The organism is Haloferula sargassicola, from assembly GCF_040362925.1.
GTDB lineage: Bacteria > Verrucomicrobiota > Verrucomicrobiia > Verrucomicrobiales > Akkermansiaceae > Haloferula > Haloferula sargassicola.
The window spans coordinates 1-56,102 of sequence record NZ_BAABRI010000015.1 but is presented as its reverse complement, the minus strand read 5'-3'; the positions used below and the strand labels follow the sequence as shown (position 1 = coordinate 56,102).

The following is a 56,102-nucleotide window of genomic DNA, read 5'->3' as shown; positions in this document are numbered from 1 at the left end:
GGCGATCCGAAAGGCGTCGTCCTCTCCCATCGCAACGTGCTCGGCAACGTCTGCCAGTTCGCCACCCGCCTCCAGGCCGGCCCCGGCGATTCCGTGCTCGGCTGCCTGCCGCTGTTCCACTCCTTCGGCAGCACCGTCACGCTGTGGTTCCCCTGCATCGATGGCCTGCAGCTCGTCACCTATCCGAACCCGCTGGAAACCAAGCGCCTCGGCGAACTGATCGAAGCCCACAAGGTCAGCCTGCTGCTCGCCACGCCCACCTTCCTGCGCGGCTACATGAAGCGGGTGAAGCCCGAGCAGATCAAGTCGCTCAAGCTGGTCGTCACCGGGGCGGAAAAACTCCCCGCCAACCTGGCCGACGCCTTCCACGAGCGTTTCGGCATCATGCCGCAGGAAGGCTACGGCCTCACCGAGACCTCGCCCGCCACCAACGTCAACCTGCCCGAGCCGCCGGCGCGCGAGGGAGCCATCCAGTTGCCCTCCTCCCGCAAGTCCACCGTCGGCCAAATGCTGCCCGGCATCGCCGTCAAGTTCACCGATCCCGCCACTGACAGGGCCTGCCCGATCGACCAGCAGGGCATCATCTGGTTCCGCGGCGTCAACGTCTTCCCCGGCTACCTCGACAACCCGAAGAAGACCGCCGAGGTGCTCACCGAAGACGGCTGGTTCCGCACCGGCGACGTCGGCCGCATTGATGAAGACGGCTTTCTCCACATCGAGGGCCGGATCACGCGCTTCTCGAAGATCGCCGGGGAAATGGTGCCGCATGAAACGGTGGAGGCCGCCATCAACAAGGCCCTCGGGCTCGACTCCGAAGCCGAGCGCAAGATCGCCATCGTCGGCGTGCCCGACGAGCAGAAGGGCGAGGCCATCATCCTCCTCTCCACCATCGCCGGCCAAGCCCTCGAGCAGGAGTGCATCGATCTGCGCTACAAGCTCATGGACGCCGGCCTGCCCTCCCTCTGGTGCCCCAAGGCCATCGTCCCCGTCACCGAAATCCCCGTCCTCGCCTCCGGCAAGCTCGACCTCAAGGGCTGCCAAACCTTGGCCGAGCATTGAAGGAGCGCTCGCGGCCTCAGCGCATCGCCTGGCCGATGAAATCGAGCACCTCTCCGCGGCCGCTGCCCGACTTGGTGGAAGTCAGGAAAGCACGAGGTTCCCCGTGGCAGATTTCCGCCAGGTCGGAGACGAAGGCCCCGACGTTGGACTTCACCTTGCCGGCCTTGAGCTTGTCTGTCTTGGTGAAGGCCAGCACGAAGGGCAGCGATTGCTCCGCCAGCCAGCCGCAGAACCGGAGATCGATCTCCTGGGGTGAATGCCGCGAGTCGATCAGCACGAACACGCAGCGCAGGTTTTCGCGGTTCAGCAGGTAGCCGGACACCGCCTCCTGGAACCCCGCGCGGATCGATTGCGGGGTCTTCGAATAGCCGTAGCCCGGCAGATCGACGAGGGCCCAGCTGCCGTTCATGCGGAAAAAATTGACCAGCTGGGTGGCCCCCGGCGTGGATGAAACCTTGGCCAGGCCCTTGCGGCCGGCGAGGAGGTTGAGCAGCGAGGATTTCCCCACGTTCGAGCGCCCGATGAAGGCGAACTCGGGCAGGCTCCACGCCGGGCAGTCGTCAATGCCGGCGGCGCTGGTTTCGAATTCGGCGGAGGTGATTTTCATCGTGGAAAATCGACCGTGGCAGCAGGTGCCGGAGCGGTCCAGCGCAAGCGAAAACTGCTGTGGATTTCGTTACGTAATTGCGCGTTGATCCAAGCGACGAAACGTTTTGCCAAGCCCGGCGGCCCCGGTAATCTCCCTCCAACTGCTGTGTTCGTCCGACTACGGCAACGTGCCCGGACCGACTCGATTAAATACGGGGCAACCCGTTGGATCCGACTCAAGGACATGCCTTCACTGGAAGTCCGCGAGCGGGCCAACCGCCCCACCTGCTGAGACACTGGAACGTGGCTCACAATGCCGGGGACGGCACAGCGGTGTTCCTTTTCTTCAAGTCGCCTGCCAGAAGTCGCCGCCCTCGATGAGGCCCGCATCCCCCGCCCACCGGCGCAGGCGGATGCGGGCGGCTTCCCCGCCCGCCGCGCCGATCACCGTGGCCCGTCCCCGCAGGGCCAGCATGGGCTCACAGGCATGCACCGGCAGGCCGTGGATCTTTTGCCCAATTCGCCGCGGGTGGACCTCCGCAAAGCCATGGATCCGCACGCCTTCGGCGGCGAGAGCCCGCCGCAACCGCTTCCCGGTCGGCCCCGCCCCTGCGATCCAGGCCCCGTGTTTCCGGATTCCCTCCAGCTGCGCCAAATGCTGCGCCCGCATCGCGATCCGGGCCTTGTCGCCGTAGCGGGGATCGCTGCGGGTCGCTCGTTTCGGAGAATCGCGCCAGTCGAGCACCCTTTCGGCGATCCGCGCGAATCGGCAGCCCGCCGCCAGCAACCGGAGCCACAGGTCGTGATCCTCCGCCCACGGTCGATCCCGGTAGCCGCCCACCCGTTCCAGCCAACTCCGGCGAATCAGCGTCGAGGGGTGGACCAACGGACACTCGATGAAGCGAGCCCGCGAAATCGCCTCGTGGTCGGCAAGCCCGTTGACCCAATCGACATAGCGCTGCATCCCCTCGCCCAAGGCACTCGTCAGGCGCACCCGACCGCTCACCACCCCCGGTTCATCGCCGGCCTCGGCGCGATCCAGACACAGCCGCAGCCGCTCCGGATGCGAAACGTCATCCGCGTCCATGCGGGCGATCCAACCCGACCGGGCCGCGCGCACACCGGTCATCAGGGCTCCGACGATCCCGGGCGCGTCCTGGTTGTTCAAAAGCCGGATGCGCCGATCGGAAAAAGCCTCCACGACCCGCCGGGAGTGATCCACCGAGCCGTCATCGACGGCCAGCAGTTCGAAATCGCCTTCATCCTGCGCCAGGACGCTCTCGACCGCCGCGGCGAGCGTTTCCTGAGCGTCGCGAAACGGAAGCACGACAGAAACCCGCGGGCTCATCCGTCGCTGAGGGACTTCGCCCACACGCCCCCGGGTCCGGCCACGATGACCAGAGGGCGGCAGCAGACCTCGCAGTCGTAGTCCATTTCCACCGTCCGGCCGCCGGTCTCGGGCACCGCCACCTCGAACCACTCGAAGCAGGTCGGACACTGGATTTCCACGGTTTCCATCACAACGAAATCTGGGCTGACAGAATGGGGTGAAAGTTTGACGCTACCGGTGCCGGGATGTTAGACCGGATCGTCAGGGCGGAGATCCTCCGCCACGAACTGACGACGCAACCCCTGAAACCAGCAACGCAAATGAAACTGACACAAGCACTCTTTTTGGCCGGCCTTCCCCTGGCTTTCGCCGCCTGCTCGGAGTCCGACCAAACCAAGATGAAGGAGGACATGTCCGATGCCGCCTCCTCCGTGTCCGATGCCGCCGACAAAGCCGGCGAGTCGATGAAGGCCGCCACCGAGGAGGCCATGGACAAGGTCAATGAAGCCGCCGACGAGGCCAAGGCCGCCGGCGACCAAGCGGTCGATGCCGCCAAGGATGCCGCTGACGCCGCCAAGGACGCGGCCGCGGATGCCGGCAACCAGGCAAGCGAAGCAGCCGCCGACGCTGCCAACAAGGCCGCGGACCTGGCGGAGGACGCGAAGGACGCTGCCGAGGACGCCATCAACAAGGCCAAGGATGCCGTGAACGCGGCGCGGGAAGAGGCCACCGAAGCCACTCCGGCCCAGCCCGAGTAACCTCGGATCACGAATCCCGTTTCAAGCCCCGCCGGGTCACCCGGACGGGGCTTTTTCGCGGCCCGATCCGCGACGGCGACGGAATTTTCGCCGCTTGCAATCGAACGTCCGCCCGGCAAACGATCCCCCCGTGCTTACGACAACCCTCCGGTTCCTCGGCCTGACCTGCCTGTTGCTGGCTCCCGCTTGGAGTCAAACTCCGGCACCTGCACCGCCCGCACCTCAGGGCGGCGGCCTGGTGGAAGTCAACCGCATCGCCGCCACCGTCAACGGCCAGTCGATCACCGCCAAGGAGGTCGGTGTGATGCTCGGCCCCGAGATCAACCGGCTGATGGCCGAGTTTCCGCGGCGCGGCCCGGAGTTCGACCGACAGTTGATGGCGGCCAAGGACAAGGTGCTCAACGAGCTGATCGACCGCGAGCTCATCATGAGCGAGTTCCGCGAACGCGAGCAAAAGGGCGCCAAGCTGCCCGACCGCGTGGTCGAGCAGGAACTCCAGCGCCAGATCCGGGAGCTTTACAACGGCGACAAGCAGAAGCTGATCGACGAGCTGGCCAAGGCCCGCATGAGCATGGCGTCCTACCGCGAGCTGACGCGGGAAAAAATGATCGTCCAGGCCATGCGCCAGGAAAAATTCAAGGACGCGCCGCCGCCGGTGCCTTCGGAAATCCAGGCGGAATATCAGATCGCGAAGGACGCCTTGCGCGACACCACCAAGGACGTGCTCGACTACCGCAAGATCTTCATCCCGCGCGTCGATGCCGCCAATCCCCTGGCCAGTCCGGAGACCCAGCTGGCGCAGGCGGAAATGGTGACCGAGAAACTCAAGGCCGGCGAGGACTTCGCGGAGTTGGCCGCGAAATATTCGGCCGACGCCTTTGCCGCCGAGGGCGGTCTTCAGACGAATGTCCCGCGCACCGACCTTTCGCCCGAGTTCGCCGCCATTCTGTTCAGCGCCGAGCCGGGCAAGATCCTCGGCCCGCTCGAGGACCCGGTCGGTTTCACCATCGCCCGCGTCGAGCGCATCGACAAGGGGCCCGCACCGCCGTTGTCCGAGGTGAAGGAACTCATCGACCAGCGCGTGCGCGCGAAAAAAACCTCCGAGCGTTACGACGAGTGGATCAAAGGTCTGCGCCGGCACGCGATGATCGACATCAAGCTGAAGTAACGCCCCGATGCCCGGCCGACGGATCCTGATAACGCTCGGCGACCCCGCCGGGATCGGACCCGAGGTGATCCGCGCCGCGCTGGCCTCACCCGAGCTTCCCGGCGGATTCGAGTTCGAGGTGGTGGGCGATCCCTCCCGCGGGGTGCCTGGCCGCCCCGACGAAGCCTCGGCTGCCGAGAGCCTGCGGGCGCTCGAAGAGGCCGGCGATCGCTGGGCCCGGGATCCCACCGTCGCTGCCGTCGTCACCGGCCCGGTGTCGAAGTTCCAGCTGGAGCGGGTTGGTTTCCGCCATCCGGGCCAGACCGAGTTTTTCGCGGAAAAATCGGCCACGAAGAACTTCGCCATGTGCCTCAGCGGCGACCGCCTCACGGTGGGCTTGGTCACCATTCACATTCCCTACGCCTCGGTTGCAGCGGCGCTGACCCAGGAGGAAATCGTCCGCGTCGGCCGCTTGCTGGCGGGCTTTTCCCGGCTCCGCACCAGCCGTGCCCCGATCATCGGCGTCGCCGGACTCAATCCCCACGCGGGCGAGAACGGCAAATTCGGGCGCGAGGAAATCGACCTCATCGGTCCCGCCATCGAGACCCTCAATGCGACCGGCGAAGGCACTTTCCTGGGCCCCGGCGTGCCCGACGCGATCTTCCGCGAGGCGGTCCACGGTCGCTTTGACGCGGTGCTGGCGATGTACCACGACCAGGGCCTGATCCCGCTCAAGCTGGTCGATTTCGACTCCGCCGTGAACGTCACCCTCGGCCTGCCGAAGCCGCGGACCAGCCCCGACCACGGCACCGCCTTCGACATCGCCGGCAAAGGCATTGCCTCCCATCATTCGATGCTGGCCGCGATCCGCCTGGCCGCCCAGCTTGGGCGATGATGACGATCACGCTCTACGACCAGCTGCCGGACGTGCTGCGCAAAGCGTGCATCGGCCTCGATCTCGAGCCGGCCGCCGTCGCGTCGAAGCTCGGATGGAATCTCGCCCAGCTCCGCCGCCAGCTCGACGCCCGCCTGCCGGAAGTGCCGCTCGATGAGCTGGCCTCGGCCACCGGCCTTTCGGCCGAAGGCCTCCGCGCCCTTGGCGGCGATCGTCCGTTTCCGGAACTCCCCGCTTGGGTCGAGCGCCTCGAACTCCCCTTCGAGGACGAGACGGTCAACGCCTGGCGGCTTTCCCACGACGGCTTTTCCTTGCTGGTCGATGCCGGCCTGCACGGCCGCGACCTGCTCGCCGCGCTGCACGGCAGGGTCCCTGGCCGGGTCCTGATCACACACCCGCACCGCGACCATGTCGGCGGGCTCGCCGCCCTCCCCTCGGAAATTCCGAATTCCTCTCCCAAAGCCCCGGCTCGCTTGGAGGCCGGGCCATTCGAAATCACCGTCCACGACCTGGCTGGCCATCATCCCCGCGCGGTCGGCTACGAACTTCGCCTTGCTTCCTCAGCGGAGGAAACCGTGTTCCTTTCGGGCGACGCCATCTTTGCCAGCTCGATGGGCGGCTGCCCCGATGCCGGCGTTTTCCAAACCGCCTGCGGCACGATCGCCCGGGCGATCCGTCAACTTCCGGAGGACACGCTGATTCTTCCCGGCCACGGGTCGGCGACCCGCGTGGCGCTGGAGCGGCGCTACAATCCGTTTTTTCCCTGCTGGGAGCGCGCCGGCCTCACTCCTTGATGCGCACCGCGGTGCCGCAGAAGGTGCAGTGGAACCACTTGAAGAGCAACACGTGGGCGGCGAGCGGAAGGATATGGCCGAGGCCGGGGACGTGGTGCGCCTTCACATGCTTGCGGCAGTGCCGGGGCACATACTCGCGCTGGCCGCAGACCCGGCATTTCACCCGCACCGAGACGGTCATGTAGAGCACGCCCAGGACAGCGAGGAGTGCGGGAAAGACCAGCAACCACTTCGGCACCCACCCCATCGGATCCGGCATCTGTTCGGAGAGCACCAGCAGGATGGATCCGATCACCGCCAGCGGGACGTCGAGCGTGATCAGGAGCACCACCAACGAGCCGAAAATGACCAGCCACGGGCGGTCGTGCAGCACCCCGCGGATGAAAAACCGGCTGTCCCGGCTGCGGCCGCGGTTGGTGGACTCGCGGGCGGTGGTGAGCAGTTTCAATCGCTCGTCCACCTCGCCACGCGGCAAGGGCGCCGGTGCCTCGATGTCGTCCTCGTCGGCTTCGGTCATCGAACGCACGCGGCTGGTGTCGATTCCCCGCCGCTTGTTCGCCTCGGCCTCGCCGATCATTTTCGAAAGCGGGGCACCCTGGGTCAAACCGCGGGGCCTGCCCACTTCCGCGCGGCGGCTGCGTGCCGTGACCCGGATCTCCAGATCTCCGGCGGCCCGATTCAGCACCGGCGCGACCAGGATGGCCGACGGCGCGATGCCCTGCTCCGCCAACTGCTCGGCCGGCAAAGGCACGGCGAGGGGTGAGCGGGAGATCATGTCCAGGACCTCGTCGACCGCCTCGTAGTCCACCCAATCCGGCTTGGCTTCCTCATCGGAAGCGATCTGATCGGCAACGACCTCTTCGGCTGCTTCCGCGGGCGCTTCCTCCGGCTCCTTCCGGTTCTTGCCGCCCGTCTTCTTGGCACCGGCCGGCTTGCGACCGTTGGCACGGTCGATCCAGCCCTCGATCCGCCGCTTGGTGGGCAGCTTCTCGACGATCTTGAGCATGGCATTCGCCTTCTCCAGCTCGGTGAGGAGTTGTCCGGCGTTGACCGGCTCGAGGTGACTCGTTTCCAGATATCCAGCGGCTTCGAGCAGCTCGATTTCAGCGGCGGAAATGCCGGAGATGGTTTTCAGGGCGGCCATGAATCAGGGTGTCGGAAAACAAAGCAGGTGGCTGGCGAAGGTCAAATCACCCGAGGGCGGCGAGCATTTCCCGGAGCTGTGCCAGCTTGGTTCGCCATTCCTCGAGGCGTGCCTTTTCCTGCTCCACCACCTCGGCCGGGGCCCGCTCGACGAAGCTGGCATTGCCGAGCTTGCCCTCGGATTTCGCGACCTCCTTGCCGACCTTGTCGATTTCCTTCGTGAGCCGGTCTTTTTCCGCTTCCACGTCGATCAGACCCTCCAGCGGCATGTAGAACTCCCCGGCCGGTGCCAGTGCCGCCGGCGTGCCTTTGGGGGGGTCGTAGGCCTCGTCGAGCGCGATCTCCCCCGCTCCGGAAAGCAGTGCCAGCGTGTCGGACTCCGACGACAGCCAGGCCGGCGCACCTTTCACCACGAACCTCACGTCGCGGCGGGTCGCCACGTTGTATTCGGCCTTCAGGTTGCGCAGCCGGCCGGCGGTCTCGTAGATCGCGGTCGCCTTTTCCTGCATCTCATCGCGAAGCGCGCCGCGCGGCACGAGCGTCCCGGACGGGAGCAGTTTCTGCATCACGAACTCGCCCTCCGCCACGTAGCCCATGCGCACCGAGAGTTCCTCGGTGATGTGCGGCATGTAGGGGTGCAGCAGTTGCAAATAGACGGCCATCACCGAGTCGAACACCCCCAGCGTCGCCTCGCGCGCGGCCGGCGTGGCGCTCTCGCGCAGGTCGGACTTCACCGCTTCGAGGAACTTGTCGCAGAACTCGTTCCACAGGAACTCGTAGAGCAGGTGCGCGACCTCGCCGAAGCGATACCCGGCATACGCGCCCTGCAGGTTTTCCGCGAGGTCATCGAGCTTCGCCATGATGTCCACGTGGTGCGGACGCACTTCGGTGGCCGAGGAAATCGTGACCACCTCCGTGCCCGCCATCTGGCGGAAACGGCAGGCGTTGTAGAGCTTGTTGGCGAAGTTCCGGCCTTCCTCGATCTGCACCTCATCGAAGCGGATGTCGCTGCCGACCGGAGCGATCCGGATCAGCCCGAAGCGCAGTGCATCGGCGCCATATTTATCCATCAGGTCGATCGGGTCCGGCGAGTTGCCGAGGGACTTGCTCATCTTCCGGCCCTGGAGGTCGCGGATGATCGAGGTGAAGTAGACGTTCTTGAACGGCAGCCCGCCGGCGAAACGGTAGCCGGCCATGATCATGCGGGCGACCCAGAAAAAGATGATGTCCGGCCCGGTCACCAGGTCGGTGGTCGGGTAGAACTTCTTCAGCAGCGCGCTCTCCTCACCTACGGCAGCCATCGTAGCAAAGGGCCACAGCCACGAGCTGAACCAGGTGTCCATCACGTCCTCGTCGCGCACCCACTCGCTCTCGTCGGCGGGCGGCTCGGTGCCGACGTGGATGTCGCCCTTTTCCAAATCCTCCATGCCGAGCGCGGCGGCCTCCTTGAGCTGATCCAGCTTGTCCTTGCGATACCACACCGGGATCTGATGGCCCCACCACAGCTGGCGGCTGATGCACCAGTCCTGCAGGTTCTCCATCCAGTGCGCGTAGGTCTTCTGCCAGCGCTCGGGGCGGAACACGATCTCGTCGTCCGCCACCGCCTTCGCGGCCTCGTCGACGCAGGGGTATTTCAAGAACCACTGCATCGAGATGCGCGGCTCGATCGGCACGTTGGCGCGCTCGGAGAAGCCGACCTTGTTCTCGTAGTCCTCCTCCTTGAGCAGCAGCCCCATTTCCTCGAGCTTCCGCGCCGCCTTCTTGCGGGCGGCGAAACGGTCGAGTCCGTCGAGGTCCGGACACTCCGGGCAGTTCACGCGGCCGTCGGCGTGGAGGGTGTCGATGATTTCCAGCCCGTGGCGCATGCCGATGTCGAAGTCGGCCTTGTCGTGCGCCGGCGTGATCTTCAGCGCGCCGGTGCCGAACTCGATGTCCACATGGTCGTCGGCGATCACCGGGATTTCCGCGTGCGGAAACGGGCGCTTCACCATGCGACCGATGTACTGCGAATACCGTGGATCCTTCGGATTCACCGCCACCGCCACGTCACCCATCAGCGTCTCGGGCCGGGTGGTCGCGATCTGCAGGAACTCGCCGGGCGCATCGGCGAGCTCGTATTTCATGGTGTAGAGCTTCGACCGCTGCGGGGTCATGATGACCTCCTCGTCGGACAGCGCGGTGAGCGAAACCGGGCACCAGTTCACCATGCGCTTGCCGCGGTAGATCAGGCCTTGCTTGAAAAGATCGACGAAAACCTGGCTGACCCAGTGCGTGTAGTCGTCGTCCATCGTGAAGCGCTCGCGCGACCAATCGCACGAGCAGCCGAGGCGCTTGAGCTGCTGGATGATGATCCCGCCGTGCTTTTCCTTCCACTCCCACACGCGGTCGAGAAACTTCTCACGGCCGAGCTCGCGGCGCTTGAGACCTTCTTTTTCGCGCAGCTCGCGCTCGACCTTCGTCTGGGTGGCGATGCCGGCGTGGTCGGTGCCGGGCAGCCACAGCACCTCGTGGCCGGTCTGGCGGGCGCGGCGGGCCAGGATGTCCTGCAGCGCGTTGTTCAGCACGTGGCCGAGGTGAAGGATGCCGGTGACGTTCGGCGGCGGGATGACGATCGAGTAGGCGGGCTTGTCCGAAGCGGGATCCGCCTCGAAGCATTTTCCCTTCAACCACGCGTCATACCACTTCGCCTCAACGGCTTGGGGCTCGTATGCTTTGGCCAGATCCGACATTGCGGCGGAGGGATGCCAGACCCCCCGGTTTTTGTAAAGAAGCCGAACCGCGAATGGACGCGAATGACCGCGAATGATTCTGATGGAGATCGGAAATCGGCGTTTCCTCCGAACACGGCAAATCCAGTTCGACCGGAGGGTTTCCCCAAAAAGAGATCCGGCCGGAGCCGCGAGGAAAAACCCAAAAAACCTCGTGCTCCGGCCGGACCAATCGTTGAAGCGTCCGTGAATGGTGGAGACGCGGCGGACGCGCCGGGTTCATCGTCTCTCCATCCCAATAACGCCGCCGGGCTCCGGGTTTTTCAGGAAATCGAAGCCAGCCTCGGCAGAAAAATTCCTAACCCTTGATTTCCAGCAACATCTGGGGGTTGTTCGGAAACTTTTTCAGGAAATAGAGCAACCGCTCCATGGCCTCCACCGGCCGGTGCCCTGAAAGACCGCGACGGATCATGTGGATCTTGTGCAGCGTGTGCTCGGGCAGGATCAACTCCTCCCGCCGGGTCCCGGACTTGAAGATATCAACCGCCGGATAGATGTAGTTTTCCGCCACCTTGCGATCGAGCACCAGCTCCATGTTCCCGGTGCCCTTGAACTCCTGGAAGATCGCCTCGTCGCCGCGGCTGTTGGTTTGCACCAGCGCCGTCGCCAGAATGGTCAACGAGCCGGCGTCGCGGGTATTGCGCGCGGCGGCGAACAATCGACGCGGCGTCTCCAGCGCGCCGACCATGATCCCGCCGGACCCGACTCCGCGCTTCTTGCCACCGCGCATGCCGCCATTGTAGGCGCGGGCGAGGCGGGTGATGGAGTCCATCAGCAAAAAGACGTGTTTCCCCTGCTCCACCATCCGCTTGGCGCGCTCGATGGCCATTTCCGCGATGCGGGTGTGGTTGCGCGGATGCTCGTCGTTCGAGCTGGCGTAGATCTCCACCCCCGGCAGCGCGCGGCGGAACTCGGTGACTTCCTCCGGCCGCTCATCGACCAGCAGCACCATCAGGTGCAGCGTTTCATCGTGCAGCTCCTGCACCGCCTCCGCGATGTGGAGCAGCAGCGTGGTCTTGCCCGAGCGCGGCGGGGAAACGATCAGCCCGCGCTGGCCGCGCCCGATCGGTGACATCAGGTCGACGACCCGCGTGGTATAGCGGCTGCCCTCCGTTTCGAAGGCGATGCGCTTGCTTGGGTTCACTGCCTTGAGTTCCTCGAAGGCCGGCCATCTTTTCGCCAGCTCCGGGTCCTCGCCATTGATCTGAAGGATTTCCACCAGCTGCGGGCCGCGCGGGCCTTCCTGATAGAGCCCGTGGATCCACTGACCCACGCGCAGCGCGTGATTGCGGATCAGTTCCGGGGAAACGAAGATGTCGTCCTTGGCCTGCTCGAACTTCTTCGAGGGCACGCGCAGGAAACCGAAGCCCTTGGGAGCCAGCTCGAGGAGGCCGTTGCCCTCCATCTTCGGCCCGTCCAGCACCGGCGGCTTGCGCTCCTGCGGCTGGCCGTTCGGCTCGCTCTGATCGTGGCTGGAATGATCGCCGTCCTGAGGGTCCCGGTTCTTTTTCCGCCGCCGCCGCCGCCGGCGCTTGTTGCGACGCTCCCCTTGCGGGTTGTCGCCTTGCTGCGAGTCGTTTCCACCGTCCTCGCGGGCCACCGGACCTCCGCCCGGCACCCGGCCGAACTTCACCGGTCCATCATCGCCGCTTCCTTCATCCGACCGCTCCGGGCGGGGCTGCGGCTTCGGTTCGTTGGACGGCCGGGATTCCTCGGCGGCCGGCTTCGGCTCAGGAGACGATGGCTTCGGTGCGGGCTCCTGAATTCCCAGATCGAGACTTCCCTGGACTTCCTTGGCTGTCGCCTTTTTCGCCGTGGTCTTCTTGGCCGCTTTCTTCGCGGCCTTTTTGGCCACGGTTTTCTTGGCTGCCTTCTTGGCCGCGGTCTTGGCTGCCTTTTTGGCGGCTTTCCTGGCCTTCGGCGGTGCCTCGGCGGTTTCGGCCGGGGACGGATGGGTGTTCTCGTCGCTCATCAGTGGGGAGTCGGGAAAATCAGGAGTCGAGGGCTTCCAGCACCTCGTCGGAGAATTCGAAATTGGTGAAAACATTCAGCGTATCGCCACAGTCATCGAGCTGCTCGTAGAGCTTCATGAGCTGCTTCGCCTGCTCCAGATCGTCGATCATGGTCACGTTCTGAGGCAGGGAGACGAGCTTCTCGGATTTCGGCTCCAAGCCGGCACCGCGCAGGCTTTCGGAGACGGCGAAAAGCTCGGTCGGCGCGGTCAGCACCACCCACTCGTCGCCGTCGTTTTCCAGTTCGTCGCCGCCGGCCTCGATCACCAGCTCCATCAGCCGGTCTTCGCCGGAGCCGACGTTTTCGTAGCGGATTTCGCCCTTGCGGTCGAACTGGTAGGACACGCTGCCCGGGGTGGCCACGCTGCCGCCCGCCTTGGAAAAAATGGAGCGGATGTCCGCCGCCGTGCGGTTCAGGTTGTCGGTGGCGGCCTCCACGATGTAGGCCGCGCCGCCGCTACCATAGCCCTCGTAGGTCACCTCCTGGATCGCATCGCCGCCCAGCTCGCCGGTGCCCTTCTTGATCGCGCGCTCGATGTTGTCCTTCGGCATCGAGACCGCCTTGGCGCTGTCGATCGCCGCCCGCAGCCGGGCATTCATGGTCGGGTCGCCGCCACCATCACGGGCCGCGATCGCAATCTCGTGGGCGCACTTGCTGAACACCTTGCCGCGGATCACATCCACACGGGCCTTGATGTGTTTGACCTTCGACCACTTGTTGTGACCTGCCATGAAAACGATAGAGGGAAAACGGATCTCCGCGAACCAACGACGCTTCGGATACATTCCGACCAACGACGATGGACCGCGGATCGATGGGGCCAGGCCGGATGCGAATGATTCCAGCGGACGAGTCCGTCACCGGATGCCTGGGGCTCTCATTCCCGGATGACCTGAAAAAACTCCAGGTCGACCACCACGCGAACGCCCGCAGACTGCCGTCGCCCGGATCATTTGGCAAAGCAAAAGTTTCCGCGTGGGACGCGGGCGGGATTTCGTGGCAAAACGGATTTCGGAACTTGCGACAGGCGTCACAATTCCTCCGGCCGCTGCAGGTGCTCCGCGATGCGGCCAAGCAGCATGCCGGCGCCGCCGCCATCGACGACGCGGTGGTCGAAGGTGACGATCAGCTCGGCCTCGGTGGCGGGGATGAAGGCTTCCACCTGGTCGCTCCAGACCGGCTTTTTCACGCCGGCGGCGAGGCCGAGAATGAGGGTTTCATTCGGCAGCGGAATCGGCGTGCCGTGGGTCAGCCCGAAGGTGCCGAAGTTCGTCACCGTGGCGATGCCGCCGCGGGTGTCCTCCTCGCGCAGGCGCCGGCGGCGGGCTCGGTCGACCATGTCGGCATAGACGTTGGTCAGCTCGGACAGGGTCATGGTGTCGACGTTGCGCAACACCGGAACCAGCACGCCGTCCTCGACCTGCACGGCCACGCCGATATCGAAGGCGCGCGGATGGACGACGCGCTCACCGATCAGGAAACCGGAGCTGGCGGGGTCCTCCGAGAGCGCGATCGCAAACGCACGCAGGACGTAGAGCGTGAGGCCGGGCTTGGGGTCGAGCTTGCCGCGGTGGTCGAGCACGCGGTCGAGACGTACCGGGCGGCTGACGGTCGCCAGCGGGCGGGTCCAGCTGCGGCGCATGGCATCGGCCACGGCCAGTCGCATCGGCGAGGCGTGGCTGCTCGGCCAGGTTTCGATGTAGTCGAGGAATTTCTCGAGGTCCTCGACCGTCACGCGGCCGCCGGCGCCGGTGCCGGCGACGGCGGAGATGTCGGCCTCGCGCAGCCCCATCTCGTCCATCCGCGCCCGCATGCGCGGGGAAATGTAGTGCGCGCCCTTGACGCCGGCCGGCACGGGCAGTCCGCGCACGCTGGGCTCGACCACCGGCTGGCGCTCCTCGTAGCTGTCGTCATCGATGGCGAAGTGGAGGTTTTCCTCCCCCTTTTCCGCCGCCTGCTGCTGCTCCACCTCGCGGGTCTCGGCGGCGGCCTCGAGGGTTTCCACGCCGGTGCGGGCGACTTCCTCCTCGGTCACGTCGAGCAGGCCCAAAGTACTACCCACGGCGTAGGTCTCACCCTCCACGGCCAGGATTTCCCGGACCGTACCGCGGCACAGCGTGGTGACCCCCATGGTGGCCTTCTGGGTTTCCACCTCGATCACCTCCTGGTCGGCATCGACACTGCCGCCGGGGGCGATGTCGATGCGGATCACGGTGGCCTCGGCGATGGATTCGCCGAGCTGGGGCATGAGGATCGGAACGGTCGGCATGTCTGCTAGAAGGCTAGGAGTTCGCGCATGGCGAGGCAGATCGACTCAGGGGTCGGGCGGTGCGCGGCCCACAGGTTCGGGTGGTACGGCACGGGCGTGTCGCGGGCATTGAAGCGCTTCGGCGGGGCGTCCAGCAGGTGAAAGCCCTCGCTGGCGACGCGCGAGACCACCTCCGCGGTGACGCCGCCCCAGGGAAAGGCCTCACCGAGAGCGAGGATGCGGCCGGTGCGGGCCACGCTGGCCAGGACCGTGTCCATGTCCAGCGGCTTGACCGTGCGCAGGTCGACGACCTCGATCTCCCAGCCGCTTTCCTCCTTCAGCCGGTCGGCGGCGCGGACGGCTTCGTGGACCATCGCGCTGTAGGTCACGATGGTGGCGTGCTTGCCGGGCCGGGTGATGCGCGCCTGGCCGAGCGGCAGCGCTTCCTTTTCGATCACCGGGGCCTTGAGCCAGCGGTAGAGAAACTTGTGCTCGCAGTAAACGACCGGGTCATCGAGCGCCACCGACTGCACGAGCATGTGGTAGGCATCCGAAACGGTCGCCGGCGTGACGACGACCAGCCCGGGATAGTGGGAGTAGGTCGCCTCCATGCTCTGGCTGTGGAAAGGGCCCGAGCCGGGCGCGCCGCCGGAGGGCAGGCGGACGGTGATCGGCACCGGCATGCCGGTCCGGTAGAAGTGGGTGCCGGCGTGGTTGACGATCTGGTTGAAGGCGATCGAGGAAAAGTCGGCGAACTGCATTTCCACCACCGGCCGCATGCCGGCGAGCGCCGCGCCGATGGCCATGCCGACCATGGCGTCCTCGCTGATCGGCGAGTCGAGCACCCGGCCGGGGAATGCGTTGGCGAGCCCCTTGGTCGCCTTGAAGGCCCCGCCGAAACGGCTGATGTCCTGCCCGTAGAGAAAGACACGCGGGTCGTCGCGCAGGAGGTCCTCCTGAGCTTCGAGAATGGCGTCGACGTAGGTGATGCTCATGCTTGGGACTCGGACGTCAAATGCATCGAACAGGCCTCCCACTCCTCGCCCCACGGGTCGGGCTTGGGATCGCGCTGGGCCATGGCCAGGGCGGCCTGGACCTTGTCGGCCAGCTCCTCCTGCCAGGCCGAGATTTCCTCGGCGGACGCGTGGCCGGCCTCGACCACCTGGCGGGCGGCCACCTCCATGCAATCGCGTCCCCAGCGGTCGTCCTTGAGCGTCCTCGGCACGTAGCTGGCGTCATCGTGCTCGCCGTGACCGGTGAGGCGCAGGAGTTTGGCCACCACCATCTGCGGCCCGTGGCCCGAACGGGCCCGTGAGACCGCGGCGCTCATGACTTGGAGGCATTGGAGGAAATCGGTGCCATCGACCGAGTGGCCGTCCACCCCGTAGCCGCGGGCCCGGTCGATCAGGTCCTCGCAGGCGAACTGGCGGTCGTTGGGCGTCGAGTAGGCGAACTGGTTGTTGGCCACCACCACGACCAGCGGCAGGCGCTCGACCGCCGCGGCATTGAGGCCTTCATGGAAGGCACCGGTCGAGGTCGCGCCGTCGCCGATGCAGGTCGCGCCCACCACCCCATCGAGTTTTCCCTGAAGACGGCGAGCGAGCAGCCAGCCGGCGACGACCGAGACGGACGAGCCGAGGTGGGAAATCATTGCCAGCATCCCCTGCTGCGGACGGCCGCGGTGGATGTTGCCATCGCGGCCACGCATCGGGCCCAACGCCGAGCCGAGGTAGGTGCGGGTGCAGTCTTCGATGTCCTCGCCGAAAGCCGTGCGGCCGGCCTGGTCGCGGATCAGCGGCGCGAACACGTCGGTGCCGGGAATCAGGCACGAGCCGAGCGAGGCGGACACGGCCTCCTGGCCTTTCCCCAGGTACACGCCGCCGACGATCTTGCCGGCCTTGTAGAGGCTGGAGAGCTTGGTTTCGAGGATCCGCGCTTCGAGCATCGCCCGGTAGACCTTGCGGGCCAGGTCCCGGTCGGTGATTGGCTGGGTACGTTCGGCGGTTTCCGGCACGGGCAGAGGCTAAGACCTCCCCTTCCCGCCGGGCAAGGGATATGAGAGTCCGTGTGACGCCGCTGACACTGGACAGCCGCCGTGTTCCGCCCCTATGTCCGCGGTCGCGGAGACGACTGCCGCTCTTTTTCCCATGAAACCGACCCTTCTCGTGCTCGCCGCCGGCATGGGCTCCCGCTACGGGGGCCTCAAACAAATGGATCCGATGGGTCCCAACGGGGAAACCGTCCTCGACTACTCCGTCTTCGACGCCCTCCGCGCCGGCTTCGGCAAGGTCGTGTTCGTGATCCGCGAGGATTTCGCCGATGCCTTCCGGGAAACGGTCGGCGCCCGCTTCGCCGGGCGGATCGAGGTCGCCTACGCCTTCCAGAAGCTCGACGACCTGCCGGACGGATTTTCGATCCCCGAGGGCCGCGAGAAACCCTGGGGCACCGCCCACGCCGTGCGGGCCGCGCGCCATGAAATCGATGGCCCCTTCGCCGTGGTCAATGCCGACGACTTCTACGGCGCCGACGCTTACGCGGTGATCGCGGGCTGGTTCGCCAAGCACCCCGGCAACACCGGCAAGGAGCACTACGCGATGGTCGGCTACCCGCTGAAGAACACGCTTTCCGAACACGGCACGGTGAATCGCGGCATCTGCCAGACCGACGACGCCCGCCTGCTGACCGACGTCGAGGAAGTCGTCGAGATCGCCCGCGGCGAGGACGGCGTGGCCCGCGGCAAGCGGATCGCCGGCGACATGCTGGAAATCGACGAAGCCTGCCCGGTATCGATGAACTTCTGGGGTTTCACGCCGTCGTTCCTGGCGCAGCTCGAAGTTCACTTCACCGAGTTCCTGCGGGAGAAAGGCGGCGAGCTGAAGAGCGAGTGCTACATTCCCACCGTGGTCGATGACCTGATCCGCAAGGGCGAGGCCGACTGCGAAGTGCTCGAAACCACCGCCAACTGGTTCGGAGTGACCTATCCGGACGACAAGCCGCACGTGGTCGCCTCGATCGCCGCGCTGGTGGAAAACGGCGACTACCCCAGCCCGCTGGTCTGAAGACCGCTTTTACTCTTCAAAATGGCGCGGCTCACTCCCGCGCCATTTTCATTTCCCACAGCAGCACCGCCGAGGCCGCCGCGGCATTGAGTGAGTCCATGCCGGAGGCCATCGGGATTTTCACCAGAGCATCGCAGGCCCGCTTCCAGAACGAGGTGAGGCCTTTCTCCTCGCTGCCGATCACCAGCGCCTCCCGGCCCTCCTCCCGCCACTCGTAGCCGCCGAGGCCTTCCGAGTCCTCGCTGCCATCGGCGCCGATCAACGTGAACTTGGCCGCCTTGAGGCAGCGCAGAACCTGTCCGCCATCGGCCACCCGCACCGGGATCCGGAACAGCGCGCCGCTCGATGACCGCACGGCCTTCCTTTCGTAGGGGGAAACGCCATCCTCGCCGAAAATCACCGCCTGCGCCCCGAGGGCCGCGGCATTGCGGACGATCGCGCCGGCATTGGCCGCATCCGCCAGCGAGGGGCACACGACGACCCGCGCGTCGGCACCCAACTCCTGCATCAGCGCGGCCACGTCCGAGCGCTCTTCCGGCAGCTTCGCCAGGCCCAGCACGCCACGGTGAAACGCGTAGCCCGCCACGCCTTCGAGCATGGCCCGCTCCACCCGTGTCAGCTCCAGCCCGCTCCACGTCGGCAGGTTCCACTCGCAGTCCTCGGCGGCGAGGATCCCCTGGACATCCCACCAGCCACTGATCGCCGCCTCCACGGCATGGCGCCCCTCCAGCACGATCCACGGGTCGCTCCGCTTGCGGACCTGCCGGGCCAGTTCATCGATCCATTCCATCCCGCCGCGGTGATTAGCACCCGCCGCCGGGGCCGTCACGGGAAAGTCCCCACCTCTCGCCAATCGCATCCATCCAGGCAAACGAAAGGGGCCGCACACCCGTGCGGCCCCTGTTTCGTCATGAAATGAAATCGGTGTGGCTCGCGCCAACACGGGAACGATGCCGATATTTTGGAAATCCGTCATGTCCCAAAGATTTGGGACACGGACGGCTGGCGAACCTTCCAAGCTCTCCCCCCTCAAGAGAGATCGAGAAATCCCCGCCGGATCGCCTCGCTCACCGCCGCCGGCAGGCTGCGCACGTGCAGCTTGTCGAAGCAGCGCTTGATGTACTCCGTCACGGAATACTGGCTCAGCTCCAGCTGGTCGGCGATTTCCTGCCGGGTCAGGCCTTTCGCGGACAGCGAAAGCACCTCGCTTTCCCGGGCCGACAGCGCTTCGTTCGAGGGAATCGGGCTCAGCCGCCGGAAGGTCTGCAGGATCATCCCCGCGATCTTCGGATCCAGCGGCGTGCCGCCCGCCATGACTTCTTCCAGCGTCTCGATCAGCCGCGTCGCGCTGCCCGCCTTCACCAGGTAGCCATGCGCGCCGGATTCCAGCGCGGCGAAGACCTTCGCCTTGTCGGTGAAGGCCGTCAGCACCAGCACCTGCACCAGCGGCATCAGCTCGCGGATCTGGCGGATGCCATCGATCCCGCTCATCCCCGGCAGGCCGAGGTCCGACAAAACCAAGTCCGCCTCCAACCCGCCTCGGATCGCCTCCAGCGCATCCTCCATGGTCGAGAATTCGCCCGTCACCTGGTAGCCGCGCTGCTGCAGCACCATCGAGACCGACTCGCGGAAATCCGCGTGATCCTCGATCAAAATCAGCCTCGTCGGTTTTTCCTTCTCCGCCACGCCCCACGACATAGCGCCCCCCGCCAAGCGGCTCCATCGCAAAAGGGCGAGGAGCGCCGATTATGAAATTGGCGCCGCCTCGCCTGAAAAGTCCGCATCCCACTGAGGTAGAAAGCCCTCCACCCCCTCCCATCCGAAACCGCCAAAGTTATCCACACTTACCCTCATTGACCACCGGCCCTCCGCTTTCGCAATCTCCCCTTCCCGATGGCCACCGACACCCACGCACCCTCGCTCCAGAAAGCTCCGCCGCGCGATCGCGACCGCGATGATGACGATGTCTCGCGCTCCCTGCCCCACGCCCTGGGGCCGGAAAAGTCGATCCTTTCCTCCATGCTCAAGGATCCCGAGCAATGGATCGGCCGCGCCAAGGAAGAAGGCCTGACCCGCGAGCACTTCTACCTGCCGGGCCATGGCCTGCTCTACGAGACCATCGGCGAGCTCAACGACAAGGGTGCCGAGATCGAACTCGTGTCACTCGCCCAGCTGCTCCACGACCGCGGCATCCTCGACCACGTCGGCGGTTCGCAGGGCATCATGGACATCTACACGTACGCGCCGAACGCCGTCCACTTCATGAACCACATGGCGATCGTGAAGGACAAATACGTCCTGCGATCGATCATTTCGACCTGCACCGAGTCGATCTCCGAGGCCTACGACAACCCCGAGGACACCGCGCAGCTCCTCGACCGCGTCGAGCAGGACGTGCTCGCCATCCGCCAGGGTCGCGAATCAACGCGCGGGTTCTCGATCAAGGACTCCGTGCTCGAGGTTTTTACCAAGTTTCAGGAAATCCTCGCCGGTCAGATGGAAGTTCAGGGCGTGGCCACCGGCTACACCGATCTCGACTACATGTCGAAGGGCCTCAAGCCCGGTGAAATGTTCGTCGTGGCCGCCCGGCCATCCATGGGCAAGACCTCGCTGATGATGAACATCGTCGAGCACATCTGCGTCGACCAGCAGGTGCCGACACTGGTGTTTTCCTGTGAAATGACCGCCTTCCAGATCGTGCAGCGTCTGGTGTTCTCGCGGGCCCGGCTTTCGATGAGCAAGCTGGGAAAAGGCTTCAAGCCGACCAAGGACCAGATCGGCAAGCTCAAGCGCTCGATCAAGGAAATCGGCGACTCGAAGCTGTGGGTGGACGACACCGCCGGCATCCCGATCGACACCCTCCGCGCCAAGGCCCGGCGACGGAAGCGCGAGGATGGCGTGGGCCTGATCGCCATCGACTACCTCCAGCTCCTCAAGTCGAACTCCCGCCAGGCGGCCAACTCTCGCGAGCGGGAAATCGGTGAAATCTCCGCCGGCATCAAGGCGCTGGCCAAGGAGCTCGAGGTCCCGATCGTGGTCCTGGCCCAGCTCAACCGGGGCCCGGAAGGCCGGACCGGATCCTCGCTCGGCGTGCCGCGGATGTCGGACCTGCGGGAGTCCGGCACCATCGAGCAGGACGCCGACATGATCGGCCTGCTCTACCGGACCGCCTACTACGCCGAGACCGAGGAGGAAAAGGAAGCCGAGGCCGGCAAGGCCGAGCTGGTCCTGGCCAAGAACCGGAACGGCGAAACCGGCCACGTCCCGCTCACCTTCCTCGCCGAGTACATGCGCTTCGAGACCCGCGCCCGCGAGAGCGAGCCCTGAAAACGGTCCGGTCAACGTTCCCGCCCGACCAAGCCGGCGGGAGACTGAGACCGGGTGAGCCGCGCCGGTCCGGGCGGGCTCAGACCCGAGCGGCCCCTCTCCTCCGCCTCCGGCGGCGGGGCCGCGAGGCACCGCCGTTGTTGGGGTTTGGCGGAGTGTTGCCATTCTTTTGCTGACCGCGGCCGGTCGGCCGGACAGGCAGCTTTTCGAGATTCGAAAGGTGCCAGTCGTGGTCTTCCTCGACGCGGATTTCCTGGCGGATGAGCTTTTCGATGTCGCGCAGGTACTCGCGTTCGTCCGCCGAGCAGAACGAAACGGCGTGGCCGGACTCCCCGGCGCGGCCGGTGCGACCGATGCGGTGGACGTAGGCCTCGGGTTCGTTGGGAAGGTCGTAATTGACCACCAAAGTCACGGCCTTGACGTCCACGCCGCGCGCCGCGACGTCGGTGGCGACCAGCACCGGCAGCTTGCCGGCGCGGAACTTGTCGAGCGTGCGATCGCGCTGGGCCTGCGAGCGGTTTCCGTGGATCGCCTCGGCGGCGTGACCGGCCTGCGAGATCTGGCGGGCCAGCCGGCTGGCACCGTGCTTGGTCCGGGAAAAAACGATCGCCAGCTCGCCGGGCTTCTGTTTTGCGAGCCACTTGAGCAGCAGCGGGCGCTTGTCCTCCTTGGCCACGAAGCACACGCGTTGATCGACTTTTTCCGCGGTGGTGACCTCGGGCTCGATGGTCACCGTGGCGGGATCGCGGAGGATCTCGTGGGCCAGCTTGACGATGGCCGGCGCGAGCGTGGCGGAAAAGAACAGCGACTGGCGCTTGGCGGGCAGCAGCGAGACGATCTTCTGCACATCCCGCAGGAAACCCATGTCGAGCATGCGGTCGACCTCATCGAGGACGAAGAACTCCACCTGCGAGAGGTCGATGTGACGCTGCTGGACGAGGTCCAGCAGCCGGCCGGGGCACGCGACCAGGACATCGACGCCCTTGCGCATGGCGTCGACCTGCGGCCGTTGCCCGACACCGCCGAACACCAGCGCGTGGCGGGTGCGCAGATGGCTGCCGTAGGTTTCCAGGCTCCGGCCGACCTGGGTGGCGAGCTCCCGTGTGGGCGTGAGGACCAGCACGCGGGCGGTCTTCGGCTTCAGGCCGCGGGGATTCTCGTGGAGCTTGTGGAGGATGGGCAGGGAAAAGGCGGCCGTCTTGCCGGTGCCGGTCTGGGCGCAGCCGAGCAGGTCCCGCCCTTCGAGCAGGAGCGGAATGGACTGGGCCTGGATCGGTGATGGCGTGGTGTAGCCGCGATCGGCCAAAGCGCGCTGGAGGGGCGCGGCCAGCGGCAGCGCCTCGAAGGTATTCGGAGTCATGGTGTCAAGGGCGCCCGGCAGCCGGAAAATGATCGGCGCGGGCGGAAATCGATGAAGCGGGTTGGGATGAAACCGGGAACCTTTCCTCTCATCGATGAAGACCGGACACGGGCGGATCACGGGGATCCGTCGCCCGGAACTCGTCCGGACGGCGTGCCTCTACGCGCGATGCCTCCGGGAAGCAAGGGGGAATACGGGAGTCGCTCAGCCGATTTCTCCGAAGCGCTCGCCCAGCGACTTCCGGCGGAAGCTGAAAATGCGCTCGAGCTTCGGCCGGACCAGCAGGCCGTGGGCGAGTTCCCCGACAGGCCAGAACGGCAGCGCGTAGTGGACCAGGTCGGTCATCTCCACGCCGCCCTCGATTTCCTCGAAGGTGTGGCGATGGTGCCAGAACGCATAAGGCCCGGAGCGCTGCTCATCGATGAACGACCGCCCCTCCTCCACGGCCTTGATTTCCGTGACCCACGGCAGCCAGATGCCGGGGAAAGCCATGACCTTGTAGGTGATGATCTGGCCCTCGTGCATGGTGTCGGAGCGGCAGCTCTCGATGCGGAAACCCAGCTCCGGCGGCGTGATTTCGTCGAGATTGCGTGGAGAGGAAAAGAACGCCCACGCCGCGTCGAGCGGGATCGCCAGCCGTTGGGTCTGCTCGAGGATGTGGACCTTCATCATGCGCCCGGGACGCTCGCATGACGGTCCCCGCGCGCAATGGGTTTCGTTAGACCGTTGAACTGCTGATCAGCCCGCGCCGTAGGCCGCAATCCAGTCGCCGCCCGCGATGATCTGCCGATCCTCCACCGGTCGGTTCCAGACATAGGCCCAAGCTTGCGGCAGGGAATGCTCCTTGCCCGTGGTGGGATCGATGAGGGAAAGCTTCACCCGGTCGTATTCCTCACCCTCGAAGTCGTCCAGGCCGGCCAGGATCTGCGGTGGGACTGAAAACGCATCGCCCACCACGAGGCCGGCGTCGGCATCGGGAATCAGCGCCGGATAGGCGAAGTCGCGGAAGGTATCGATGAGGAACAACCGCCCATGAACCGCCGCCGGGCCGAGATACTCCGCGCCCTCCATCCGGTGCCCATTGGAAGCGCCGCGGCGAAGGGTGCCGTAGACCCAGACGACGTCGTTCATGGTCACACCCGGTAGCCGACGTTCTCGTCGAGATAGCTCCGCAGTTCGTCGAGCCCGGTTTCCGCCTCGGCGGAGATCGGGATGATGGTCTGCTTCGGAAAGCGCGCCTTGAACATGGCGAGCTTCTCCTCCGCGCCTTCGACGTCCATTTTGTTGGCGACGATGATCCACGGAAAGCCGGCCAGCTCTTCATCGTACTCGCGGACTTCCTTGCGGAGGATTTCGAGGTCCGAAATGGGGTCGCGGCCCTCGGTGCCGGCCATGTCGATGACGAACAGCAGCACGCGGCAGCGGGTGATGTGGCGCAGGAACTCGTGGCCAAGGCCGCGGTTCTCGTGGGCGCCCTCGATCAGGCCGGGAATGTCGGCCACCGTGCAGCGGCGGAAGTTCCCGAACTCCACGACTCCCACGACCGGCTGGAGGGTCGTGAACGGGTAGCTGGCGATCTTCGGGTGGGCGTGCGAGAGCTTGCCGATCAGGGTTGACTTGCCGGCATTCGGGAAACCGACCAGGCCGGCGTCGGCGATGCGGCGCAGCTCGAGGTAGTAGACGCCGCCCTCGCCCTCGGTGCCGGGCGTGAACTCGGTCGGGGTCTGGTTGGTGGCGGACTTGAAGTGGACGTTGCCCTTCCCGCCGATGCCACCCTCGCAGAGGATGAACTCCTGCCCGTTCTCGGTGAGGTCCGCGATCGGCTCCAGGTCCACGCCCTCCTCGCTGCGCTCCAGCTCCACGGCCTCCTGCACGGTCGTGGCAGGCGCGCGGTAAACGACGGTGCCCGGGGGGACGCGGCCGATCTTCATTTTCCCGCTGCGGCCGGTGCGCTTGTAGCGGCTGCCGTGCTGGCCGTTCTCGGCGAGGAGCTTGGGATCGTAGTGGTAGGCCCGCAGGTTGTCGGTCGAGGGATCCACCACCAGCTTCACGTGGCCGCCATTGCCACCGTCGCCGCCGTCCGGTCCGCCGCGGGGCACGAATTTCTCGCGGCGAAAGGAAACGTGGCCGTTTCCGCCGTCGCCTGCCTTGGCGTAGATCCGGATGTGGTCGATGAACATGAGCTTGGGCCGCGCCCTTTGCGCGATGAAGTGGCCGGCGTCCAGTCCTTTCCTCGGCGGACGCTCGCGACCGCAAGCAGCTTGCCCGCCACCCGCGCCACAAACAAGTCCCGTCCGCGGCGACGCATCCCACGCGATTCTTCGTTCGTCAGCGGCCGCGTTCCAGCGTAGGGTGCCGGTGGAAATGGCCACCTCCACCAAGCTTTCCGGCGCCCTCCTGCTCGCCAGCCCGGCCCTTCGGGACGGGACCTTCGACCGATCGGTCATCCTGCTGGCGGAGCACTCGGCGGGTGACGGCGCCTACGGCGTGATTCTGAACCGCCCCACCGGCCGCGAGGTCGCCCAGTTTCTCGACAAACCCGAGTTTGCGCCGCTCGCCCGTGTGCCGGTGCACATCGGCGGCCCGGTTTCGCGGGACCAGCTCATCTTCTGCTCCTTCGGCCGCGGCCAGAAAAACCGCCTGAGGTTCCAGATGCGGCTGTCGGCCGAGGAGGCCGCGGAACAAGTGAAGCGCCCCGGGGTGGTGCTGCGCGCCTTCGTCGGCTACGCCGGGTGGTCCGCCGGCCAGCTGGAAGACGAACTCAAGCGCGACGCCTGGATCACCGCCAGGGCCGACGCCTCCCTGCCCGGCCGTCCCCACGATGGTTCCCTGTGGCGCGAACTGTTGGCGGACATCTCGCCCTTCCACCGCCTGATGGCGAACGCCCCGCCTTTTCCGGAGCAGAACTGATTTCCCGCGCTCAGCGGGCAGCCCCCGACAGCCGGGCCGCGTAAAAGCCATCCCACCCGGTTTCCGCGGGGGAAACGATGCGCTCGTCCTCGACCTGCCACCGGGGATCCCGTTCCAGCAGGGCATCGATCTGGCCGCGGTTTTCCGAGGGCAGCACCGAGCAGGTCGCGTAGACCCACTTGCCGCCGGGACGGAGAAGTTCCGGATAATGATCGAGCAGCTTGCGTTGGGTGCGGCGTGTCTTTTCCAAGCCGGGCTCGGTGAGCCGCCATTTCAGGTCCGGCTGCCGCCGCAAGGTGCCCAGTCCGGAGCACGGCGCATCGATCAGCACCCGGTCCGCCCAGCCGCGAAACTTGCGGAGCGTCCCGGCGTCCCATTTTTCGGTGCTCAGGTGGCGGACGTGAGCGCCCCGCGCCCGCCGTCGCAGCTCGTCGAGCTTCCGCCCCGCCACGTCGAGCGCGACGATTTCGCCCTGCCCCGCCATCGCTGCCGCGAGGTGCAGCGTTTTCCCTCCCGCGCCGGCGCAGGCATCGATGACCCGCATGCCGGGCTCGAGATCGAGAAGCGGCACGATGGCCTGCGATCCGGCATCCTGGATCTCGATCCGGCCATCGCCAACCAGGCGCTTGGGCAGGAGCCCCTCCAGCACCACCGCATCCGGCAGCCCGTCCACCGGCCTCGCGGCGACCTTTTCCTGCCGCAGCCAGTCGAGCACCGCGGCGCGATCGGCCAACAGCGTGTTCACCCGCAGGAATACAGGGGCCCGTCCGTTGAGCGCGGCCAGCTCCCGGTCCCACGACGGTCCCATTTCCGAAAAACCCCGCTCATCCAGCCAGTCCGGCACGGACTCGCGGATCGCCCTCGGCTGGTCGGCCAGGGCAGCCCGGCGGGCGATCATTTCCTCCGTGCCCCCCCTCTGCCAGCGCCAGTCCGGCGGGCACTCGCCTTCGCGCCCGATCCAATGAGCCGCCAGCAAGGCCCGGGGATCCTCCGAGCCCGCTACGAACGCCAGAGCCCGGCGCCATCGCACCACCTCCCACACGGTTTCGGCTACGAACGACCGATCCCGCTTGCCCCATTTCCGCTGGGCTTGGAAAGCCGCCGCCACCACGTGGTCCAGCACACGGCCATGGTCGAAGACCTGCGAAAGCAATTCCCCACACGCTTCGGTCAATACCCGGTGCCATCTCATCCGCGGCGATCCTGAATGCCCGATCGCCACAAAAAAGCGGGAAAGCACCGTGGCCTTCCCGCTTTTTCGCAAGCAACCGCAACCGGCCGGTCAGTGACGCCGGCGCAGGATGAGGAAAACGGCAACGCCGAGGGCTCCGATCGCCGCCGGACCCGGCTCGGGCACCGTGATGCCGCCGGAGAGAGCCACCAAGCCGGTGGAGTCCTGAAACGACATCGTCAGCGTGTGACTCGCATCCGCCACGGAGTTCGGCCCATAGGCGGTCGAATTCCCCTGCGCATGAAGATAGACCGTGTCGCCGGGATTCATCATCCAGCTCAGGGTGCCGGAGGTGACATCGTCGGTGCCGATGCCATTCATCTCGAGATCGAGCTGATCGTAGCGCAGGAAGCCATATTCCAGATAGGCACCGGTGTCGGTGGAGAAAAAGAAGCCGGGCAGCGCGAGGGCCGACGCCGAAAAGAGTTCCGTGGATGACATGGCAACGAGCACCTCGTCACTCCACACCGATACCCGCGCGAAATTGCCGGCGTAGTCGTTGTCCATGTTCGAGTAGCTGCCGGACAGGCTGACATCGAGAGAAACCATCTTCGGCGTCGATCCGGTGTAGGTGTAGCCCTCGATCCCGGTGGCCGCGGCGTTGGCCACCGAGTTGGAGTTCGCCGTCGCGGCATAGGTGTGGATCTCCGGAACGGAAATGCCGCCCGCATTGTTAAGGACCACCGATGAGGAGATCGAGCCGCGCGTTTCCGTCAACGAGGCCGAGTCCGAATAAATGCCCGCACCTCCGCCGTCACTGGGGAAGTTGAAGGTGCCCGTGCTGACGGAGGAACCGAATCGATCGGACACGTAGCCGTAGGCGTCGGCTCCCCAAGGGACTTCCTCGATAACGAGCTGGGCCGACAATGGCAGGACCGTGCCGAAAAGCACGGACAGGGGAAACAGGATGCCTTTCATGATCAGGGGGGGACAGATGATGAGGGGGCGGCCGGGGGAAACACGTAGCCACAAACCACCATCTTCATGCCGTTGCCGTCCCGTGACGTAAAGCATCAAGCGTTACGGATTGAAGAGCCTTCCGACTGATAAAGAAATCGGGAAACCCCGACCATCGACGGCCCTCGCGATGCCGCTAACCCATCTCCGGCCGTCTGGTTTGGCAGTTCCAACACTCGTCGAAGTTGCCTGAAACGTCCTCCCCGCAAGTCGGGCAGATCCACGGCGAGCCCGCGGGTGGCTCGTCCTCCAGCAAAGGTTCCAGCAAAGCGGCCGCCCTCTCGTAGTCGTCGTCGTTCACGGCCCACAGTTCCGGAGCCAGATCGTAGAGCCCCGCGCTGCCGCGAAATACCGACGACATCGCCTCGTTCTTGAGCAAAGTCGCGATCCCTTCCGATTCCAGAATCGACTGGAAATGCCCGACTCTGGCGAACTCGATGTTGTCGTAGACCTTTTTCATGGCTCGGTTGAACAAGCTAGCAGCACTCCACCCGCTGGCGAGCGGTATCGTGGGCTCCTTTCAACGGTCGCTCACCTTCGTCGCCGACGTCATTTAGCTGGAACCGGAGGGGATAGGCAGCCATCGAATAGAGTCCGGTTCAGACGACTCGGTCAATCCATCGTCTTTGGATATGGTTATGAAATCTCTTTTCCCACCGACGGCTTTCCGTGTTCTGGGGCTGTTGGCGATTTCCACATGGCTCCCAGCTTGTAAGCGAGAATCCAGCCCAGCGAGCGTGGAAAACCGAAAAACTTCCGATGTCACGACATCCGAAAGGATTTCAGCTGCACCTGAATCGGACGGTCTCCCCGACCTTACCGATCCCTCCTCTTGGCTGTCCTCCGGTGTTCCGGTCAAAGCAGACATCCGAAGCCTTCTTGAACTACTCTCCAAGGACGGTGCCGACCTGAATTTGGACGGCCCCAACGGCGGTTATCTTCGCAGCCTGTTTTTCTGGTGTGACTCAGAGAGTTTCGAGGAGGCCATGGCGATTTTCAAGCAGACTACTGCCACTCCGGAGGGACGGACTCTCTACCTGGATCAACTGTACGCTCGTGCATTTTCCTGCGATCCCCCTTTGACCGTGAGAGGAGCGATCCAGGTGACAAGGCAAACATTCGGGAGTGGCTCGATTGCCCGCAACGCTTTTTGGAGCCTCTTTGCTCACGCCCCCATCACCAACGATACCTTCGTAAGTGTGAGAGACCTCCCCTACGACGATGAGAAAAAAGCCGCGCTCGCGGGCCTATCGCGAGCTTTGTCGGGAAAGGAGGATTTAAGCGAGCTGAACGCTCTCCACTTCACCGAACTCTCGGACGAGGAAAACCAAGCCGTGATGCGTGCGCTCGCCGACTGGACGATCACATCCAGCTACATCGGGCGATCAAACCAGGAAGCGGTCGAAACCTGCCTGGGGAGCGTTCTGCCTGAAGCGGAGATTCCGAAGTATCTGGGAGCCATTGCCGAACGGGATCCTGACCTGGCCTGGACCCTTCTAACATCAGATTCTCCTCCAATCAGCGGTGACGATCTCAGCTCGCTGGAGCGTGATTGCATCTCAAGCTTGGCGGCGAAAAAGGGACCCGCCGCGCTGGACCTCGTCCGGGAGATGCACTCCACGCAAAGTCCTGCCTTGTTCAAAAGCGCCATGGATTCCTCCTTGCGCGCCGACTCCATCGGCTCCGCTGACTGGTATGAGCGGAACCAAGCCAAGCTGCCATCTGGTTCCAAGGATGCATTGGTCTCAAGCATCGTCGAATTCAACCTCGCCCAAGGAGCCGAGGAAGAAGCCCTGGAATGGATTTCCCGCGTCGAGGACGCGGACTTGCGGGCGCGACTTGAATCCGAGGCGGCCCCAAAGTGATCCCTGCTATCTTTCCAGCAGCACCTCCCCTGCCCGCGCGACGAGGTCGATGCGGCCCTTGAGGATCTTGTCGAGGAAGGGCGTGTTGCGGGCCTTGGACTGCATGAAGTCGGTGGAGAAGGTGGTTTCCGCCTGATCGTCGAAAAGCACGAACTCGGCGACGCCGCCCTCCTTCACCGGCACGGGTTCGAGGCCCATCATGCGGCGCGGTTCGGCCGAGTAGCGTTTCACCAGCACGTCCCAGCCGAGTTCGCCGCGGGAAATGAAGCGGTCGAACATCGAGACGACCGCGGTTTCCAGACCGGTGATCCCATTCGGCGCGGCGGTGAAATCCTGCGCCTTTTCAAAGGGCGTGTGCGGCGCGTGATCGGTCGCCAGCAGGTCGAACACGCCCGCCTTGAAGGCCTCCAGCAGCGCGGCATTGTCCTCGCGGGTGCGCAGCGGCGGGTTCATCTTGTAGTGGGTGTCGAAGTCGCCGATGTCCTCCTCGTGGAACATCAGGTGGTGCGGGGCCACCTCGGCGGTGACCCTGACGTCGCCGCGCTCCTTCCACCAGCGGATGGTCTCCATGCCGAGGCGGGTCGAGACGTGCTGGATGTGGATGTGCGCACCCGTGGCGTGGGCGAGGCGGATGTCGCGATCGATGATGATCTCTTCCGCACAGGCCGGGCTGCCCTTGATGCCGAGGCGGTAGGCCATCGGCCCGTCGTTCAGGGCCCGCGGGCCGGCCAGCTCGGGGACCTCGCAGTGGCTGGCGAAGAACTGGCCGAACTCGGTCGCGTACTGCATGGCCCGGAAAAGCACCGCCGGATCGCCGGTCGAGTCGCCGTCGTCCGTGAGCATCGTGACCCCGAGATTCCGCATCGCGTCGAAGGCCGCCAGCTCCTTGCCGTGGCGGCCGAGCGTGACGCAGCCGGAAGTCAGCACCTGGATCCGGGAAACGGCGGCCGCCTTGTCGAGGACCATCTTCACCACCGCGCCGGAGTCGATCGAGGGCGTGGTGTTGGGCATCATCACCACGCCGGTGACGCCACCATTGATGGCCGCCCGGCTGCCGCTCTCGATGTCCTCCTTGGCCTCGCCGCCGGGTTCGCGGAAATGGACGTGGGCATCGAACATGGCAGGCATCAGCAGCCGGCCCCCGCCGTCGATCACCCGGGCATCCGCGGGAGCGTCCAGGCCGGGCGCGATCGAGCGATAGCGACCGTTTTCCACCACCACGTCGGCTTGCAGCGGCTGGGCGCGGTCCTCGTCGATGATTCGCACGTTTTTCAGGAAAAGCAGGGGCGCGTCAGGCATGGCGTGTTGATGACAGCCGGCCCGGACCGGGAAAAGCCCGGATTCCGTCGCACCGATTCCGCACCATTCCTGTGGGTGCCGGCGGTGGATTTCCGTGGTAGGTTTCCAGATGAAATCGTGGGTCCGGATCCTTCTCGTCCTGTGGCTGGCCTCCTTCGCCGGGCGCACGGCCACCGTGCCCGTGGGAGGAAGGGTCTTCGACGTCAGCGCCCGGGAACGCGACCTCTACCTGGAAATCCGCGACCACCCCAATCAAAGGCGGACCCAGATGATCCTCGACCCAAGACTCTGCTGGGCGGCGCGAAAGCATGCGCAGGACATGCAGCAGCGGAAGTTTTTCTCCCACACCAACCCGGACGGAGTGCTCTCCAACGGGCGGGTGCTGGCGGAGGCCTACCCGCTCCCGTCGTTCTACCCGGCCAACCAGAACTACGTGGAGAGCCTCGCCGGTGCCGCCGGCGGCGCGGCGGAGACCGTGGAGCTGTGGAAAAACTCCTCCGCCCACGCCCGGCATGTGTTCGGCACGGATTCATTCTATCAGCAGCAGGTCGTGATCGGCGTGGGTCACGCTCCCGCCTCCGGCCTGCCCTACGACACGTGGGTTTTCATCTCCGCGCCACCCCCGGTGGGCGAGGATTGGAGCTTCGCGGCCCCGCCCTCGTATTTCCTCAGGATCCGCAACTCGACCGTGACGTTGGAAGGCGCGAAGCCGCAGTCGATCTTCGAGGTGTGGCACCAGCCGCTCCTTTCCCAGGACGCCACCTTGACCCTCGCCGTGGTCGTCGGCTCTCAAGGATCCGTGTCCCTGGGACCCAAGGCCGGCCCGTCCGACTTCTACCGCCTGGTCTATTTCCGGCCGTGATCGAGCGCGCTCGACGCCCCCGGGCGCCCGGCTAGATTCGCCGCCGTGAAGCGCGCCGGCCATTTCCTGATCCTCCTCGTCGCCCTGTTGACGAGCGTCTCCGCGCACCAGATCGCCGAGCTTTCCGGCCAGGTGGAGATGGGAAAAAACCAGGTGCAGCTGAGTTTCATGGTCGATGCCGCCTACTCGCTGCCGGAGTTCCGCGGCGACGAGGACGCTCCGCCCCAGGACCTGGCCTGGTTGCGCCAGCAATCGCCCGCCGAATGGAAACGAATCCAACTCGAGGCCGGAACCTACTTCTCGCACTGCTTGAAAATCGTGGTCAATGGCCATCGGATCGAACCGGCTTACCGCTTCCCGGATTTCGACACCGATCCCCCGCGGTTCGTGACGGACGGCATCGCGGAAATGCCGCCGATGATCGAGGTGGCGGCGGACGTGCCCTTCGAGGGCGGTCGCTTCGACGTCGCATGGGACGAGCCCTTCGGCGTGGTGCTGATCCTCGTGAGCGACCGGGACGTTCAGCCCGTTATCAGCGGCCAACAGGTCCGGCTTTTCGACCGACCGCCGAGCCTCTGGCAATGGATCCGCCTCGGCTGGCAGCACATCATTCCGGCCGGCCTCGATCATATCCTCTTCATCCTCGGCATTTTCCTCCTCACGCCGTCGTGGAAGCCGCTGCTCAAGCAAAGCCTTACCTTCACGCTTGCCCACTCGGCCACGCTCGTGTTCGCCGCGCTCGGCTGGGTCCATTTGCCCACGCAACCGATCGAGATCGCCATCGCCCTCAGCATCAGCTGGATCGCCTTGGAAAATTTCGGCCGCCAGCGCGTCACGCGGGTCCGCTACCTGACCATCGCCGGCTTCGGGTTGGTTCACGGGCTCGGTTTTGCGAGCATGCTGGTGCCGCTGCTTCCTCCGGGCAGGCCGGACCAGCTCATCTACGGCATCGCGGGCTTCAACCTCGGCGTCGAGGCCGGTCAGGTCGCCGTGCTTGCCGCGGCGCTGGCATCGTGCGGGTGGTGGACGAAGTTCCACTTCGACCACCTTCGCCTGTGGGGCTCGCTGGCCATCGCCTTCACCGGCATTGTCTGGGCGATCCAGCGCGCGGTCGGTTAGAGCTGGTCGGCCACCGCCTCGGCGATGCGCGACATCACGGCATCGACCTCCTCTTCCTTGATCGTCCGGCTTTCACGGAAATCCCGGCGGAACACGCGCCGCGACAGCTCGCCCACGAACCCGGGCTCGGCGGTGGCGATGTTCAACTCGCGGTTGATCGCCATACTAAGGGTATCGTAGTTGGCGGAGCCGACCATCGCCCAGTCGTCGCACACCAGAGCCTTGAGGTGGGTCATCCCGGGGTAAATGTAAGCCCTGCCGCCGGCGCGGATCAGGTCCACGGCGGTCGCGCCGTTGGCCAGCCGCATCAGGCGGGAGTCCGAGGTCCCGGGCAGCACCAGGCGCACGTCCACGCCCCGCCGGGCGGCGGCGACCAGCTCGCGCTGGACCGAATCACTGGAGAAGTAGGGCGTTTCCATCCACACCCGCTTTTTCGCCGAGCGGATGGCGGAAACCGCGGCGGTCAGCACCTCGAAGCGACCATCGACCACGTCCGTGCGAAGGATCCGCAAGCCGCGCCGGGCGTTCGTCGCCGGATCCACATCGTCCCCCACCCGCCCGGCCCCCGGCAGCTTGCCCGGGAAGCGGCAGGAACGCCAGCGGGCGTCGAAATCCTCCGTGAGGACCTGGGTGGCCGGCCCGGTCACGCGGACCATCATGTCGTGCCACTCGCTGCGATACTCGCGACCGATGTTCATGCCGCCGAGGAAGGCGATCTTGTCATCGAAAACGTAAAGCTTGGTATGGTCCGCCACCAGCCAGGGGTTCAAGGTCCGCCGCATCTCGATCGGGTCGGGGCGGCTTTTCAGGATCTTGGCGATCGTAACCGGCGGCTCGAAGTCATCGGGCGCCGGCGTATCCGGGGCCACCGCGGACGAAAGCGAAGTACCAAGGTCATCGTACATCACCCGCACCTTGACCGCTTCCGACCGCTTCTTGAGCCGGCGGGCGAAATCGACGGCGAAATCATCGTTGTCGAAAATAAAGGTCTGGATGTCGATCGAGCGCCGGGCGCCGGCCAATTCGCGATCGAGGGAGTGGAAAAACTCGCGGCCGTCGATCAGCAGGCCGAGCTCGCCGGCCACCGGCTCCGGCATCCCCTGCTCCGTCAGCCAGTCTTCAAAGCGGGAGGTCCCGGGGGGCGCTGGTGAAACGGGGCCCCCGGGGATCACCGAGGAATCCGGGAGATTTCCGCTGAGCACCTCGGCCGGGCGGCGCAGGGCCATGGCCACGCCGGTGACGGCGTAGTTCACCGGCGAGCGGAAGGCGGAGCTGACATAGGCCCGCCCGAGAGTCGTCGCCACCTGGCCATAGCCGGTGATCGGATGGCTGGCCGCCTCGCCGGCCTCGCGCAGGCCCGCCATGCGCAGCGAGGCTCCGCACGACGTCAGCACCGCCGTTCCGGCCAAGACCGTTGATGCCCCACTCCATCTCGCCATCAATCTAACCATCACTTCGCCAGTCTTCACCAGATCCGCCGGTTTTCAATCCTCGGTCTCCCTGTCGACGATGAAGCGACGCTCCCCGCAGGAAGCGTCGCTTCACCTTTCTCAAGGGAAGAGAAAAACTCATCTCAGCCCCCGATGGCGGCCAAGCTGCTCAGATGGGTGCGGAGCGGCGGCATCAGTTGCGAGGAAATTAGGCTCTTGCAGTCGGGCAGGACGTCATCGTCCTCGAGGGCCGACTCATAGAGGCCGATGCCAAATTCCTCCCCCTGCTTCAACGCGGAGACGGCCGACTTTTCTCCGAACAGCTTGGCTGTGGCTTCGACGCCATGGGCGAACTTGCCCCAGCCACCGGATTCGGTGTCGGGCAGCCCCCCCATGGAAATGATGTTGGCCTTCAGCTTGGCGACGCTGGCGCGGTGTTCGTCCTGGATGCGGCGCAGCACGGACGCCTCGGACTCCTTGCTGAACTTGTCGATGGCTTGACCGTAGGTTTCAACCGCGGAGATCTCGCCGCGAAGCAGGCGGTTGCAAACGTCGATGCACTCTTGGTGAATGGTAGCACTCATGGTTGGGAAGGATGGTATTTGGTTTTGCCGGTGAGTCGGGATGCCGCCCACCTGAGGGTATTCTTTCGCAATCGCCATTCCCACAGACACCCCTCGCAACCCGCTCATTTTGAATGACCGGGACAACCTCCGAACGCCGGGAGGGGGTATTTTGCATGCAAACCGCGCGGCAGGTCGTGCAGCCCGCGCCGAACCTTCAGCCCACCAGCTCGCCGGGCCGGCGTTCTTCGATCGAACCGTCGCACATCCACAAGGTGCGGTCACCCCGGCCGGACAAAGCGGGGTTATGCGTCACCACCACCAAGGTCGATTCGCTTTCGCGCGCCAATCCGGTCAGCAGGGCCATGACCTCCTCGCTGTTGCGGGTGTCGAGGTTGCCGGTAGGCTCGTCGGCAAACAGCACCGATGGCCGGCCGACGATCGCGCGGGCGATCGCCACCCGCTGCTGTTCCCCTCCGGAAAGCTCGGAGGGAAGGTGATCGGCTCGCTGTTCGAGGCCGACGCGCTTGAGCGCCTCCAGCGCCGCCTCGCGGGTGTCCGCGCGACCGATCGCGCCGGGCACCATCACGTTCTCCAGTGCGGTGAGTTCCGGCAGCAGCAGATAGTTCTGGAAAATGTAGCCGATGTGGCGGTTGCGGAACGCCGCCTGGCGACGACCACCAAGCGCGTAGAGATCGGTCCCGGCAATGACCACCGAGCCCTGCTGCGGCCGTTCGAGACCCGCCAGCGTGTAAAGAAGCGTCGTTTTCCCCGCCCCGCTCGGCCCGCAGAGGAACACGCATTCGCCCTTCTTCAGATGCAGGTCCACGCCGTGCAGCACCTCGATGGATTTCGGCCCGATGCGGTAGCTGCGGTGCAGGTTGGTGGCTTCGATCATCGCTTCCAGTCCTTCACCGGGTGCTGGCCGGCGCAAATGTTTTCGTCGAGAAGGCGATGCGCTGCTCGGCCGTCTCGTGGGGATGGGCCCGGGCCTGCGCATCGATCGGTTCCAGCCGCTTGAGCAGGCCGACGCCGTTGGCGAGCTGAATCGCCAGCCCGGGCCTGGCATTGACCTCGATCATCAGCGGCCCGCGATCCTGGTCGATCATCAGGTCCACGCCGAGGTAGCCCAGCCCCGTCATTTCATAGCAGGTCACGGCGATGTCGAGAATGCGGTCCCATTCCGGCACCTGCACGCCGACCACCGGCACCTTCAGATCGGGGTGCTTGTCGATCGGGCGCCCGTGGTGCACCGCGTGGACGGTCCGGCCGCTGCAGATATCGACCCCGATTCCGAGCGCGCCCTGGTGCAGGTTCGAGCGGCCGTCCGACTCGCGGGTGGACGCGCGCAGCATGGCCAGCACGGGGTAGCCGTGAAAGAGCACGATGCGGATGTCGGGCGCGCCCTGGAAGCTGATCGAGGTCATCGTCGGCTCGGCGGTCACCTTGTACTCGACCAGCGCGGTGTCGCGCTTGCCGCCGAGGCTGTAGAGTCCGGCCAGGATGTTCTGCAGGTGGTGGCGCACATCGCCGGCGGTCAGGCGTGAGCCACTAGGCTTGTAGTACAGGCCGTCTTCGCGTCCGGCGACGACCAGCACGCCCTTGCCGCCGGACCCGCGGGTGGGCTTGATGACGAAGGACTCGCGGCCATCGAGCATGCGCTCGAAAGCCCGGACATCGCCCGGATTCGCGACCACGCCATAGGTTTCCGGCACGGAGATTCCGCGCGCGGTGGCGAGCGACTTGGTGCGCACCTTGTTGTCCACGAGGTCGTAGAGCCTGCGCGGATTGTTCGGCAGCACGAAGCGGCCGTTGCGCATGTTGATGCCCACGATGCCCATCTCCCGCAGCTCCGCGGGGGTGCGCATCCACCGGTGCCACCACGGTTTCATGAGGCCGGCTCGAAGTTCTTGAAGCGGATCAGCTCGCTGAGCCGGTAGCCGGTGTAGCGCCCGATGAGGATGATGCCCGCCAGCAGGACCAGCAGCAGCTCGGGGAAATAGAAGGCCCAGTACTGGATCTGCCGCTGCTGCATGAAGAAGAAGGCGATCACCGCCACGATCAGCGAGCCACCCACCTGAACGAGGGCGCTGCGTTTCCCCTCCTCCTCCCAGATCAGCGACATGCGCTCGATCGTCCAGGCAAGGATGATCATGGGGAAGAGCGTGATTTTCAGCCCCTCCTGCATTCCCAGCCGCCAGCTGACCACGCTGAGGACCATCATCAGCAGGGTCACGATGACCACGCAGGCGGCGACCCGGGGAACGACCAAGAGATTCAGCCGCGAGAGCAGGAAACGGAACAGCAAGCCGGCGGCGACGATGACCACGAACATGATCAGGCCGCTCTCGAGATCCATCTCCAGCAGGGACAGCGCGATCAGGACCGGCATGAAGGTGCCGAGGGTCGGCAGGCCGATGATGTTGCGCAGCACGACGACGACGAAGGCCCCGATCGGGATGAGGACCACGAACTTGAAAATCTGTCGCTGGGAAACGGGAAGGCCGAAGATGGTGGCGACCATCAGCCCGGAGTCGCGCAGGTCCATCAGGCGCTCCATCGGGATCAGGTCGCGGGTGGCGGAGAACACCAGGCTCGAGTTCTCGCCACCCTCGCCGACCTCGTAAAGCGCATCGCCTCCGCGGTTCCAGACGAAGACCTCGTCCGGCCGCAGTTCGGCGGCGGGCGAGTCGGGATCGCGCACCTTCCAGTGGGCACCGTCGAAGTACTCGATGAGCAGCAGCGCGTCCTGCGGGCCACGCATTTCATCGAGCCGCACGCCATACGCCAGCCGCGCCGGCACATTGGCAAGATTGAGCAGGTCGATTCCCAGATTGACCAGGCCGCGGTGGGTGTCGTGATCCAGGTAGGCGCGCTTGAGCAACGCCATTTCCTGCGAGGCCTCGATGGCCGTGATTTCATGGAAAATCCCGGTAAAAAGCGTGTCCGGCGAGGAGGAGAACTCGCTGACGCGCTTGACCACGCTCTGCGCGGCGGCACGGCGGCCGCGGGAAAGGCCGGGATCGATGGCCTTCGGCAGCCCGCCCACGGGGGACAGCGGACCCGCGCTGCTGACGCCGGTTTCCGGGAACCGGACGCGGTAGTAGAGCGCCTGCGGGCCTTCCTTCGAGTCGGACTCCCAGACGGCGGTCTGGTCGCCCTTGGCATCGGACTCGGTGCGGAAACTGTAGCCGGCCGACTGGGCGTCGATCCCGAGGTCGGCGGTGATGTCGGCGCTGGGCAGGGCCAGCCGCGCGCTCACCGCATCCCCAAAGGCAGCAAAGGTGATCTTGGCTTCCACCAGCCACTCGGCGGGCTTGTCGCCGGCCTTCATCGGGATGTGGAAATAGACGTGCTTGTAGGCGGCAAGACCGCCCCCGAGGGCGGTCAGCAGAATCACGATGGCGAGGAGTTGGAAACGGGATCTCATGCGGAGACCGGAGTCACGGAGGGCAACACATCAGGAGCCCGGGTCCTAACGCAGGACCTTTTTGTCGGCGAGGTAGGCGCGGCTGGGATCGACCCATCCCAGCTCGGTGATCGTCTTGCGGCCGATCAGCACGGGATTGATCATGTTCGACCGGTTGTTCAGCGTGAACTCCGCCTTCAGGCTCCGCTCGCCGATCTTGAAGCGCAGCATCACGGTCTCGCGCGCTTCGGCTCCATCTTCCTCGCCCGGTTCCTTGATGTGGGCCATTCGCACCAGCGGCGCCTCCATTTGCAGGCGCTTGGACTCCTTGGCGCGGGGGTTGGTGACGACGAAGCGGACCCACTTGCGTCCGTCCCGTTCGAAAAGGTGTTTCTCCTCGCAGTGCAGCGAGCTGGTCAGCGCGCCGGTGTCGAGCTTGGCAGGCAGTTTCTGGGACTCGTTTTCGTTCTCCAGCGTCACCCATTCGCGCCAGCCGAAGACCTGGACGGGGTCCCCATTCACCGGCCTCGCCACGGCGGCCTCGGCCTCGCGCTGCTCCTCCTCGGCGGCGTCGATTTCCTCGACTTCCACCCCGTCCTTCATCTTCTTCTCCGGCTCGGGTGCCGGGTCGTCGGCTTCCTTCGCCGGCTGCTCGTCCTTCTTGTCCTCCTTCGCGACCTCCTCGCTTTTCGGCGGCTCATCCTGGGCCGTTTCCTCGGCGAACAGGAGCCCTCCACCCTTGCCAAGACAAAGCAGGCAGGCCATCCACGTAAGGATCAATCGGTTGCTGGTCACGTGCGGCGACTATCACCATTGATTGTTTCGAAATGCAACGGAATTCACGAGCTTATCCCGCCATCGCGGGGCTCTCTTCAGCCCTTCTGTGGGGCTGTTCTTCACTTACTTTTCAGCCCCCTGTCGACAGCTCCGTCGTGACCTCTCCGGCGAGTTGGGAAAGCGCCGATGGCTGCAATGACGGACGCATCAGCCAAGGCTGGGTGGACACCTTCCACGATGCCGAACTCGAACGCACGGTCGATGCCGCCATGGCGCACAATCAGGATCTTGCCGCGGCCGCCGCGCGCATGCGCTCCGCCAGGTATGTGCGCCTCGCCGGACGCTCGCGGGTGCTGCCCCAGGCTTCGTTGCTGACCTCCGGAAACCTCAGCCGCTCGGAAAACGGCCGTGCCCGCTCGAGCTCCTCGGAGTCCTACGGGCTCACCGTTTCCTCCTCGTGGGAAGCGGACCTGTGGGGACGGCTGCGCGACCTCAATGCGGCCGACGACGCCGACTACCTCGCCACCCGCGCGCTGTTCCGCGGGGCCCGGTTGTCGCTGGCCGCCGCCACCGCCCGCGCGTGGTGCAACCTGATCGCCGCCGAGCAGCAGCTCCAACTCGCGACCGTCACGCTCGATTCCTTCCAACGGAACCTGCGCATCAGCGAGCGCAACTACAAGGGCACCGGCCAGGGCGCGCTCGACGTCCAGTTCGGCCGCACCAACGTCGCCTCCGCCCGCCGCGATCTCGAAAGCCGGCGCCTCGCCCGCGACGAGGCGGCCCGCGCGCTGGAGGTGCTCACCGGAGCCTATCCATCCGGGAAAACCCGCGCCGGCCACGAGCTGCCGGAGCTGAAACGCCGGGTTCCGGCCGGCCTTCCTTCTGAGCTCCTCGAGCGCCGGCCCGACTTGGCCGCGGCGCGGGCGGGCATCCTCGCCACCGCCAGGCGGGCCGATGCCGCCCGCAAGTCGCTGCTGCCGTCGCTCGGTCTCTCGACCTCCGCCGGCACGCCGGTGTCCGCGTTCAACAAGCTCCTCAACCCCGACTATCTCGTCGCCAGCATCGGCGCCAACATCGCCCAGACCCTCTACTCCGGCGGCGCCTTGGGCAACCAGGCCCGCGCCGCGCTCGAACAGAACCAGGCCAGCGTGCACGACTACCACCAGGCCGCCCTGACCGCCTTCCGCGAGGTGGAGTCGGCGCTCGATGCCGACCACTCCCTCGGCGAACAGGAGCGCTACCTGGTCACCGAGGTCGAGCAGGCCGCCCTGGCGGAAAAACAGGCCACCCGCGACTACGCCGACGGCATCGAGGGCTCCGACATTCTCGACGTGCTTGAGGCCCAGCGCCGCGCCAACAACGCCCGTTCCAGCCTCATCCGCCTGCGCAACGAGCGCCTGCTCAACCGCATCGACCTCCACCTCGCCCTCGGGGGCGACTTCCGGACCCGCGAATCCTGAGCAACATTCCGCGGCACGGTTCGTATTGGCAAAAGTTCGATTCCTGTCGAGAGTCCGCCGCCCATGCTGATCCGCATCGCCATCCCGCTTCTGATCCTCTTCGTGGGAGGATTGCTGGCATGGCGCATCTCCATCCCGGAGCCTCCTCCGGAAATGGAGCACGTCGAGCCGCAGCGGCTCAAAACCGAGGTCATCGAGCTGCACGCGACCGACTATCAGGTGGAGCTTGATTCCCAGGGCGTGGTCCGCGCCCACCACGAAACGCCCCTCACGCCGACCATCAGCGGCACCATCATCACGATCCACCCCAACTTCGAGGACGGCGCTTTTTTCAAACAAGGCGAGGTCCTCGCGGAACTCGATCCCGCCGACTACACCGCCTCGGTCGAGGGCGCGCGCTCCCGTCTGGCGCAGGCCGAGGCCGCGCTCGCCCAGGAAGAGGCGCGGGCCAAACAGGCCCGGCTGAATTGGGACGACCTCGGTTACCAGGAAGAGCCGTCCGATCTGGTCCTGCGCAAGCCGCAGCTCAAACAGGCCCGCGCCAACGTCGATGCGGCAAAAGCCGAGCTCGACCAAGCGGAACGCAACCTTGAGCGCACCAAGATCCGCGCGCCGTTTGATGGCCGCGTCCGCCGCCGACTGGTGGGGCTCGGCCAAGCCGTCGGAGCTTCGACCGACCTCGGCACGCTGTTCGCCACCGACTTTGCCGAGGTCCGCCTGCCGCTCACCCCCGAGCAGCTCGACTTCATCGACCTGCCCGCCCACGAGGACGATCCGTCGGTGCCGGTGACCCTGGTCGATGCCCTCGGCACCGGCCGCGGCGAACCGGCCTCGTGGCCCGGCCGCATCGTGCGCACCGAGGGCAGCCTCGACCCCGCCTCGCGCGAGCTGTTCGTGATCGCGCGCGTCGATGATCCTTTCGGTCTTTCCTCCGACCACCCACCTCTGCGCCTCGCGCAGCCGGTCCGGGCCTTGATCAAGGGCCACGTCCTCAAACAGGTCTACGTCGTCCCCCGCAACTCCCTGCGGGGCGTGAACATCATCTACCTCGTCGATCAGGAGGATCCCTCCATCATCCGCCACGAGATCGATCCGGTGTGGTCGACCGCCGACGAGCTGGTGGTTCCCGAAGGCCTCGAGGAAGGCCAGTGGCTGGCCGTGACGCGCCTGCCCTACGCGCCGGATGGCGCCCCGGTCGAGATCCTCGACTCGCCGCCCGCCGAACCCGGCTCGCTGACCAGCGGCGAAGGCACCACCGGCTCCTGATTTTTCGTCACTCCGGCGAAAAACGCGGCCCTCCGGCCGACTCTGGCGGCCCCCTTTCCACCCGGCTGAATCTCCTAACAGATTCAAAATCAACGAAGCGGCGACCCTGCGCCTATTTATTTAAGAAAATTTAAATTCTAATTGCACTAACAAATCTTTTTTGAAAATCTCCACCTCAACATGAAGACGCTGGCATCGCTCCTGATCACCTCCTGCGCGCTGACCTTGCCGATCGTTTCGGCGGCCGAAAAAGGAGACGACCTCCATCGCCGCTGCGACGAACAGGAGCGCCAGATCCGCCGGCTGGAGTTGGAAAACAGCCGCCTGCGCGAACTTCTGGCCGACCACCGCGAAGCCGCCGTGGCCCCCGTTTTCAAAAAGGAAGCCGCCGCCCCGGCCACGACCGCTCCCCAGCCGGAGGCCGCCGCCAAGCCGGTCTACCACACGGTGAAGGCCGGCGAGTCGCTGTCGAAGATCGCGACCCGCCACGGCACCACCACCACCAAGCTGGTGAAGCTCAACGGCCTCCGCAACGCCGGCCTGATCCGCGTCGGCCAGCGACTTCAGATCACGGAAGCTCCCGCTTCCCAGTCACCTGCGGCGTCGCCGGCCACGCAAACCGCCGTCGCCACCCACAAGGTCGGTGCCGGGGAAACTTTCTACAGCATCGCCCGCCGCCACGGGATTTCGGTCGACGACCTCGCTCGCGCCAACCCCGACGTGAACGCGAACGCCCTGCGCATCGGGCAGACCCTCAAGCTCGCCTCGCCCACCCCGGCCGCGGAGCCGAAGCGCGAAGTCGCCTCTTCCGAACCGAAGGTGACGAAGGAGGCACCCGCTCCGCGCAAGAAGGAGGCCGAGGCCACCGAGACGGTGAGCCAGCGGACCCGCGTGACCTCGGTGCGCATCACGGAAAAGATCAAGTTCGCCGACTTCGCCGCCCAATACGACGCCTCGCCGGCGAAACTCAATGCTCTCAATGGACTCAGTCTCGAACCGAACCAGGTCCTAGCGGAAGGCTCCGAGCTCTACATTCCCGCTCAGCCTCATTGAGCCGGACTTTCCGCTGAGAACGGCCCTTCAGCAGGGCATGGCAATCCGCCCGGGGTCTGATTCCCCCCCGGGCGGATTTGCGTTTCCCGCGTCCCGTCGGCCCGCGCGATGATAAAGCGCGCGGAGCTTTTTCATCGCGCATTCATCAAACCTTCCAATAATCCACGCAGACCCGTTCGTTAGATCCGCATGGAATTCGCCTCTGAAACCGAAGTCGCCGCCGCTGGAAAGCATGTCCGCTCGCTCACCGCGGCCCTCAATCAGGTCCTGTTCGGCCAGGAGGAGCTGATCGAGTTGGTCATCACCGGCGTCCTCTCCCGCGGCCACATCCTCCTCGAGGGCCTGCCCGGCCTCGGCAAGACCGAGCTGGTCAAAGGGCTCTCGAAAACGCTCCGGCTCGGCACCAAGCGGGTCCAGTTCACCCCCGACCTGCTGCCTGGCGATATCACGGGAAACCCGGTGCTGCAGGAGGTCGACGGACGCCGTGAGTTCGTGTTCCAGCCCGGCCCGCTGTTCACCAACATCGTGCTGGCCGACGAAATCAACCGCGCCTCGCCCAAGACCCAGTCCGCGCTGCTCGAGGCCATGCAGGAGCGGCGCGTCACGGTGCTCGGCCAGACGCACGAGCTTCCAAAACCCTTCTTCGTGCTGGCCACCCAGAACCCGATCGAGCTCGAGGGCACCTACCCGCTGCCCGAGGCGCAGCTCGACCGCTTCCTGTTCAAGCTGGAGGTCACGAGAAACAGTGTGGAAACGCTGGAGCGGATCGTTTCCCAACGCGAACTCGGGGGCGAACCGGAAGTCGAGGCGATCATGAGCTCGGAGGACCTCGACGAAACCCTCTCGCTGGTGCGCCGGATCTTCCTGCCGGACGTGGTGGCGAACTACATCGCCCGCCTGGTGGACGCCACCCACCCCGGCCAATCGGCCGCCTCCAAAAGCGTCCGCTACGGCGCCAGCCCGCGGGCCGCCCTGTCGCTGGCCTCGGCGGCGAAAGCCCGGGCGCTGATGAACGGCCGGGTCAACGCCTCGTTCGAGGACGTGCGCTTCGTCGCCCCCGCCGTGCTGCGTCACCGGATCGTCCTCGAATACAACGCCCGCGTCGAAGGCCTGACCCACAATGACGTGGTCCGGGCCATCCTTTCCGAGGTCCCCGGGCAGTCCTCCGCCACGCCCCGTGTCATGACTCCCGCCAACCCCGGTTGAAGCATGATCCGGCGCCTGCTCTGCTGTCTTTTCCTCACCCCCGCGCTGCTGGCGCAGGAGTCGCTTTTCCGCCTCGCGCCCGAGCCGACCCATGCCGACGACCGCAGCGCGATCGAGGCCACGGCGCTCTTCAGCATGCCGGCACCGGGCGGTTTCCTGCCGGTGCGGATCAGCGCGTCCAATGATCGCAAGAGCGATGCGAGCATCAGCATTTCCGCCACCTCGGAGGTCGGCGACGACTCGCGGATGCGCTCGGAGTTCCAGATCGGCCTGCCCGCGGGTGAGACCGTCGACCGCGACCTGCTGGTCCCTCTCGGCACCGCGCTGCTGATGGGCGGGGAAATCCAATCCGCCCTCAACGTCTCCGTTTCCGGCAGCTACGGACGCATCCACGGCAACCTGAGTGGCGAGTGGTCGTCCTCCATGCCCGCGGTGCTGATGTCCGAGCCGCTTTTCACCCCGAACAGCGGCGCGCTGGACAAGCAGGTCAACACCAGCGGCAGCGGCTACGGATCGTATGTTTTCGCCGCCAGCTTCGATCCCAACCGCATGCCCGGCGACTGGCGCGCCTACGCCGGCTACGACCTGGCCATGCTGACCGATGCCGACTGGCTGGCGCTCGCGCCGTCGGCCCGCACGGCGATGCTCGAGTGGTGCCGCCTCGGCGGAAAAATCCGGATCTTCCGGATCGGCGGCAGCCCGGCCACCTTCGAAAGCCTCGGCATCGAGGTGGCGACCGTGACCGCGTCGGGCGACTACGGACTCGGCACCGTGGCGCTCGACAGCGTGCCCGCCGACCTGCTGCTCGATGCGTCGGCGATTGTTTCCCAGCTGCGCTCGGGGCCGGAATCGCGGATCAAGAGCCTCGACAACGACTACTCCACCCGCTGGCCGCTGCACGTGAAATTCGGTGCCCGCGCGTTCGAATACGGGCTGTTCGTGTTCGTGCTGATCGCCTTTGGCGTGCTCGTCGGACCGGTGAACCTGTTTGTTTTCGCCAAGTCGGGCCGGCGTCACCGGCTGTTCATCACCACGCCGATCATTTCGCTGGCCACCTGCCTGCTGCTGCTCGGTCTGATCCTGATGCGCGATGGCGTCGGCGGCCGGGGCGAGAGGCTGGCCCTGATCGAGGTGCAGCCGGACGAGAATCGCGCCTATGTCCACCAGGAGCAGGTCACCCGCACCGGCGTGCTGCTCCGCTCCGGGTTCACGCTCACCGAAGATGCCGTCGTTTCCCCGGTCCCGATGGCTTACGGACCCTGGACGCGCCTTCACAGCGGAGAAGGTGGCGGCGACCTCGAATACACCGCCGCCTTCACCGACGACGGACTCAAGCTGACGGGCGACTGGTTCCGCAGCCGTTCCGAGCAGGGCCAGGTGATCGAGGCCGTGGTGCCCACCCGCGGACGCATCGAGCTGCGCTCCGCCGAGGGCGAAACGCCGGTGCTCTTCTCGACCTTCGATTTCCCGGTGGAAACGATCTACTACACCGACCGTAGCAAGAACCGCTGGGTGGCGCGGAACCTGGAGACCGGCAAGCCCGTGCAGGCGAGCCCGATGCCGGATGCGGGGTGGAAAGCCGAAATCAAGGAAATCGGCGCCCGTTTCGGCGCCCGCCACCAACGCATGCTCGGCGGCGCCACCACCGACCGCTTCTTCGCCATCACCACCCAAGCCCCCGCCCTCGAAACCTTCACCGCCATCCGCTGGCAGGAAACCACCACCGTCCTCACCGGACCGGTGATCCGCTAGCCACCGACTTTTTCCAACATGTCCGACGCCGCCATCCGCGTTCACAACCTCTACCGCTACTTCGGCCAGCTGAAGGCCGTGAACGGGATTTCGTTCGAGATCCCCCACGGTTCGGTGTGCGGTTTCGTGGGGGCCAACGGGGCGGGCAAGACGACCACCATGCGCATCCTGGCGACGCTCGACTACCCGACCATGGGCTCGGCCGAGGTCTGCGGCATCAACGTCGTCCACTACCCCGAGCAAGTCCGCCGGCTGATCGGCTGGATGCCGGACCATTTCGGCAACTACGAGCACATGACCGTGCTCGAGTATCTCGATTTCTACGCCCGCGCCTTCGGCTACTCCGGCGACGAGCGCCGCGAGCGGGTGCAGGAAGTGATGGAGTTCACCGACCTCGTCCCGCTGGCCGACCGCTTTTCCAACAAGCTCTCCAAGGGCCTTACCCAGCGGCTGTGCCTCGGTCGCGCGCTGCTGCATGATCCGCAGGTGCTGATCATGGACGAACCCGCCGCCGGGCTCGACCCGAAGGCCCGCGTCGAGCTGAAGCACCTGATCCGGGTCCTCGCCCAGGAGGGGAAAACCATTTTCATCTCGTCCCACATCCTCTCCGAGCTGGGCGAGATGTGCGACTCCCTGCTGTTCGTGAACAACGGCCGCATCGTCCACCACGGCGATGCCGAATCGCTCCGCAACGGCACCGACTCCGCCGGCGGCATGCTCTACGACGTGCAGATCGCCGGCGATCCGTCGCGGCTCGCCGAGTGGTGCTCGGTGAACCCGCACATCGAGTTCCTCGAAGCCCGCAAGCACGGCGGCCGGGTGCGCATCGAGAGCTCCGAGCCCGAACGCGCCGCCGGCGTGCTGGCACGCATGATCAAGGACAACCTGCCGGTCACCGAGTTCCACCGCGAGCAGCGCAACCTCGAGGACGCCTTCATCGATATGCTCGGCCGGCTCGACCAGGAAAACGCCGCCGCCGCGGAAAAGCCGGCCGCCCCCACCACCTTCGCGCCCTGAGAGCCATGTCGGAGCCGACGCCACCCGCCCCCGTCCCTGCCGCCCCGGCCGTCATGGTCGCGGACCGGCTGCGCGACTTCAGCGACCGGCTTTCCCCGATGCTCGTCAAGGAGCTGCGCCAGGGCCTGCGTGCGCGGACTTTCGTCGCCGTCTTTCTTTTGCTCCAGGGCCTGCTGGCTTTCCTGATGCTGACTGCGCTGGCCGCCGCCTCGAACCCGGGCGAAGCCGGCGTGCTGGTCACGCGCATCGTATTTCTCTTCTACGGCGTGGCCCTGCTGGTCGTGCAGCCGATGCGCGGCATCGGCACGCTGCATCGCGAGATCGAGTCGAACACGATGGAGCTGATGGTCCTCACCCGCCTCGGCGCCTGGCGGATCGTGCTGGGGAAATGGGTGTCGATCGTCAGCCAGTCCGGGCTGATCTTCGTCGCCGTGCTGCCCTATCTGGTGCTGCGCTACTGGTTCGGGGAAATGAACCTGGTCGGTGAGCTGGCGCTGCTCACCTACACCTTCCTGCTTTCCGCCGGGCTCACGGCGGTGGTGATCGGCTTTTCCGCCGTGCCCAGCGTGCTGATCCGCGGGCTGGTGCCGCTGATCGCGCTGGCCTCGGGCGTTTTCTGGATCCCCGGGCTGATCTTCGACAACGACTTCGAGGAGCTGATCGAGATCTTCTCGCTGCCCGACCGCGAGGCACGCTGGGCGGTGCTGGGACTGCTGGCCGCCATCCTGTATTTCGCGTGGCTGGCGCTCGGCATCGGTGCCTCGATGATCGCCCCGGCCGCGGAAAATCACGCCACCTCGCGGCGGCTCGTCACACTGGGGATGCTGCTGCTGTTTCCCATCATCCCGCTGACCGCACCCTCGCTCGACTCCGAGTCCGTGCTGCTGCTGCTGTTCGCCCTCATCGTTCCCGTGGGCTTTCTTTCGCTCGCCGAGCCTTTCGAGGTGCTGCCGCCGCACTGCGCCTCGTTTCTCCGGCTGGGGGCGCTCGGGAAAGGAGCGTCGCGTTTCCTCTATCCCGGCTGGCCGACCGCTGTCCTGTGGCTGCTGCCGGTGGTCGCCCTGGCCTGCGCATCCGTGGCCCTGACCTACCGCCATCAACGGCTCGATGAGGACGTGCTGGCGGTCTCGGTTTCGTTCCTGAACATGTTGCTGATGCCCGCCACACTGCTGGCATTCTCGAAAAAACACGACCGCCGGCGCTTCACCCGCTGCACCCTGATTTTCCTCAGCAACCTCGTCATCGTCATTCTCCTCGTGATCCTCGAACAATCGCTGGGCTACCAGCGGGACAAGGATTTCCTCTGGTTCTTCTCGTGGCTGCCGGGCGCAGCCGCGGCGATGGTCAGCTCGCCGCGCTTTGACGACGGCCAGGTGCTCCTGGTCACCCTCATCTTCACGGCCCTGCACCTGGGGATCCTGCTCGTCACCGCCCTGATGCACCTCCGCAAGCTGCCTGCCATCGAGCAGCAAAGCGTCCCCAGCCCATGACCCCGGAGCTCCTCACCGAATGCCACGCCCGCGCCCTCGCCGCGGCCGGACGGCTGCGCCTGCCCCTGCGCTCGCGGGTCTGGAAAGGCGCGGCCGGCGAGTTCCTCGGTGCCGGCACCGGCTCGTCGCTCGATTTCCAGGATCACCGGACCTACGTGCCGGGCGATGACCCGCGTCACATCAACTGGCAGGCCTACGCCCGCACCGGCAACTACACCATGAAGCTCTACCGCGAGGAGGTGCGGCCGGTGGTCGACGTGATTCTCGACGTGTCCGAGTCGATGTTCTTCGAGCCCGCCAAGGCCACCCGCGCCATCGAGCTGATCTATCTGGTCGTCGAAAGCGCGCGCCACTCCGGCGCCGCCACCTCGGTTCACCTGGTTCGGGGCGCGACCGTGCGACCGGTGCCGGTGGAAGAAATCGTGACCCACCGCTGGTTCGACACCGTCCGCGGCCTGCCCGCCACCGACTCGGCCGCCTCGCCCGACCTTTCCCGCATCCCGCTGCGCCAGAACGCGATCCGCGTGTTCGTCTCCGACCTGCTTTTCGAGGGCGATCCCGAGCCGCCGCTGCGGCTGCTTTCCGGTCGCCACGGCTCGCCCATCCTGCTCGCCCCCTACTCGCGCTCCGAGGCGGATCCCGACTGGCACGGCAATCTCGAGTTCATCGATGCCGAGGCCGGCAGCCGTCACCCGCACCGCATCGAGCCGAACGTCCTGCGTCGCTACAAGGAGGCTTACGGCCGTCATTTCACCCTCTGGAAAAACGCCGCCCGCCGGCATCACGCCGCCTTCGCCCGCGTCGCCGCCGAGCCGGATTTCCAGACCTCCCTCTTCGCCGAGGCCGTGCCCGCCGCCGCTTTCGAAACCCAAGCCTGACCCGTTTTGACCCTCGCCAATCCAGCCGGACTTTGGGCCCTGCTCGGCATTCCCGCCGTGCTGGCGATCCATTTCCTCCAGCGCAAGGCGCGCGAGCTGCCGGTCTCGACCCTGTTCCTGCTGGCCAAGACGCAGCGCGAGTCGGCCAGCGGCCGGCGGGTCGATCGATTGATGAATTCAGTGCCGCTGTGGATGCAGCTCCTCGGCGTGCTGCTGCTGGCATGGATCCTCGCCGAGCCGCGCTACCAGCGGCCGCAGAGCACCCAGCGCGTCGCCGTGGTGCTCGACAGCTCCGCCTCGATGGGCGTCTTTCGCGAGGCCCTCGCCAAGGGACTCAAGGAACAGCTGCCGTCGTTGCGCGGGGCCGCCGCCACGCTGGAGCTCACCCTGCTCGACAGCACTCCCGGCAACGACCGTCTCTATCACGGGACCTCGGTCGATGAGGCCATCGCCGCGCTCGATTCCTGGACGCCCGCTGGCGGGGTGCTCTCGCCGGAGCCCGTCCTGCGCATCGCCCGATCACTGGTCGGCCGCGAGGGCGCGGTGGTCTATGCCACCGACACACCGGTCGAGTCGCTCCCCTACGATGCCTCGCTGCTCGCCATCGGGTCGCCGCAGGAAAACGTCGGCTTCACCGGCGTGCGCTTCTCGCGCGAGCAGGGCGCCGACGTCTGGCACGCCCTGGTCCGCAACCACGGAACCGCCCCCGCCCAACGCACCTGGCAGGTGGTCTATCCGGATGGCGCCAGCAGTGAGCCGAAGCCGCTCGACCTCGAGCCCGGCGCGGTGGTTTCCCTCCAGGCCGCGCTGCCCGGCGACCGCGACCGCGCGGTGGTCCGGCTGTCGGCGGACGCTTTTACGATGGATGACGTACTTCCGCTCGTCCGTCCGCGACCGAAGACCGTGCGGCTTTTCACCGCCACCTCGCCGGAATTCGCCGAGCTGGCCGATCGCATGGTGCGCTCGCTGGAGGCGATCGAGCCGGTCGACGACCTGTCGCAGGCCGACCTTTCCATCACCTCCTACGATCCGCTCGATCCGGCCCTGCCGGATGGAAACGCCATCGTTTTCGTCAACGACGACACCCGCGCCGGCGCCTACCTCAAGGGCGGCATCGTGGCCGAGGAGCACCCGCTCGTGGCCGACCTCAACTGGCAGTCATTGCTGGTCCGCGAGACCATCCAGCTCGACCGCCAGCCCTCCGACAACGTCCTGCTCTGGCAGGACGAGCGGCCGCTGATCTTCGTCCACGAAACCGCGCGCGAGAACGCCCCACCCGGCCGCCAGCTGTGCTTCAACTTCGACCTCCGCCTGTCCAACGCCGCCACCCAGCCGGCCTTCATCGTCTGCCTCCATCGCTTCGTCGAAAGCCTGCGCGACCAGCGCGTGGCCCCCTCCTCCGCCAACCTCGAGACCGGCCAGGCCATCTCGCTCGCCGCCTCGACCGACACGCCCGCCAACCTGGAAACGACCGACCTGCTCGCCGGGGAAACCACCACCTGCCCCTTGTCGGTCAGCTCGCGCCTGCGGATCGAGGCCCCGGCCCAGCCCGGCTACCTGGTGGTTCGTCAAGGCGAGACCGACCTGCTCACCGCCGGCCTCCATTTCGCCGACTCCCGTGAGGCCGACCTGACCGCCTGCGCCACCGCCGGGGACCTTTCGAACTCCGCCTCGCAGGCCGTCGAACGCCACACCACCGAGGACCACTGGTGGCGCGCCTGGGTGCTGCTCCTCATCGCCGTGGTCCTCGTTTCCTGGCACTTCAGCAAGCGCGGCGTCCGCGACGCCGAACCTTCCCTCGCTCCGCCTTCGACCGCCTTATGACCTTCGCCGCGCCCCAATGGTTTCTGCTCGTGCCCGCCGTGTTGCTCATCGGCTGGATGTGGCGCGGGCTGCGGGTGTTTTCGCCCCTGCGGCTGCTGCTGCTCTTCGGTGCGGCCACGCTGCTCGCCGATCCCACGCTGGTCCGGCGGGATGACTCGATCGACCTCTGGGTGCTGCTCGACCGATCGAACTCGACCGAGGACCTCGTCGACAAGGGCCTGCCCGAATGGCAGCGGCTGCTGGACAAGTCGAAGCCTTCCCGGCGCGACCAACTTAAGCTCTACGACTACGGCGCGGAGATCGTGGAGCACGGCAGCGATGGCGACAGCTTCACCGGTTCGCGCAAGCTCACCCGCACCGGGCTGGCGCTCTCGCACGTGGCCGCGCTGGCGGACGAGAACCGCTCGTCGCGCGTGCTGGTGTTCACCGACGGCTTCTCCACCGAGCCGCTCACCGAGGCCGCCGGGCAGTTGGAAAAACGAGGCATCCCGGTCGATTTCCGCCTCGTCCGCGAGGACACGCTCGATGACTTCCGCATCTCGCACATCGAGCTGCCCGAGCGCAGCCAGGCCGGCGAGCCGTTCCTGTTCTCGGTCACCGCCCGCGGCTCGATCGATGGCAAGCTGCCGATCACCATCTTCCGCGGCGACCAGAAGCTGCTCGATACCGAGGTCGAGCTGGTCAACGGCGTCGGCCAGGCCGAGTTCACCGACCGCATCCCGGTCACCGGCTCGTTCGAGTATCGCGCCGAGATCGTACCGGAAAACGACGCCCATCCGGGAAACAACCGCTCATCGAAGTGGATCGAGATCACCGGCGGCCCGCGCGTGCTGGTGGTCACCAACTACCTCGACGACCCGCTGGCCAAGGTGCTCGCTTCGCTGGATTTCACGGTCGATGTGGAAACCCGGAGCCAGACCCTCCAGCCCGGCCGCTTGTCCGGCTGCCGGGCGGTGGTTTTCAACAACATCCCCGCCCACGAGGTGCCCGATGATTTCCTCAAGGCGCTCGACTTCTTCGTCCGCGAGCAGGCCGGCGGCTTCATGATGGTCGGCGGCAAGCAGTCGTTCGGCTCGGGCGGGTATTTCCAATCGTCGATCGATCCGCTGCTGCCCGTTTCCATGGAGCTGAAAAACGAGCACCGCAAGCTGGCCGTCGCGCTAGCCGTGGTGCTCGACCGCTCCGGGTCGATGTCGGTCACGGTCAACGCCGGCGGCAAGAACCTCACCAAGATGGACCTCGCCAACAACGGCGCGGCCGAAACCATCGAGCTGCTCGGCATGCAGGACCAGGTGAGCATCATCGCGGTCGATAGCGCCCCGCACGTGATCGTCCCCATGACCCGCATCGGCGGCAACAAGGCCAAGCTCCAGAAGGCCGCCCGCAAGGTGCAGTCGATGGGCGGCGGCATCTTCGTCTACGAGGGCCTCAAGGCGGCGTGGAAGGAACTCAAGAAAACCCAGGTCGGCACCCGCCACGTGATCCTTTTTTCCGACGCCGCGGACTCGGAGGAACCCGGCGACTACAAGCGCCTGCTGGAGGAAATGAAGAAGGAGGGCGCCACCGTTTCCGTGATCGGCCTCGGCACCCGCAAGGACTCGGATGCCGCCCTGCTGGAGGACATCGCCAAGCGCGGCGATGGCCGCATTTTCTTCTCCGAGCGCGCCGTCGATATCCCGAAGATCTTCGCTCAGGAAACCGTGACCATCGCCCGTTCGGCCTTCGTCGAGGAGCCGGTCGGCACGCTCGATAGCGGACGCTGGGCCGAGGTTTCACCAAAGCCGCTCGAGTGGCTCGGGCAGGTTGATGGCTACAACCTCTCCTACGCCCGCGAGGACGCCACGGTATCGCTGGTCACCACTGATGAATACCACGCCCCGCTGGTCGCCCAGGGCCGGCGCGGGCTTGGCCTCACCGCTGCCGTGTCGTTTCCGCTCGGCGGCGAGTTCTCCGATCTCACTCGTGCGTGGCCGGGCTACGGCGACTTCGTCCAGACCCTCACCCGCTGGCTGATGGGCCTCGACCTGCCGCCCGGGATCGGGCTGAAGCACCGGATCGATGGCACCCGCCTCACCGTCGATCTTCTCTACGATCCCGAGGAGTGGGGGGAAAAGTTCGCCATCGCCCCGCCGCGGGTCCGCCTCGTCGAGGAGGGCCCGTTTTCCGCTCCCTACGAAGTGCCATGGCGGCGCATGGAGCCCGGCCGTTTCACCCTCACGCGTGACCTTGAGGAAGGTTCGGTGCTGCGCGGGGCCGCCCAGGTCGGCGAGCACGCGATACCCTTCGGTCCGCTGTCGGTCGGAGCCTCGGTCGAGTGGGCCTTCGATCCCGCGCGGATCGAGGAATTGCGCTCGGTCTCGCGCCAGACCGGCGGCCGCGAGCTGGTCGATCTCTCGGAAGCCTGGCTGCGCCCGCCGCGCGAGCGGGCCACCTCCCTGCGCCCGTGGCTGGCGGGCTCGCTGCTTTTCCTCCTCCTCGCCGATGCCCTCGTCACCCGCACCGGCTGGCGCCTGCCGCTGCCCGCGATGCCCCGCTTCGAACGTCGACCGAAAACCCCGCGCCCGCCCAAACCGGCCCGCCGGAGCCCTCCGACGACCCCCGAAAAGCCGCCGGCCACTCCGGAAAAGGAAGCTCCGCCGTCGCCCCAAGAGTCCACCCGCCGCTCCCGCTACCAGCGGGCCAAGGATCGAAAATGACCGGTCGGTCAACGGGATATTCTTGGCGGTCGTCAGAGCACATCAACCGACTGACGGCAGCCGCGCGTTGAGTGTGGGTTGAAGGTTCTAATAACGGTGAAAATTCGACTCGGAGCGGGTCAGGCGGTTGGGTGAGCAGTCGTTCGCTTTGTTCTTCGTTAGAGCCGTTCAAGGAGGTTCTGCACCAATCCATGGACACGATAACCCAACGTCAAATAGATTATGGCGATGCATGGGAATCCCCACCGGACAAACGTCAAATCCGCGCGTGAGAATCGTCGGCGCCTGAAAACCACCATTGGAAGAGCAACGGGCCAATAGGTGAAAATCGCATACGTGACCCAAGTGCTGATGACACCGAAGTCCGCGATTAAGCCTGAGATCACCCAGGAGATCGCCTGCTGAAGCAGTGGCGCTCTGATGATCTTCCACGGGCTGGGCGTGGCTTGTGAAATTGCAGTCACAGATTCTTAGCGAGACCCTATGGCTGCGACTTGAGGCAGTCGGGCGCCTCCGGGGTGGGTTGAAGGTTGGAAAGGAGGTGTCGTGGCTGGTTCAATCCGTGGGCTATCGCCCCGACACGCGGTCGTGGCGACCTATCCAACATCAATCGATTAGCGCGAATGAAAACGAACTCAGACACGACCCGCACACTCTACCTCGGACTCGACGTCCATAAAGAACAAACGATCATCGCGATCCTGGAGGCCTCCCGCGACGCGGAACCCCGTCTCTATGGATCGGTCACCACCTCCCGGCACGCGCTGGAGCGCGCCCTGCGCCGCATCGCCAAACAGCAGGGCCGCAAGCTCTCCGACCTCCACGTCTGTTACGAAGCCAGCGGCTGCGGCTTCTGGATTGCCCGCAGGCTCCGGCAGATGGGCGTGCGTTGCGAGGTCATCGCCCCCTCGCTCATCCCCACGCGCTCCGGCGATCGCGTGAAAACCGACAAGCGGGATGCCGCCAAACTCGCCCGCTTGCTGCACGCCAATGACCTCGTCGCCGTCCCTATCCCCGACGAGCTCGATGAAGCCATCCGCGACCTCTGCCGGGCGCGCACCGACGCCGTCGACGACCTCCGCCGCGCCAAGACACGCCTGCTCGCGCTGCTCCGCCGCCTCGGCTACCGCTACGACGGCAAGACCCACTGGACCCAGGCCCACCGCAACTACCTGCGCGGGCTCAAGCTCCCCGATGCCGCCCACCACCGATCCGAACCACCGTGCGGCGATGACCCACATCCTCCCCAGCTTCACCCAAGCACCGCCGCAAGCCATGCCGTGGGAACGTGCGGCTGCGAACGACGGTTTTCACCGTAAAAGCGTCCATGCTTCGCCGCGTTTCCGGAAACCCCGCTCCACTGGCGACTCGCACCTCTCCCGGCGCGGGCGAATCCCGGAGCGATTCGCCCCGCGGCCCCCGCGGAGGTCGTCAAACGGCCATCCGCCGCCGCCCGATCACGGCAAGTCGTTGACCCACAGACGCGGATTGAAACCGCAAGAGCGATAGCCACACCGCCCGCCCAACCCGCCTGGGCCCGTTCAACAACCGATAGCTTCGGGGCTACCGCCCGAAGCTATCTTTGGGGTTCGGCTTTATTCGTAGTGGGTCCAGAGTCGTAGCACCTTCACGAGCTTCTCCTCTTCGATGACCTGGTAGACAAGCCGATGCTGGATGTTGAGACGACGGGAGAATGCGCCCCTTAAATCTCCAATCAGCGCCTCGAACGGAGGAGGGTCTGCAAACGGATCTTCGCTGATCAAATCGAGAAGCTCTCGCGCCTTCCTAGCGAGCGGTGAACCCTTGAGCTTCTTCGCATCCTTCCTCGCCTGCCGCGTGTAGATCAAATCGTAGCTCACAGGTCGATCTCACTACTACAGTCGTCAATCGATTCTGCCATGCCGTCCAAAATCGACTCACGCATGCCAGGAATACTCACCAGGTGGAGAGTCTCTTGGATCGATCGCCAATCCGATTCAGCGATGAGAACTGCGTTACCTCTCTTCCCGGTAATTTGAACGGGTTCGTGGTCTGAGAGCGTCGAATCGATCACCCGATAGAGGTCGGATCTCGCCGTAGTTGCCGTAATCGTCTTCACGGAGGGAGCGTGCGCTATTCCGTGCGTATTGCAAGCGGGACTTCTGCCCATTGCAGGTAGGGACGCCGGTCATCCGGCGCCCCCCTCGCAGATCCCGGCATGCGGAATGACCGCACCGGGCTCCTCGGATGGACGCGCTTCGATTCCGCGACGCCGTTGGTTTCTGTTTCTGACTTCATCGTTTACCCATGCTCTCCCGGCTTGTCGAGCCTCCCGCCAGCTCCAGGGTAACGGGGTTTCCACAATCTTCGGCCGCGGCATCTTCCACCGCTCCCATGCCTCGGCAAACTCCGCCCAGGTGAAGCTGCACCGCTGGCTGCGGCGGTTCCACCCTTTGAAGGCCAAGCGCCGGACGTGATGCAGCAGTTGCCACAAACGCACTGAATTCCCGATCACTCCGAAGTAGCGGCTGCGAACGACGGCTTTCACCGTAAAAGCGCCCATGCTTCGC

The 56,102-nt window shown here is 65.8% G+C and carries 50 protein-coding genes (1 of these 50 running past the window's edge); 22 read left to right on the top strand and 28 right to left on the bottom strand.

Annotation, left to right across the window (positions count from 1 at the left end; genetic code table 11):
* Positions 1–1,059, top strand: the 3' portion of a protein-coding gene (locus ABXH26_RS13620) for an AMP-binding protein (protein WP_353567630.1). 1,083 nt of this gene lie to the left of the window's left edge; the window shows 1,059 of its 2,142 coding nt (coding positions 1,084–2,142); its start codon lies off the left edge, out of view; it ends in the stop codon at positions 1,057–1,059.
* A gap of 16 nt (positions 1,060–1,075) precedes the next feature.
* Here ABXH26_RS13620 and yihA read toward each other — a convergent pair whose 3' ends face one another.
* From yihA to ABXH26_RS13605, 3 genes are all read right to left on the bottom strand, one after another.
* Positions 1,076–1,666, bottom strand: a complete 591-nt coding sequence (gene yihA, locus ABXH26_RS13615) for a ribosome biogenesis GTP-binding protein YihA/YsxC (protein ID WP_353567629.1) — start codon at positions 1,664–1,666, stop codon at positions 1,076–1,078.
* Positions 1,667–1,993: 327 nt separating this feature from the next.
* Entirely contained in the window at positions 1,994–2,995 is a 1,002-nt protein-coding gene (locus tag ABXH26_RS13610; protein ID WP_353567628.1) for a glycosyltransferase, read from the bottom strand.
* The gene (locus tag ABXH26_RS13605; RefSeq protein ID WP_353567627.1) at positions 2,992–3,165 is read right to left on the bottom strand and encodes a zinc ribbon domain-containing protein; all 174 of its coding nucleotides are present in this window, start codon (positions 3,163–3,165) and stop codon (positions 2,992–2,994) included. Before ABXH26_RS13605 ends, ABXH26_RS13610 begins: the two co-directional genes overlap by 4 nt.
* Before the next feature lie 132 nt (positions 3,166–3,297).
* Here ABXH26_RS13605 and ABXH26_RS13600 point away from each other — a divergent pair, with 132 nt between their 5' ends.
* From ABXH26_RS13600 to ABXH26_RS13585, 4 genes are all read left to right on the top strand, one after another.
* A complete protein-coding gene (locus ABXH26_RS13600; protein ID WP_353567626.1) occupies positions 3,298–3,735 on the top strand; it encodes a hypothetical protein in 438 nt (145 codons plus the stop codon).
* Positions 3,736–3,865: 130 nt separating this feature from the next.
* Complete coding sequence (locus ABXH26_RS13595) at positions 3,866–4,903, top strand: peptidylprolyl isomerase (RefSeq protein WP_353567625.1); 1,038 nt, start codon at positions 3,866–3,868, stop codon at positions 4,901–4,903.
* A 7-nt stretch (positions 4,904–4,910) separates the two neighbouring features.
* The gene (gene pdxA / locus ABXH26_RS13590; protein ID WP_353567624.1) at positions 4,911–5,777 is read left to right on the top strand and encodes a 4-hydroxythreonine-4-phosphate dehydrogenase PdxA; all 867 of its coding nucleotides are present in this window, start codon (positions 4,911–4,913) and stop codon (positions 5,775–5,777) included.
* The gene (locus ABXH26_RS13585; RefSeq protein ID WP_353567623.1) at positions 5,774–6,571 is read left to right on the top strand and encodes an MBL fold metallo-hydrolase; all 798 of its coding nucleotides are present in this window, start codon (positions 5,774–5,776) and stop codon (positions 6,569–6,571) included. Before pdxA ends, ABXH26_RS13585 begins: the two co-directional genes overlap by 4 nt.
* Here the strand turns inward: ABXH26_RS13585 and ABXH26_RS13580 are convergent.
* The 7 genes from ABXH26_RS13580 to ABXH26_RS13550 form a co-directional block, all read right to left on the bottom strand.
* The gene (locus ABXH26_RS13580; protein WP_353567622.1) at positions 6,561–7,715 is read right to left on the bottom strand and encodes a DUF4332 domain-containing protein; all 1,155 of its coding nucleotides are present in this window, start codon (positions 7,713–7,715) and stop codon (positions 6,561–6,563) included. The genes ABXH26_RS13585 and ABXH26_RS13580 overlap by 11 nt on opposite strands.
* Positions 7,716–7,761: 46 nt before the next feature.
* Positions 7,762–10,443, bottom strand: coding sequence for a valine--tRNA ligase (locus tag ABXH26_RS13575; protein WP_353567621.1), 2,682 nt, complete (start codon positions 10,441–10,443; stop codon positions 7,762–7,764).
* A 337-nt stretch (positions 10,444–10,780) separates the two neighbouring features.
* A complete protein-coding gene (rho, locus tag ABXH26_RS13570) occupies positions 10,781–12,454 on the bottom strand; it encodes a transcription termination factor Rho (RefSeq protein WP_353567620.1) in 1,674 nt (557 codons plus the stop codon).
* 19 nt (positions 12,455–12,473) lie between these two features.
* Complete coding sequence (locus ABXH26_RS13565) at positions 12,474–13,226, bottom strand: YebC/PmpR family DNA-binding transcriptional regulator (protein WP_353567619.1); 753 nt, start codon at positions 13,224–13,226, stop codon at positions 12,474–12,476.
* A gap of 299 nt (positions 13,227–13,525) precedes the next feature.
* Complete coding sequence (locus ABXH26_RS13560) at positions 13,526–14,764, bottom strand: 2-oxo acid dehydrogenase subunit E2 (RefSeq protein ID WP_353567618.1); 1,239 nt, start codon at positions 14,762–14,764, stop codon at positions 13,526–13,528.
* Positions 14,765–14,769: 5 nt separating this feature from the next.
* A complete protein-coding gene (locus ABXH26_RS13555; RefSeq protein WP_353567617.1) occupies positions 14,770–15,738 on the bottom strand; it encodes an alpha-ketoacid dehydrogenase subunit beta in 969 nt (322 codons plus the stop codon).
* A complete protein-coding gene (locus ABXH26_RS13550; protein ID WP_353567616.1) occupies positions 15,735–16,757 on the bottom strand; it encodes a thiamine pyrophosphate-dependent dehydrogenase E1 component subunit alpha in 1,023 nt (340 codons plus the stop codon). The genes ABXH26_RS13555 and ABXH26_RS13550 overlap by 4 nt, the downstream gene beginning before the upstream one ends.
* 133 nt (positions 16,758–16,890) lie before the next feature.
* Here ABXH26_RS13550 and ABXH26_RS13545 point away from each other — a divergent pair, with 133 nt between their 5' ends.
* Positions 16,891–17,802 carry a nucleotidyltransferase family protein gene (locus tag ABXH26_RS13545; protein WP_353567615.1) on the top strand — a complete coding sequence of 304 codons (912 nt, stop codon included), beginning with the start codon at positions 16,891–16,893 and terminating at the stop codon, positions 17,800–17,802.
* Positions 17,803–17,833: 31 nt separating this feature from the next.
* Here ABXH26_RS13545 and ABXH26_RS13540 read toward each other — a convergent pair whose 3' ends face one another.
* Positions 17,834–18,592 (bottom strand): TrmH family RNA methyltransferase, encoded by a 759-nt coding sequence (locus ABXH26_RS13540; protein WP_353567614.1) that lies wholly within the window; start codon positions 18,590–18,592, stop codon positions 17,834–17,836.
* A 239-nt stretch (positions 18,593–18,831) separates the two neighbouring features.
* A complete protein-coding gene (locus tag ABXH26_RS13535) occupies positions 18,832–19,455 on the bottom strand; it encodes a response regulator (protein ID WP_353567613.1) in 624 nt (207 codons plus the stop codon).
* A 240-nt stretch (positions 19,456–19,695) separates the two neighbouring features.
* Here ABXH26_RS13535 and dnaB point away from each other — a divergent pair, with 240 nt between their 5' ends.
* Positions 19,696–21,129, top strand: coding sequence for a replicative DNA helicase (gene dnaB / locus ABXH26_RS13530; protein WP_353567612.1), 1,434 nt, complete (start codon positions 19,696–19,698; stop codon positions 21,127–21,129).
* A 79-nt stretch (positions 21,130–21,208) separates the two neighbouring features.
* On the opposite strand, the gene ABXH26_RS13525 is transcribed toward dnaB, so the two are convergent.
* The 4 genes from ABXH26_RS13525 to obgE form a co-directional block, all read right to left on the bottom strand.
* Positions 21,209–22,489: a DEAD/DEAH box helicase gene (locus ABXH26_RS13525; RefSeq protein ID WP_353567611.1), complete on the bottom strand. Its 1,281-nt coding sequence runs from the start codon at positions 22,487–22,489 to the stop codon at positions 21,209–21,211.
* Positions 22,490–22,693: 204 nt separating this feature from the next.
* Positions 22,694–23,161, bottom strand: a complete 468-nt coding sequence (locus ABXH26_RS13520) for an SRPBCC family protein (protein ID WP_353567610.1) — start codon at positions 23,159–23,161, stop codon at positions 22,694–22,696.
* Between the two features lie 66 nt (positions 23,162–23,227).
* Complete coding sequence (locus ABXH26_RS13515; protein ID WP_353567609.1) at positions 23,228–23,620, bottom strand: gamma-glutamylcyclotransferase family protein; 393 nt, start codon at positions 23,618–23,620, stop codon at positions 23,228–23,230.
* 2 nt (positions 23,621–23,622) lie between these two features.
* Entirely contained in the window at positions 23,623–24,669 is a 1,047-nt protein-coding gene (gene obgE / locus ABXH26_RS13510) for a GTPase ObgE (protein WP_353567608.1), read from the bottom strand.
* A 184-nt stretch (positions 24,670–24,853) separates the two neighbouring features.
* Here obgE and ABXH26_RS13505 point away from each other — a divergent pair, with 184 nt between their 5' ends.
* On the top strand, positions 24,854–25,399 hold the full coding sequence (locus tag ABXH26_RS13505) for a YqgE/AlgH family protein (RefSeq protein WP_353567607.1): 546 nt from the start codon (positions 24,854–24,856) through the stop codon (positions 25,397–25,399).
* A gap of 10 nt (positions 25,400–25,409) precedes the next feature.
* Here ABXH26_RS13505 and ABXH26_RS13500 read toward each other — a convergent pair whose 3' ends face one another.
* From ABXH26_RS13500 to ABXH26_RS13490, 3 genes are all read right to left on the bottom strand, one after another.
* Entirely contained in the window at positions 25,410–26,591 is a 1,182-nt protein-coding gene (locus ABXH26_RS13500) for an RsmB/NOP family class I SAM-dependent RNA methyltransferase (RefSeq protein ID WP_353567606.1), read from the bottom strand.
* 90 nt (positions 26,592–26,681) lie between these two features.
* On the bottom strand, positions 26,682–27,548 hold the full coding sequence (locus tag ABXH26_RS13495) for a hypothetical protein (protein ID WP_353567605.1): 867 nt from the start codon (positions 27,546–27,548) through the stop codon (positions 26,682–26,684).
* Between the two features lie 175 nt (positions 27,549–27,723).
* The gene (locus ABXH26_RS13490; RefSeq protein ID WP_353567604.1) at positions 27,724–28,047 is read right to left on the bottom strand and encodes a putative signal transducing protein; all 324 of its coding nucleotides are present in this window, start codon (positions 28,045–28,047) and stop codon (positions 27,724–27,726) included.
* Positions 28,048–28,225: 178 nt separating this feature from the next.
* On the opposite strand from ABXH26_RS13490, the gene ABXH26_RS13485 reads away from it, so the two are divergent.
* Entirely contained in the window at positions 28,226–29,452 is a 1,227-nt protein-coding gene (locus ABXH26_RS13485) for a hypothetical protein (RefSeq protein WP_353567603.1), read from the top strand.
* 6 nt (positions 29,453–29,458) lie between these two features.
* Here ABXH26_RS13485 and ABXH26_RS13480 read toward each other — a convergent pair whose 3' ends face one another.
* Positions 29,459–30,751: a dihydroorotase gene (locus ABXH26_RS13480; protein WP_353567602.1), complete on the bottom strand. Its 1,293-nt coding sequence runs from the start codon at positions 30,749–30,751 to the stop codon at positions 29,459–29,461.
* Positions 30,752–30,860: 109 nt separating this feature from the next.
* Between ABXH26_RS13480 and ABXH26_RS13475 the strand changes: the two genes are divergently transcribed.
* Complete coding sequence (locus tag ABXH26_RS13475) at positions 30,861–31,613, top strand: CAP domain-containing protein (RefSeq protein WP_353567601.1); 753 nt, start codon at positions 30,861–30,863, stop codon at positions 31,611–31,613.
* A gap of 45 nt (positions 31,614–31,658) precedes the next feature.
* Positions 31,659–32,732 (top strand): HupE/UreJ family protein, encoded by a 1,074-nt coding sequence (locus tag ABXH26_RS13470; RefSeq protein WP_353567600.1) that lies wholly within the window; start codon positions 31,659–31,661, stop codon positions 32,730–32,732.
* Here the strand turns inward: ABXH26_RS13470 and ABXH26_RS13465 are convergent.
* From ABXH26_RS13465 to ABXH26_RS13440, 6 genes are all read right to left on the bottom strand, one after another.
* A complete protein-coding gene (locus ABXH26_RS13465) occupies positions 32,729–34,171 on the bottom strand; it encodes a phospholipase D-like domain-containing protein (RefSeq protein WP_353567599.1) in 1,443 nt (480 codons plus the stop codon). The genes ABXH26_RS13470 and ABXH26_RS13465 overlap by 4 nt on opposite strands.
* Before the next feature lie 134 nt (positions 34,172–34,305).
* A complete protein-coding gene (locus ABXH26_RS13460) occupies positions 34,306–34,746 on the bottom strand; it encodes a DUF2383 domain-containing protein (protein ID WP_353567598.1) in 441 nt (146 codons plus the stop codon).
* Between the two features lie 196 nt (positions 34,747–34,942).
* The gene (locus ABXH26_RS13455) at positions 34,943–35,623 is read right to left on the bottom strand and encodes an ABC transporter ATP-binding protein (protein WP_353567597.1); all 681 of its coding nucleotides are present in this window, start codon (positions 35,621–35,623) and stop codon (positions 34,943–34,945) included.
* A gap of 13 nt (positions 35,624–35,636) precedes the next feature.
* Positions 35,637–36,617 carry an alpha-L-glutamate ligase-like protein gene (locus tag ABXH26_RS13450; RefSeq protein ID WP_353567596.1) on the bottom strand — a complete coding sequence of 327 codons (981 nt, stop codon included), beginning with the start codon at positions 36,615–36,617 and terminating at the stop codon, positions 35,637–35,639.
* The gene (locus ABXH26_RS13445) at positions 36,614–38,155 is read right to left on the bottom strand and encodes a UUP1 family membrane protein (protein WP_353567595.1); all 1,542 of its coding nucleotides are present in this window, start codon (positions 38,153–38,155) and stop codon (positions 36,614–36,616) included. Before ABXH26_RS13445 ends, ABXH26_RS13450 begins: the two co-directional genes overlap by 4 nt.
* 45 nt (positions 38,156–38,200) lie before the next feature.
* Entirely contained in the window at positions 38,201–38,899 is a 699-nt protein-coding gene (locus ABXH26_RS13440) for an ATP-dependent zinc protease family protein (RefSeq protein WP_353567594.1), read from the bottom strand.
* A 62-nt stretch (positions 38,900–38,961) separates the two neighbouring features.
* Between ABXH26_RS13440 and ABXH26_RS13435 the strand changes: the two genes are divergently transcribed.
* The 11 genes from ABXH26_RS13435 to ABXH26_RS13385 all read left to right on the top strand — a co-directional run bounded on the left by ABXH26_RS13435 (position 38,962) and on the right by ABXH26_RS13385 (position 54,872).
* Positions 38,962–40,371 carry an efflux transporter outer membrane subunit gene (locus tag ABXH26_RS13435; protein WP_353567593.1) on the top strand — a complete coding sequence of 470 codons (1,410 nt, stop codon included), beginning with the start codon at positions 38,962–38,964 and terminating at the stop codon, positions 40,369–40,371.
* Positions 40,372–40,434: 63 nt separating this feature from the next.
* On the top strand, positions 40,435–41,637 hold the full coding sequence (locus ABXH26_RS13430) for an efflux RND transporter periplasmic adaptor subunit (RefSeq protein ID WP_353567592.1): 1,203 nt from the start codon (positions 40,435–40,437) through the stop codon (positions 41,635–41,637).
* A 180-nt stretch (positions 41,638–41,817) separates the two neighbouring features.
* On the top strand, positions 41,818–42,690 hold the full coding sequence (locus ABXH26_RS13425; RefSeq protein ID WP_353567591.1) for a LysM peptidoglycan-binding domain-containing protein: 873 nt from the start codon (positions 41,818–41,820) through the stop codon (positions 42,688–42,690).
* A 189-nt stretch (positions 42,691–42,879) separates the two neighbouring features.
* The gene (locus tag ABXH26_RS13420) at positions 42,880–43,896 is read left to right on the top strand and encodes an AAA family ATPase (protein WP_353567590.1); all 1,017 of its coding nucleotides are present in this window, start codon (positions 42,880–42,882) and stop codon (positions 43,894–43,896) included.
* Between the two features lie 3 nt (positions 43,897–43,899).
* The gene (locus ABXH26_RS13415; protein ID WP_353567589.1) at positions 43,900–45,648 is read left to right on the top strand and encodes a hypothetical protein; all 1,749 of its coding nucleotides are present in this window, start codon (positions 43,900–43,902) and stop codon (positions 45,646–45,648) included.
* Between the two features lie 18 nt (positions 45,649–45,666).
* Entirely contained in the window at positions 45,667–46,665 is a 999-nt protein-coding gene (locus ABXH26_RS13410) for an ABC transporter ATP-binding protein (RefSeq protein ID WP_353567588.1), read from the top strand.
* A 5-nt stretch (positions 46,666–46,670) separates the two neighbouring features.
* Positions 46,671–48,155, top strand: coding sequence for a hypothetical protein (locus tag ABXH26_RS13405; RefSeq protein WP_353567587.1), 1,485 nt, complete (start codon positions 46,671–46,673; stop codon positions 48,153–48,155).
* A complete protein-coding gene (locus ABXH26_RS13400; RefSeq protein ID WP_353567586.1) occupies positions 48,152–49,033 on the top strand; it encodes a DUF58 domain-containing protein in 882 nt (293 codons plus the stop codon). Before ABXH26_RS13405 ends, ABXH26_RS13400 begins: the two co-directional genes overlap by 4 nt.
* Before the next feature lie 6 nt (positions 49,034–49,039).
* Entirely contained in the window at positions 49,040–50,857 is a 1,818-nt protein-coding gene (locus tag ABXH26_RS13395; RefSeq protein ID WP_353567585.1) for a BatA domain-containing protein, read from the top strand.
* Between the two features lie 29 nt (positions 50,858–50,886).
* Complete coding sequence (locus tag ABXH26_RS13390; RefSeq protein WP_353567584.1) at positions 50,887–53,553, top strand: VWA domain-containing protein; 2,667 nt, start codon at positions 50,887–50,889, stop codon at positions 53,551–53,553.
* A gap of 623 nt (positions 53,554–54,176) precedes the next feature.
* Positions 54,177–54,872, top strand: coding sequence for an IS110 family transposase (locus tag ABXH26_RS13385; protein WP_353567583.1), 696 nt, complete (start codon positions 54,177–54,179; stop codon positions 54,870–54,872).
* A gap of 276 nt (positions 54,873–55,148) precedes the next feature.
* Here ABXH26_RS13385 and ABXH26_RS13380 read toward each other — a convergent pair whose 3' ends face one another.
* Entirely contained in the window at positions 55,149–55,412 is a 264-nt protein-coding gene (locus tag ABXH26_RS13380; RefSeq protein WP_353567582.1) for a Txe/YoeB family addiction module toxin, read from the bottom strand.
* Complete coding sequence (locus tag ABXH26_RS13375) at positions 55,409–55,702, bottom strand: type II toxin-antitoxin system Phd/YefM family antitoxin (protein ID WP_434783428.1); 294 nt, start codon at positions 55,700–55,702, stop codon at positions 55,409–55,411. The genes ABXH26_RS13380 and ABXH26_RS13375 overlap by 4 nt, the downstream gene beginning before the upstream one ends.
* Positions 55,703–56,102: the final 400 nt, after the last annotated feature.

What these genes read in the sequence shown, in the direction of transcription:
- ABXH26_RS13545 (WP_353567615.1), top strand. Translation starts at nt 16,891, where the DNA reads ATGAAACCGACCCTTCTCGTGCTCGCCGCCGGCATGGGCTCCCGCTAC.
- ABXH26_RS13475 (WP_353567601.1), top strand. Translation starts at nt 30,861, where the DNA reads ATGAAATCGTGGGTCCGGATCCTTCTCGTCCTGTGGCTGGCCTCCTTC.
- ABXH26_RS13435 (WP_353567593.1), top strand. Translation starts at nt 38,962, where the DNA reads ATGCAACGGAATTCACGAGCTTATCCCGCCATCGCGGGGCTCTCTTCA.
- ABXH26_RS13525 (WP_353567611.1), bottom strand. Translation starts at nt 22,489, where the DNA reads ATGACTCCGAATACCTTCGAGGCGCTGCCGCTGGCCGCGCCCCTCCAG.
- ABXH26_RS13415 (WP_353567589.1), top strand. Translation starts at nt 43,900, where the DNA reads ATGATCCGGCGCCTGCTCTGCTGTCTTTTCCTCACCCCCGCGCTGCTG.
- ABXH26_RS13455 (WP_353567597.1), bottom strand. Translation starts at nt 35,623, where the DNA reads ATGATCGAAGCCACCAACCTGCACCGCAGCTACCGCATCGGGCCGAAA.
- ABXH26_RS13605 (WP_353567627.1), bottom strand. Translation starts at nt 3,165, where the DNA reads ATGGAAACCGTGGAAATCCAGTGTCCGACCTGCTTCGAGTGGTTCGAG.
- ABXH26_RS13580 (WP_353567622.1), bottom strand. Translation starts at nt 7,715, where the DNA reads ATGGCCGCCCTGAAAACCATCTCCGGCATTTCCGCCGCTGAAATCGAG.
- yihA (WP_353567629.1), bottom strand. Translation starts at nt 1,666, where the DNA reads ATGAAAATCACCTCCGCCGAATTCGAAACCAGCGCCGCCGGCATTGAC.
- ABXH26_RS13540 (WP_353567614.1), bottom strand. Translation starts at nt 18,592, where the DNA reads ATGGAATGGATCGATGAACTGGCCCGGCAGGTCCGCAAGCGGAGCGAC.
- ABXH26_RS13500 (WP_353567606.1), bottom strand. Translation starts at nt 26,591, where the DNA reads ATGAGATGGCACCGGGTATTGACCGAAGCGTGTGGGGAATTGCTTTCG.
- ABXH26_RS13405 (WP_353567587.1), top strand. Translation starts at nt 46,671, where the DNA reads ATGTCGGAGCCGACGCCACCCGCCCCCGTCCCTGCCGCCCCGGCCGTC.
- ABXH26_RS13460 (WP_353567598.1), bottom strand. Translation starts at nt 34,746, where the DNA reads ATGAGTGCTACCATTCACCAAGAGTGCATCGACGTTTGCAACCGCCTG.
- obgE (WP_353567608.1), bottom strand. Translation starts at nt 24,669, where the DNA reads ATGTTCATCGACCACATCCGGATCTACGCCAAGGCAGGCGACGGCGGA.
- pdxA (WP_353567624.1), top strand. Translation starts at nt 4,911, where the DNA reads ATGCCCGGCCGACGGATCCTGATAACGCTCGGCGACCCCGCCGGGATC.
- ABXH26_RS13385 (WP_353567583.1), top strand. Translation starts at nt 54,177, where the DNA reads ATGAAAACGAACTCAGACACGACCCGCACACTCTACCTCGGACTCGAC.
- dnaB (WP_353567612.1), top strand. Translation starts at nt 19,696, where the DNA reads ATGGCCACCGACACCCACGCACCCTCGCTCCAGAAAGCTCCGCCGCGC.
- ABXH26_RS13600 (WP_353567626.1), top strand. Translation starts at nt 3,298, where the DNA reads ATGAAACTGACACAAGCACTCTTTTTGGCCGGCCTTCCCCTGGCTTTC.
- ABXH26_RS13495 (WP_353567605.1), bottom strand. Translation starts at nt 27,548, where the DNA reads ATGAAAGGCATCCTGTTTCCCCTGTCCGTGCTTTTCGGCACGGTCCTG.
- ABXH26_RS13375 (WP_434783428.1), bottom strand. Translation starts at nt 55,702, where the DNA reads ATGGGCAGAAGTCCCGCTTGCAATACGCACGGAATAGCGCACGCTCCC.
- rho (WP_353567620.1), bottom strand. Translation starts at nt 12,454, where the DNA reads ATGAGCGACGAGAACACCCATCCGTCCCCGGCCGAAACCGCCGAGGCA.
- ABXH26_RS13465 (WP_353567599.1), bottom strand. Translation starts at nt 34,171, where the DNA reads ATGGCGAGATGGAGTGGGGCATCAACGGTCTTGGCCGGAACGGCGGTG.
- ABXH26_RS13515 (WP_353567609.1), bottom strand. Translation starts at nt 23,620, where the DNA reads ATGAACGACGTCGTCTGGGTCTACGGCACCCTTCGCCGCGGCGCTTCC.
- ABXH26_RS13555 (WP_353567617.1), bottom strand. Translation starts at nt 15,738, where the DNA reads ATGAGCATCACCTACGTCGACGCCATTCTCGAAGCTCAGGAGGACCTC.
- ABXH26_RS13565 (WP_353567619.1), bottom strand. Translation starts at nt 13,226, where the DNA reads ATGGCAGGTCACAACAAGTGGTCGAAGGTCAAACACATCAAGGCCCGT.
- ABXH26_RS13505 (WP_353567607.1), top strand. Translation starts at nt 24,854, where the DNA reads ATGGCCACCTCCACCAAGCTTTCCGGCGCCCTCCTGCTCGCCAGCCCG.
- ABXH26_RS13425 (WP_353567591.1), top strand. Translation starts at nt 41,818, where the DNA reads ATGAAGACGCTGGCATCGCTCCTGATCACCTCCTGCGCGCTGACCTTG.
- ABXH26_RS13445 (WP_353567595.1), bottom strand. Translation starts at nt 38,155, where the DNA reads ATGAGATCCCGTTTCCAACTCCTCGCCATCGTGATTCTGCTGACCGCC.
- ABXH26_RS13610 (WP_353567628.1), bottom strand. Translation starts at nt 2,995, where the DNA reads ATGAGCCCGCGGGTTTCTGTCGTGCTTCCGTTTCGCGACGCTCAGGAA.
- ABXH26_RS13490 (WP_353567604.1), bottom strand. Translation starts at nt 28,047, where the DNA reads ATGAAAAAGGTCTACGACAACATCGAGTTCGCCAGAGTCGGGCATTTC.
- ABXH26_RS13560 (WP_353567618.1), bottom strand. Translation starts at nt 14,764, where the DNA reads ATGCCGACCGTTCCGATCCTCATGCCCCAGCTCGGCGAATCCATCGCC.
- ABXH26_RS13520 (WP_353567610.1), bottom strand. Translation starts at nt 23,161, where the DNA reads ATGATGAAGGTCCACATCCTCGAGCAGACCCAACGGCTGGCGATCCCG.
- ABXH26_RS13585 (WP_353567623.1), top strand. Translation starts at nt 5,774, where the DNA reads ATGATGACGATCACGCTCTACGACCAGCTGCCGGACGTGCTGCGCAAA.
- ABXH26_RS13420 (WP_353567590.1), top strand. Translation starts at nt 42,880, where the DNA reads ATGGAATTCGCCTCTGAAACCGAAGTCGCCGCCGCTGGAAAGCATGTC.
- ABXH26_RS13440 (WP_353567594.1), bottom strand. Translation starts at nt 38,899, where the DNA reads ATGGCCTGCCTGCTTTGTCTTGGCAAGGGTGGAGGGCTCCTGTTCGCC.
- ABXH26_RS13450 (WP_353567596.1), bottom strand. Translation starts at nt 36,617, where the DNA reads ATGAAACCGTGGTGGCACCGGTGGATGCGCACCCCCGCGGAGCTGCGG.
- ABXH26_RS13430 (WP_353567592.1), top strand. Translation starts at nt 40,435, where the DNA reads ATGCTGATCCGCATCGCCATCCCGCTTCTGATCCTCTTCGTGGGAGGA.
- ABXH26_RS13400 (WP_353567586.1), top strand. Translation starts at nt 48,152, where the DNA reads ATGACCCCGGAGCTCCTCACCGAATGCCACGCCCGCGCCCTCGCCGCG.
- ABXH26_RS13480 (WP_353567602.1), bottom strand. Translation starts at nt 30,751, where the DNA reads ATGCCTGACGCGCCCCTGCTTTTCCTGAAAAACGTGCGAATCATCGAC.
- ABXH26_RS13485 (WP_353567603.1), top strand. Translation starts at nt 28,226, where the DNA reads ATGAAATCTCTTTTCCCACCGACGGCTTTCCGTGTTCTGGGGCTGTTG.
- ABXH26_RS13575 (WP_353567621.1), bottom strand. Translation starts at nt 10,443, where the DNA reads ATGTCGGATCTGGCCAAAGCATACGAGCCCCAAGCCGTTGAGGCGAAG.
- ABXH26_RS13410 (WP_353567588.1), top strand. Translation starts at nt 45,667, where the DNA reads ATGTCCGACGCCGCCATCCGCGTTCACAACCTCTACCGCTACTTCGGC.